The organism is Sodalis sp. RH21 (assembly GCF_047324175.1).
In the GTDB taxonomy this organism is placed as follows: Bacteria; Pseudomonadota; Gammaproteobacteria; order Enterobacterales; family Enterobacteriaceae; genus Acerihabitans.
Window position 1 is genome coordinate 115,344 of sequence record NZ_CP178732.1, and the last position, 57,671, is coordinate 173,014.

The 57,671-nt window shown below is 56.7% G+C and carries 48 protein-coding genes (2 of these 48 cut by a window edge); 38 read left to right on the forward strand and 10 right to left on the reverse strand.

Annotated elements, in window-relative coordinates; genetic code table 11:
- Nucleotides 1-408, forward strand: partial view of an LpxL/LpxP family Kdo(2)-lipid IV(A) lauroyl/palmitoleoyl acyltransferase gene (gene lpxL / locus ACL2XP_RS00525; protein ID WP_413736669.1) — the 3' end only. Its footprint begins 516 nt before the window's first position; the window shows 408 of its 924 coding nt (coding positions 517-924); the start codon falls outside the window, past its left edge; it ends in the stop codon at nt 406-408.
- A gap of 622 nt (nt 409-1,030) precedes the next feature.
- Here lpxL and hemY read toward each other — a convergent pair.
- From hemY to hemC, 4 genes are read right to left on the reverse strand one after another with little or no spacing between them, the layout of a single operon-like run.
- Entirely contained in the window at nt 1,031-2,209 is a 1,179-nt protein-coding gene (hemY, locus tag ACL2XP_RS00530; RefSeq protein WP_413736670.1) for a protoheme IX biogenesis protein HemY, read from the reverse strand.
- Nucleotides 2,210-2,212: 3 nt separating this feature from the next.
- Nucleotides 2,213-3,424: a uroporphyrinogen-III C-methyltransferase gene (hemX, locus tag ACL2XP_RS00535; RefSeq protein WP_413736671.1), complete on the reverse strand. Its 1,212-nt coding sequence runs from the start codon at nt 3,422-3,424 to the stop codon at nt 2,213-2,215.
- A gap of 23 nt (nt 3,425-3,447) precedes the next feature.
- A complete protein-coding gene (gene hemD, locus ACL2XP_RS00540; protein ID WP_413736672.1) occupies nt 3,448-4,188 on the reverse strand; it encodes a uroporphyrinogen-III synthase in 741 nt (246 codons plus the stop codon).
- Nucleotides 4,185-5,138 (reverse strand): hydroxymethylbilane synthase, encoded by a 954-nt coding sequence (hemC, locus tag ACL2XP_RS00545; RefSeq protein WP_413736673.1) that lies wholly within the window; start codon nt 5,136-5,138, stop codon nt 4,185-4,187. The genes hemD and hemC overlap by 4 nt, the downstream gene beginning before the upstream one ends.
- Nucleotides 5,139-5,389: 251 nt before the next feature.
- On the opposite strand from hemC, the gene ACL2XP_RS00550 reads away from it, so the two are divergent.
- The 9 genes from ACL2XP_RS00550 (at nt 5,390) to ACL2XP_RS00590 (ending at nt 16,313) form a co-directional block, all read left to right on the forward strand.
- Complete coding sequence (locus ACL2XP_RS00550; protein ID WP_413736674.1) at nt 5,390-7,987, forward strand: class I adenylate cyclase; 2,598 nt, start codon at nt 5,390-5,392, stop codon at nt 7,985-7,987.
- Between the two features lie 142 nt (nt 7,988-8,129).
- Entirely contained in the window at nt 8,130-8,345 is a 216-nt protein-coding gene (lptM, locus tag ACL2XP_RS00555; RefSeq protein WP_413736675.1) for an LPS translocon maturation chaperone LptM, read from the forward strand.
- Between the two features lie 70 nt (nt 8,346-8,415).
- Nucleotides 8,416-9,240: a diaminopimelate epimerase gene (gene dapF, locus ACL2XP_RS00560; protein WP_413736676.1), complete on the forward strand. Its 825-nt coding sequence runs from the start codon at nt 8,416-8,418 to the stop codon at nt 9,238-9,240.
- Nucleotides 9,237-9,941 (forward strand): DUF484 domain-containing protein, encoded by a 705-nt coding sequence (locus ACL2XP_RS00565; RefSeq protein WP_413736677.1) that lies wholly within the window; start codon nt 9,237-9,239, stop codon nt 9,939-9,941. Before dapF ends, ACL2XP_RS00565 begins: the two co-directional genes overlap by 4 nt.
- Nucleotides 9,938-10,849 carry a tyrosine recombinase XerC gene (gene xerC / locus ACL2XP_RS00570; protein ID WP_413736678.1) on the forward strand — a complete coding sequence of 304 codons (912 nt, stop codon included), beginning with the start codon at nt 9,938-9,940 and terminating at the stop codon, nt 10,847-10,849. The genes ACL2XP_RS00565 and xerC overlap by 4 nt, the downstream gene beginning before the upstream one ends.
- Entirely contained in the window at nt 10,849-11,565 is a 717-nt protein-coding gene (gene yigB / locus ACL2XP_RS00575; protein ID WP_413736679.1) for a 5-amino-6-(5-phospho-D-ribitylamino)uracil phosphatase YigB, read from the forward strand. Before xerC ends, yigB begins: the two co-directional genes overlap by 1 nt.
- 84 nt (nt 11,566-11,649) lie before the next feature.
- Nucleotides 11,650-13,812 (forward strand): DNA helicase II, encoded by a 2,163-nt coding sequence (uvrD, locus tag ACL2XP_RS00580; protein WP_413736680.1) that lies wholly within the window; start codon nt 11,650-11,652, stop codon nt 13,810-13,812.
- A gap of 376 nt (nt 13,813-14,188) precedes the next feature.
- Nucleotides 14,189-15,139, forward strand: a complete 951-nt coding sequence (corA, locus tag ACL2XP_RS00585; protein ID WP_413736681.1) for a magnesium/cobalt transporter CorA — start codon at nt 14,189-14,191, stop codon at nt 15,137-15,139.
- Nucleotides 15,140-15,257: 118 nt separating this feature from the next.
- Entirely contained in the window at nt 15,258-16,313 is a 1,056-nt protein-coding gene (locus ACL2XP_RS00590) for an AbrB family transcriptional regulator (protein WP_413736682.1), read from the forward strand.
- Here the strand turns inward: ACL2XP_RS00590 and rarD are convergent.
- A complete protein-coding gene (gene rarD / locus ACL2XP_RS00595) occupies nt 16,251-17,192 on the reverse strand; it encodes an EamA family transporter RarD (protein ID WP_413736683.1) in 942 nt (313 codons plus the stop codon). The genes ACL2XP_RS00590 and rarD overlap by 63 nt on opposite strands.
- Before the next feature lie 261 nt (nt 17,193-17,453).
- Here rarD and pldA point away from each other — a divergent pair, with 261 nt between their 5' ends.
- The 3 genes from pldA to rhtC all read left to right on the forward strand — a co-directional run bounded on the left by pldA (nt 17,454) and on the right by rhtC (nt 20,933).
- Nucleotides 17,454-18,323: a phospholipase A gene (gene pldA, locus ACL2XP_RS00600; RefSeq protein ID WP_413736684.1), complete on the forward strand. Its 870-nt coding sequence runs from the start codon at nt 17,454-17,456 to the stop codon at nt 18,321-18,323.
- Between the two features lie 64 nt (nt 18,324-18,387).
- Nucleotides 18,388-20,226 carry an ATP-dependent DNA helicase RecQ gene (gene recQ / locus ACL2XP_RS00605; RefSeq protein WP_413736685.1) on the forward strand — a complete coding sequence of 613 codons (1,839 nt, stop codon included), beginning with the start codon at nt 18,388-18,390 and terminating at the stop codon, nt 20,224-20,226.
- A gap of 86 nt (nt 20,227-20,312) precedes the next feature.
- Nucleotides 20,313-20,933: a threonine export protein RhtC gene (gene rhtC / locus ACL2XP_RS00610; RefSeq protein ID WP_413739037.1), complete on the forward strand. Its 621-nt coding sequence runs from the start codon at nt 20,313-20,315 to the stop codon at nt 20,931-20,933.
- Here rhtC and rhtB read toward each other — a convergent pair.
- Nucleotides 20,920-21,534 carry a homoserine/homoserine lactone efflux protein gene (rhtB, locus tag ACL2XP_RS00615; protein WP_413736686.1) on the reverse strand — a complete coding sequence of 205 codons (615 nt, stop codon included), beginning with the start codon at nt 21,532-21,534 and terminating at the stop codon, nt 20,920-20,922. The two genes, rhtC and rhtB, sit on opposite strands and share 14 nt — an antisense overlap.
- A gap of 183 nt (nt 21,535-21,717) precedes the next feature.
- On the opposite strand from rhtB, the gene pldB reads away from it, so the two are divergent.
- The 5 genes from pldB (at nt 21,718) to gntT (ending at nt 27,295) form a co-directional block, all read left to right on the forward strand.
- Entirely contained in the window at nt 21,718-22,710 is a 993-nt protein-coding gene (gene pldB / locus ACL2XP_RS00620) for a lysophospholipase L2 (RefSeq protein WP_413736687.1), read from the forward strand.
- Between the two features lie 49 nt (nt 22,711-22,759).
- The gene (gene yigL / locus ACL2XP_RS00625) at nt 22,760-23,557 is read left to right on the forward strand and encodes a sugar/pyridoxal phosphate phosphatase YigL (RefSeq protein ID WP_413736688.1); all 798 of its coding nucleotides are present in this window, start codon (nt 22,760-22,762) and stop codon (nt 23,555-23,557) included.
- Nucleotides 23,558-23,848: 291 nt separating this feature from the next.
- The gene (locus ACL2XP_RS00630) at nt 23,849-24,544 is read left to right on the forward strand and encodes a pirin family protein (protein ID WP_413736689.1); all 696 of its coding nucleotides are present in this window, start codon (nt 23,849-23,851) and stop codon (nt 24,542-24,544) included.
- Nucleotides 24,545-24,724: 180 nt separating this feature from the next.
- Nucleotides 24,725-25,720 carry a gluconate operon transcriptional repressor GntR gene (gntR, locus tag ACL2XP_RS00635; protein WP_413739038.1) on the forward strand — a complete coding sequence of 332 codons (996 nt, stop codon included), beginning with the start codon at nt 24,725-24,727 and terminating at the stop codon, nt 25,718-25,720.
- A gap of 255 nt (nt 25,721-25,975) precedes the next feature.
- A complete protein-coding gene (gene gntT / locus ACL2XP_RS00640) occupies nt 25,976-27,295 on the forward strand; it encodes a gluconate transporter (protein ID WP_413736690.1) in 1,320 nt (439 codons plus the stop codon).
- Nucleotides 27,296-27,397: 102 nt separating this feature from the next.
- Here the strand turns inward: gntT and ACL2XP_RS00645 are convergent, their stop codons facing one another.
- Nucleotides 27,398-27,991 (reverse strand): YhgN family NAAT transporter, encoded by a 594-nt coding sequence (locus ACL2XP_RS00645; protein ID WP_413736691.1) that lies wholly within the window; start codon nt 27,989-27,991, stop codon nt 27,398-27,400.
- Nucleotides 27,992-28,196: 205 nt separating this feature from the next.
- Between ACL2XP_RS00645 and asd the strand changes: the two genes are divergently transcribed.
- From asd to ACL2XP_RS00680, 7 genes are all read left to right on the forward strand, one after another.
- Nucleotides 28,197-29,300: an aspartate-semialdehyde dehydrogenase gene (gene asd, locus ACL2XP_RS00650; RefSeq protein WP_413736692.1), complete on the forward strand. Its 1,104-nt coding sequence runs from the start codon at nt 28,197-28,199 to the stop codon at nt 29,298-29,300.
- Nucleotides 29,301-29,764: 464 nt separating this feature from the next.
- Nucleotides 29,765-31,948 carry a 1,4-alpha-glucan branching enzyme gene (gene glgB / locus ACL2XP_RS00655; RefSeq protein ID WP_413736693.1) on the forward strand — a complete coding sequence of 728 codons (2,184 nt, stop codon included), beginning with the start codon at nt 29,765-29,767 and terminating at the stop codon, nt 31,946-31,948.
- A complete protein-coding gene (glgX, locus tag ACL2XP_RS00660) occupies nt 31,948-33,933 on the forward strand; it encodes a glycogen debranching protein GlgX (RefSeq protein WP_413736694.1) in 1,986 nt (661 codons plus the stop codon). The genes glgB and glgX overlap by 1 nt, the downstream gene beginning before the upstream one ends.
- Nucleotides 33,934-33,946: 13 nt before the next feature.
- The gene (glgC, locus tag ACL2XP_RS00665; RefSeq protein WP_413736695.1) at nt 33,947-35,233 is read left to right on the forward strand and encodes a glucose-1-phosphate adenylyltransferase; all 1,287 of its coding nucleotides are present in this window, start codon (nt 33,947-33,949) and stop codon (nt 35,231-35,233) included.
- A gap of 57 nt (nt 35,234-35,290) precedes the next feature.
- Complete coding sequence (glgA, locus tag ACL2XP_RS00670; RefSeq protein WP_413736696.1) at nt 35,291-36,721, forward strand: glycogen synthase GlgA; 1,431 nt, start codon at nt 35,291-35,293, stop codon at nt 36,719-36,721.
- Nucleotides 36,722-36,747: 26 nt separating this feature from the next.
- On the forward strand, nt 36,748-39,195 hold the full coding sequence (gene glgP / locus ACL2XP_RS00675) for a glycogen phosphorylase (RefSeq protein ID WP_413736697.1): 2,448 nt from the start codon (nt 36,748-36,750) through the stop codon (nt 39,193-39,195).
- Nucleotides 39,196-39,616: 421 nt separating this feature from the next.
- Nucleotides 39,617-40,510: an Rpn family recombination-promoting nuclease/putative transposase gene (locus ACL2XP_RS00680; RefSeq protein ID WP_413736698.1), complete on the forward strand. Its 894-nt coding sequence runs from the start codon at nt 39,617-39,619 to the stop codon at nt 40,508-40,510.
- 158 nt (nt 40,511-40,668) lie between these two features.
- On the opposite strand, the gene glpD is transcribed toward ACL2XP_RS00680, so the two are convergent.
- Nucleotides 40,669-42,180: a glycerol-3-phosphate dehydrogenase gene (glpD, locus tag ACL2XP_RS00685; protein ID WP_413736699.1), complete on the reverse strand. Its 1,512-nt coding sequence runs from the start codon at nt 42,178-42,180 to the stop codon at nt 40,669-40,671.
- A 177-nt stretch (nt 42,181-42,357) separates the two neighbouring features.
- Here glpD and glpE point away from each other — a divergent pair, with 177 nt between their 5' ends.
- The 5 genes from glpE (at nt 42,358) to malQ (ending at nt 49,390) form a co-directional block, all read left to right on the forward strand.
- Entirely contained in the window at nt 42,358-42,690 is a 333-nt protein-coding gene (gene glpE, locus ACL2XP_RS00690) for a thiosulfate sulfurtransferase GlpE (protein WP_413736700.1), read from the forward strand.
- Nucleotides 42,691-42,941: 251 nt separating this feature from the next.
- Nucleotides 42,942-43,787: a rhomboid family intramembrane serine protease GlpG gene (gene glpG, locus ACL2XP_RS00695; protein WP_413736701.1), complete on the forward strand. Its 846-nt coding sequence runs from the start codon at nt 42,942-42,944 to the stop codon at nt 43,785-43,787.
- Between the two features lie 24 nt (nt 43,788-43,811).
- A complete protein-coding gene (locus ACL2XP_RS00700) occupies nt 43,812-44,570 on the forward strand; it encodes a DeoR/GlpR family transcriptional regulator (protein WP_413736702.1) in 759 nt (252 codons plus the stop codon).
- Between the two features lie 314 nt (nt 44,571-44,884).
- The gene (gene malP, locus ACL2XP_RS00705) at nt 44,885-47,290 is read left to right on the forward strand and encodes a maltodextrin phosphorylase (RefSeq protein WP_413736703.1); all 2,406 of its coding nucleotides are present in this window, start codon (nt 44,885-44,887) and stop codon (nt 47,288-47,290) included.
- Between the two features lie 9 nt (nt 47,291-47,299).
- Nucleotides 47,300-49,390: a 4-alpha-glucanotransferase gene (gene malQ, locus ACL2XP_RS00710; protein ID WP_413736704.1), complete on the forward strand. Its 2,091-nt coding sequence runs from the start codon at nt 47,300-47,302 to the stop codon at nt 49,388-49,390.
- 87 nt (nt 49,391-49,477) lie between these two features.
- Here the strand turns inward: malQ and nfuA are convergent, their stop codons facing one another.
- On the reverse strand, nt 49,478-50,053 hold the full coding sequence (gene nfuA / locus ACL2XP_RS00715) for a Fe-S biogenesis protein NfuA (RefSeq protein WP_413736705.1): 576 nt from the start codon (nt 50,051-50,053) through the stop codon (nt 49,478-49,480).
- Nucleotides 50,054-50,113: 60 nt separating this feature from the next.
- The gene (gntX, locus tag ACL2XP_RS00720; protein ID WP_413736706.1) at nt 50,114-50,800 is read right to left on the reverse strand and encodes a DNA utilization protein GntX; all 687 of its coding nucleotides are present in this window, start codon (nt 50,798-50,800) and stop codon (nt 50,114-50,116) included.
- A gap of 39 nt (nt 50,801-50,839) precedes the next feature.
- On the opposite strand from gntX, the gene bioH reads away from it, so the two are divergent.
- The 8 genes from bioH to ACL2XP_RS00760 all read left to right on the forward strand — a co-directional run.
- The gene (gene bioH, locus ACL2XP_RS00725; protein WP_413736707.1) at nt 50,840-51,613 is read left to right on the forward strand and encodes a pimeloyl-ACP methyl ester esterase BioH; all 774 of its coding nucleotides are present in this window, start codon (nt 50,840-50,842) and stop codon (nt 51,611-51,613) included.
- Nucleotides 51,614-51,841: 228 nt separating this feature from the next.
- On the forward strand, nt 51,842-52,111 hold the full coding sequence (locus ACL2XP_RS00730) for a YdgH/BhsA/McbA-like domain containing protein (RefSeq protein WP_413736708.1): 270 nt from the start codon (nt 51,842-51,844) through the stop codon (nt 52,109-52,111).
- 303 nt (nt 52,112-52,414) lie between these two features.
- Nucleotides 52,415-54,076 carry a malonate decarboxylase subunit alpha gene (gene mdcA / locus ACL2XP_RS00735; RefSeq protein ID WP_413736709.1) on the forward strand — a complete coding sequence of 554 codons (1,662 nt, stop codon included), beginning with the start codon at nt 52,415-52,417 and terminating at the stop codon, nt 54,074-54,076.
- A complete protein-coding gene (locus ACL2XP_RS00740) occupies nt 54,076-54,951 on the forward strand; it encodes a triphosphoribosyl-dephospho-CoA synthase (protein ID WP_413736710.1) in 876 nt (291 codons plus the stop codon). The genes mdcA and ACL2XP_RS00740 overlap by 1 nt, the downstream gene beginning before the upstream one ends.
- 25 nt (nt 54,952-54,976) lie before the next feature.
- A complete protein-coding gene (gene mdcC, locus ACL2XP_RS00745; protein WP_413736711.1) occupies nt 54,977-55,276 on the forward strand; it encodes a malonate decarboxylase acyl carrier protein in 300 nt (99 codons plus the stop codon).
- Complete coding sequence (locus ACL2XP_RS00750) at nt 55,269-56,105, forward strand: biotin-independent malonate decarboxylase subunit beta (RefSeq protein ID WP_413736712.1); 837 nt, start codon at nt 55,269-55,271, stop codon at nt 56,103-56,105. Before mdcC ends, ACL2XP_RS00750 begins: the two co-directional genes overlap by 8 nt.
- Nucleotides 56,102-56,908, forward strand: a complete 807-nt coding sequence (gene mdcE / locus ACL2XP_RS00755; RefSeq protein WP_413736713.1) for a biotin-independent malonate decarboxylase subunit gamma — start codon at nt 56,102-56,104, stop codon at nt 56,906-56,908. Before ACL2XP_RS00750 ends, mdcE begins: the two co-directional genes overlap by 4 nt.
- Before the next feature lie 224 nt (nt 56,909-57,132).
- Nucleotides 57,133-57,671, forward strand: the 5' portion of a protein-coding gene (locus tag ACL2XP_RS00760; RefSeq protein WP_413736714.1) for an AEC family transporter. It continues 421 nt past the right edge of the window; only the first 539 of its 960 coding nucleotides appear in the window; it begins with the start codon at nt 57,133-57,135; the stop codon falls past the right edge of the window.

The window sequence follows — 57,671 nt, forward strand, 5'->3', positions numbered from 1 at the left end:
GGTAATAATCTGGTCAGCCGTAAAAAGCTGGTTTGCATGGTGCACACCCTTAAACGCGGCGGAGTGGTGTGGTTTGCCCCCGATCAGGATAATGGCCCCAAAGGCAGCGTATTCGTGCCGTTTTTCGGGGTGCACCAGACCGCTACCACCAACGGCACTTTCACTATCGCCAAATTGGCCAGGCCAAAGTTAGTGAGCGCGGTGGTGATCCGCAAACCCGATGGGCAAGGGTATCAGCTGGTGATTTCGCCGGAACTGGAAAATTACCCTTATGACGATAACTTAGCGGCGGCCAATTATGTCAATCGGGTCATTGAATGTGAAATCATGAAAGCCCCCGGCCAGTATTTATGGCTGCATCGCCGGTTTAAAACCCGGCCGACAGGCGAGCGCTCGCTATATATTTAATCTGGGCAATGGCAACGAAAATTTTTACCGCTTTGTCTCGAAAAAGAGACACTTAACTATTTGAATAGATTAGTAAAAATATAATATGCAAAATTCCGTCGTCTATGGGGGACATAGGCGGCCGGCAGATCGTTCCTACTGGGCAATTTCCCGGACATAATCCGATGCCTCGTCATGCCGCCGCGGAAAAATCACCGCCGGCCCTTTGGGCGAACATGGTTAGTTCGGCAGCCGGCGGCCATATGAAAAATTATTTTATTTCAATGGGTTGACGAGGTTGTCTGTCTGGCTATTGCGCGCGGCGTTCGCGGCGAGGCGGGGCGTAAGCGAGTTATGGGGACGAGTTGCAGGGAGACGTTATCCCTTATGCCGGCCTCCTGGCATGGAAACTGCATTATCCCCGCTGTAGATGCCCATTCCATCTCTTATGCTCGCGTTTACGCTTCATAAACCCAGGAATGTCGCAGAGCCAAATTTGCGGTGCCTATTGTCCAGCCCTTCGATGAGACCTTCATCAGACACCCCGGACAAAACGTTGAGTGAGGCACCAACCTGTTGTCTTAATGACCTGACCTTGTTCACACTTGCCATCATGGCAAGTGTTTTTTTTGCTGCCAATCTTTCAGAGCGTGAGTTTCAGGCTTTCACGGCGCATCTGCGCCGACTCTTCGGGCAGATGCAGGCGGTCCAGCACATCGGCCAGCCATGCGTAGTCATGGGCGTCGGGACGCTGTTTCAACGCCGCCCGAAAGGCATCCGCGGCACCCTGCCACTCGCCGCGCTTCATCAATAACTGCCCCATGGTGCTATCGAGCAGCGGCGTGTCCCCTTGCTGTTTAATCTGCTGGCGGACCGCTTTTTCCAACTGTTCCGGATCGCCGCTTTTTAAGCGCGGCAGCAGCAGCAGCAGCTGTTCGTTACGCTGGTTCTTCAGGCCCTTGACGATAATCGCCTGGGCGGTTTCATGGTCGTTACACACGATCAAATGCTCGGCCAGCGCCACTTGCAACGAGGCGTCGTTGCGGGTCCTGCGGTTTTGATTGCGCCACCAGGCATTGAGCCCCGCGCTGCCCTCGTTTTCCATGATCTGATCCATCAGCCCGTTATAAGCCTGGTGTTCCAGCGCCTGGATCTTATCCTCGTCATAGACGCGCACTTTGCGCATGGCCGGCAGGATATCCAATAAAGCCTGCCAGGCATGGGTGCGGATAAACGCCTGTTCGGCCAGGCGCAGCACTTCCGGATGGCGGGGCGCCACCTCCAGCAGATGGTCGGCGCCATGACGGGCGGCGTGATTCTCGTTACGCGCCAGTTGGATACGTACCCGGGTAATGTCCACCGGCAGTTGATCGTTATCGGCGGCTTCCATCGCCCGTTCCAGATGCTGGTTGGCCCGGATATCATCGCCGCGCTGCTGGGCGGCTTCCGCGGCCAGCAGATAATTGACTACCGGCTGGTCGGCATGGTCGGCATTGCGGGTGAGCAATTTTTCAACCTGGAGATAGTCTCCTTCGGCCAGCTTCATCAGCGCGGCCTCGGTGTGTTTGCGGGCGCGGTGATTTTTACGGCCGGTGAACCAGCGCCGGGTACGGGCGCCGGTATGGAAAATGCGGCGCAGTATCCATTCCAGGATAAATAATACCACCAGCGCCACGATCAGCACGATCGCCAAACCGGTCACGCTGGTTTCGATGTTGTAGTTGTCGGTCTGGATCAGCACATAGCCCTGGTGGCCGGCGACAATCGGCCCGATAACAATTCCGGCAATCAGCAGGATGAATAATAACAATACTCGTAGCATCGTTTATTCTCCCTGAGCGGCGGCAGCCGGTTGCTGCGCCAGCAAGTTGCGTACGCGGGTCTGCATCAGTTTTTCCAGCAGCGGCTGGCTGCTTAACTGCGCCGGCACATCCATGGTAATGGTTTGTTGGCTCAGGTTGTCCAGCTCGCTGAGAAAGGCGCGGGTATTGGCGTCATCGGTGTCGAAATAGGCGCGCACCCAGGTGGAAACCGTCTCCAGGGATTGCTGGTAAACCTCATTTTGATGGCGCGGCACCGCTTGCGCCGCGATCAGCAGGCGCGAGCGGATATTCTCGCGCAGATAAATATCCTGGTTCGGCGCCAGCAGGGGTTCGGCGCTGGTATCGCGGCGGCGGATGGTAATGAAATCGTTCATGAAGTTATGCCAGCTTTTGCTGAGGTTTTGCCGCCATTCCCGTACGGAGCTCGACAATTCGCGGCCGCCGTCGCTGTCCATGGGCGACTCATCGCTGTCGTTATCCGCCAGGCGCAGATTATCCACCTGGTTTGATAGCTGATTGACTTTCAGGATAATGCCGTCGAAATCCACTTGGCTAACGCCTGAGAGCGCGGCGATATCTTCGGTGATCGCCCGGCGCACATTCATCAGGCTGGGGTCGTTCATATCCGCCAGGCTGGCGTCCGCGCTTTTGAGCAACGCGCCGGCGGTAACGATATCCTGATCGCTCCATAATTTACGTCCGGCCTGTTTCACCAGGAAGTCCGCCTGCGCCAGCAGCCAGGTATTGGCATCGGAGCCGGAGATGGTGGCGACCTTATCTTGCAACTCGCTTAATTGTTTGGCCTGGGCCGCCGCCTGCTGCTGCGCGGCAGACAGCGCCTGGCCCTGCTGCTGCAATGCCGTCTGGTATTGCTGCTGCTGCTGTTGCTGCGATTGCTGCAGCGCCTCGACGCGGGACTGCAATTGCTGGTTAAGCGCGCTTTGCAGCTTCGCTTGACGCACGCCGTAGCCATACAGGGCCGCCGCCAGCAGCAGCGCAAGGATAATGGCTATCGCCGCCAGGATCACACCCAGGGGTTTTTTGCCTTTCGGGGCCGCCGGTTTGCCCGCGGGCGGTAGCGGACCGCCGGGCACGGGTTTGGCTTTGGCGGAATCAGCCATCGTTTCGCCGGGGGCGGATGGCGTCGCCTGTGGGGTTTCTGCCGCCCTGGCCGCCTCTTCCTGCGGAGTCGTTGGAGTAGTGTGTTCCGTCATGTTGGCCTATCCCATGATTAAATTTAAAGCAGCACGCGCATAAGCGCATCATTGTCTGCCGCGTTTGCTACGACGATGTCCGTCCAGCCCAATTGGCGGGCTAATGCCCCTAATCGTTCGCTCACTACTATCAACCTGCATTGCAATAGCCAGGTGGTGCGATAGTACTCAGGAATTAAAGTATAGAATTGTTGTAACATTTCGCCGCTGGTTATGATCAAAGTATTGATCTCTAATTGCAAACAACGCCGGCTTTGCGCTTCGCCGTCATAATGGACCGGGCTGCGCTGATAACATTCACTGTAGCAGACCTCGACGCCACGTTGGCGCAATGTCTCTTCCAAAACTTCCCGGCCGCCGTTGCCGCGCAGGATCAATGCCCGCAGTCCGGCTATGCGCTGCAATGACGACAGCGCCAGCAGATGCTCGCTGCTGTCGCCCGCGCGGGAAAACTCCACCGGCAGGCCGGAGACGGTATGCAGGTTCAGGCCACTGGCGCGGCCCACCGCATAATATTTCACGTGGGCGGGCCAGGACACGCCTTGCCTGGCCAGGAAGGGGTGGGCGTAATTTACCGCGTGTTTTGACACGACAAACACTAAATTCCCCGGCGCCATCGCCGCCAGGCGCGCGGGCAACTGCGCCAGCTCCCGTCCCGGCGAAAAGTCGATTAACGGCAAGTGCCACGCGGACCGGCCCCGCGCCCGCAGGCGATTGACCAGCTCTTCGCCGGCGGGGGAAGGGCGGGTCACCAGAATGCTCATCTGGGCGGGGTTCCTTGATTTGCCTGGGCATAAACCCGATCCAATATCTCACGGGCGCCGTTGCCGAGTAGTTCATCGGCCAGGGCAATGCCCAGCGCCTCGCCCCCATCCAGGGGCGCGCGGCCCTGGGCGCGGATCACGTTGCCGCCGTCGGGCTGTCCCACGAGCGCGCGCAACCACAGCTGGTTGCCCTCGATTTCCGCGTAGCTGCCGATCGGCACCTGGCACCCCCCTTCCAGACGCGCGTTCATGGCGCGCTCGGCGCCGACGCGGATGGCGGTGGCGTGATGATGCAGCGGCGCGAGCAGCGCCCGGGTGCGGCCGTCATCCAGGCGGCATTCGATGCCTACCGCGCCCTGGCCGACGGCGGGCAGGCAGAACTGCGGATCGAGCGGCTGGCGGATACGATGCTCAAGATCCAGGCGTTTTAGGCCGGCGACCGCCAGGATCACCGCGTCGTATTCGCCCTGGTCCAGTTTTGCCAGGCGCGTGCCCACATTGCCGCGCAGGTCGCGAATCACCAGATCGGGCCGCCGTTCCCGCACCTGGCACTGGCGGCGCAGGCTTGAGGTCCCCACCACGCCGCCCGCGGGCAGGTCGTCCAGGCCGGCGTACGCCGGGGAGACAAACGCATCGCGCGGATCTTCCCGCTCGCAGATGGTCACCAGGCCAAGACCATCGGGGAATGACACCGTGACATCCTTCATGGAGTGCACGGCGATATCGGCGCGATTTTCCAGCAAGGCCCGCTCAAGCTCTTTGACGAATAATCCCTTGCCGCCGACCTTGGCCAGGGGCGTATCCAGCAAAATATCGCCGCGGGTCACCATGGGCACCAGTTCTACCCGCAAATCGGGGTGGTGAAGCATTAATTGCCGTTGCACATAATAGGCTTGCCACAGCGCCAGCGGGCTTTGCCGGGTGGCGATCCTAACGAGGGTATCTTGCATAATGGGTTACCGTTTCAAGCATTCTTCAACCATTCTATCATTGATAGTAAAGCGCTGTAAGTTATCGGGATACGGCGGTGACGGCGGCGGGTGAAATGATGGTTAAATGGAATTAAAGGTAGCCGCAGGGAAAAGTGTTATAATTAACGAGTAGCTTAACTTTCTTTACGGTCAAACAGCAAGGTGTTAAATTGATCACGTTTCCAGCAATTACCGGTCGACCATTCTTCTAAATTACTACGCGGCCGGTTATGGGAATGGGTTCTTTAGGCACCGGGACAACCAGGCGAGACGTCTTGTACTTCTATATCGAGACACTGAAACAGAGACTGGACGCGATCAACCAATTACGGGTAGATCGGGCTTTGGCGGCCATGGGGCCGGCCTTTCAACAAGTTTACAGTCTGCTGCCAACCTTATTACATTATCATCATCCAATGCTTCCGGGTTACCTTGAAGGTAACGTTCCCTGCGGCATTTGCTTCTACACGTCTGATGAAACCCAGGCCGCCTGGCTGGCCGAGTTAACCGAACCTTCCGACGTGCCGCTGGTGGTGCCGCCCAGCGGCGAACGGCCGATCACGGGCGTCTATTCCATGGGCAGCACTTCGTCCATCGGGCAGAATGCCAATTCCGATCTCGATATCTGGGTTTGCCACCAGTCCTGGCTGGATAACGAAGAGCGCCGCCAACTGCAGCGCAAATGCTCGCTGCTGGAAAAATGGGCCGCCACCAAGGGCGTGGAAGTCAACTTCTTCCTGATTGATGAAAATCGTTTCCGGCGCAATGAAAGCGGCAGCCTGGGCGACGAAGACTGCGGTTCCACCCAGCATATCCTGTTATTGGACGAATTTTACCGCACCGCGGTGCGCATGGCCGGCAAACGCCTGTTATGGAACATGGTGCCGGGCGACGAAGAAGATCATTACGACGAATACGTCATGTCGCTTTATGCCCGCGGCGCGCTGACCCCCAATGAATGGCTCGATTTGGGCGGGTTGGGCACGCTGTCAGCCGAAGAGTATTTCGGCGCCAGCCTGTGGCAATTATATAAAAGCATTGATTCCCCTTATAAAGCGGTGCTCAAAACCCTGCTGCTGGAAGCCTATTCCTGGGAATATCCCAATACCCAGCTGCTGGCCATGAACATTAAGCAGCATTTGCACGACGGCGAGATCGTCTCCTACGGCCTCGATCCTTATTGCATGATGCTGGAGCGCGTCACCCACTACCTGACGCAAATCAACGACACCACCCGGCTGGATTTGGTGCGGCGCTGTTTTTATCTCAAAGTGTGCGAAAAATTATCCCTGACGCCGGAAAGCGTAGTCTGGCGCCGTGAAATCCTCAGCCAGCAGGTGAAAGAATGGGATTGGGACGAAGAGCGCCTGAGCATGCTCGACGACCGCGCCAACTGGAAAATCGGCCGGGTGCGCGAAGCCCATAACGAATTGCTCGACGCCATGATGCAAAGCTACCGTAACCTGATTCGCTTTGCGCGGCGCAATAATCTGAGCGTCAGCGCCAGTCCGCAGGATATCGGGGTGCTGACCCGTAAATTGTACGCGGCGTTTGAAGCGCTGCCGGGTAAAGTGACGCTGATTAACCCGCAGATCTCCCCGGATCTGTCCGAGCAGAACCTGACGTTTATCCACGTGCCGCAGGGCCGGGCCAACCGGGCCGGCTGGTATCTTTATAACCAGTCGCCGTCGATGGAATTTATCATCAGCCATCAGCCGCTGGAATATAACCGCTATCTGAACAAGCTGGTGGCCTGGGCCTGGTTCAACGGCCTGCTGACCGCCAAGACGCGCCTGCATATTAAAGGCAGCGAGTTATGCGATCTTCCCCGGCTCCAGGAACTGGTGGCGGATGTATCGCGCAATTTCCCGCTGCGGGTGCCCGCGCCGACGCCAAAAGCCCTGTACAGCCCCTGCGAAATTCGCCATTTGGCGATTATCGTCAATCTGGAACACGATCCGACCGCCGTGTTCCGCAATCAGGTGGTGCATTTCGATTTCCGCAAGCTGGACGTGTTCAGCTTCGGCCAGCAGCAGGAGTGCCTGGTGGGCAGTATCGACCTGCTGTACCGCAACTCCTGGAACGAAGTGCGCACCCTGCATTTCAACGGCGAGCAGGCGGTACTGGAAGCGCTGAAAACCATTCTGGGCAAAATGCACCAGGACGCATCGCCCCCGGATACGGTGGAAGTGTTTTGCTACAGCCAGCATCTGCGCGGCCTGATTCGCACTCGGGTGCAGCAATTGGTGGCCGATTGCATCGAGCTGCGTCTTTCCAGCACCCGCCAGGACCCGGCGCGCTTTAAAGCGGTACGGGTAGCGGGCCAGACCTGGGGACTGTTTTTCGAGCGCCTGAGCGTCTCGGTGCAAAAGCTGGAGAACGCCATCGAATTTTACGGTGCCATTTCCAACAACAAGCTGCACGGGCTGTCGATCCAAATGGAAACCGAAAAAGTGAATTTGCCGCCGGTGGTGGATGGTTTTGCCAGTGAAGGCATTATCCAGTTCTTCTTTGAAGACAGCGCGGACGACGCGGGCTTTAATATTTATATCCTGGACGAAAACAACCGCGTCGAGGCTTACCATCATTGCGAAGGCAGCAAAGAAGAGCTGGTGCGCGATGTCAGCCGTTTTTATTCTTCGTCCCACGATCGGTTTACCTACGGCTCCAGCTTTATAAACTTCAACCTGCCGCAGTTTTACCAGATTGTGCAATTGGACGGCCGCATCCAGGTAGTACCGTTCCGCAATACCGTCCTGTCGCAGCTGGGTCCGATGTCTTTTGAATCGGATGCGTCTTTGGTGCGCCAGCAGGCCGGGCTGAACTAGCCGCCGGGGCCCGTAAACCGGGCCCGCCATCTTCCATTTGCCCGCGTCGCCCGGCATCGCTCCCGTTCGATTCCTATTGCTTTTCAGGATCTAACTGCGATTATAGGTGGCTTGAGAGCATGAATGACAGGTAATTAATCGCATGAAAAACCCATTACGCCTTATTACGCTGGCGTTTTTAATTCTGGGATTGAACGGATGCGGGCTGAAAGGGCCGCTGTATTATCCGCCGGTGGAGAAACCCGCCAGTAAACCCAAACCGGCCACCGCTTCGCCGACGGCGGTGCAATCGCCGGCGCAAAGCGCCAATCCGGGCGGTAGCGGCCAGGGCACCGCCGGCGCCGTGCAGCAGCCGTAACAGCGATACAGTCGCATCCGTCCCGGAGACGCGCTATGCTGCGCGTAAGGGTTACTCAGCGGAGTAAGATATGCAGTTTTCCAAAATGCACGGTCTGGGAAACGACTTTATGGTCGTGGATGCCGTTACGCAAAATGTCTATTTTTCGCCGGAACTGATACGTCGCCTGGCCGATCGCCATTATGGCGTCGGGTTCGACCAGCTATTGGTGGTGGAGCCCCCTTACGATCCGGAGCTGGATTTTCATTACCGCATTTTTAACGCGGACGGCAGCGAGGTGGCGCAATGCGGTAATGGCGCCCGCTGTTTTGCCCGTTTTGTCAGAATGAAAAGTTTAACCAATAAACGTGAAATACACGTGAGTACCCAAACCGGCCGTATGGTATTAACCATTACCGATGACGAACTGGTCCGGGTCAATATGGGCGAACCGAATTTCGATCCGCAGATCGTGCCTTTCCGCGCCACCAAGGCCGAGAAAACTTATATTATGCGGGTAGCCGAGCAGACCGTGCTATGCGGGGTGGTTTCCATGGGCAATCCCCACTGCGTTATCCAGGTGGAGGACGTGGACACCGCGCCGGTGGCCACCCTCGGGCCGGTGATGGAAAATCACGAACGTTTTCCGGAGCGGGCCAATATCGGGTTTATGCAGGTCATCGACCCGCAGCATATCCGCTTGCGGGTGTTCGAACGCGGCGCCGGGGAAACCCGGGCCTGCGGCAGCGGCGCCTGCGCGGCGGTGGCGGTCGGTATCCAGCAGGGACTGCTGTCGGATCGCGTGGATGTGGATCTGACGGGCGGCCGGCTGCAAATCAGTTGGAAAGGGCCGGGGAATCCGCTGTATATGACCGGACCGGCAACGCATATCTATGACGGGTTTATTCATCTATGAAGCATCTCGGGGAGCAAGTGGATACGGCTTTGCGGCTTGATGACGACGTGGTCGCGCAATTTTTGTTGGATAATCCGGATTTTTTCATCCGCAATGCCTGCCAGGTCGAGCAAATGCGCGTGCCCCATGTTAACCGGGGCAGCGTTTCGCTGCTTGAGTGGCAACTTGCGCGGCAGCGTCATCATATCCAGCAACTGGAAGAAGACATCACCCGGTTGATGGAGCAGGCCGCGGCGAATGAACAGCTGTTTAACCGCCTGTTGGATTTACAGTCAGACCTGGCCGCCGCCGACGGCCTGCTGGACATGCTCAACCGCTTGCAGCGCTGGGCGCGCAGCCTGGGATTATCCGGAGCCCATGTGCGCCTATTCACCGATAAATGGTTTATCGGCGCGCCGTCTGATTTTACCCACCTGGGCATTTCCCGCGCCGCCTTCGAACCTTTGCGCATCCAGCGCCTGGGGCAGGGGAATCACTATTTGGGCAGTCTTAACGGTCCCGAATTGTTGCAACTCCTGCCCCAGGCCCGACAGGTTGGCTCGGTGGCGATGTCGCTGATGGGCGAGAAGGGCGATCTGGGCGTGCTGACGTTCACCAGCCGCGACGGCCAGCATTACCAGCCCGGCATGGGTACCGTGCTGCTGCAACAGCTTGCCGTGTTGTTGCCCGGCCTGCTGACCCGCTGGGTCGGCCGGTCATGACCTCCCCCGACTCGCCGCTGCGCCCTGAGGTAGACGCTTTTTTGCGTTACCTGCGGGTAGAGCGGCAGCTCAGTCCATTGACCCAATCGAGTTATGACCACCAGTTGACCGCCCTGTTAATCCTGGCTGGCGAACTGGGCGTAACCGCCTGGCCGCAGCTGGATGTGACCCACGTCCGGTCGATGACCACCCGCAGTAAACGCCAGGGCCTGCAGGCGGCCAGCCTGGCGTTGCGTTTGTCGGCGCTGCGCAGTTTCCTTGACTGGCTGGTGGGGCGGGGCGAATTAAAAGCCAACCCCGCCAAAGGCGTTTCCGCGCCGCGGGCCGGCCGGCATCTGCCGAAAAATATGGATGTCGACGAAGTTAACCGGTTGCTGGATATCGATACCAACGATCCGCTGGCGGTACGCGATCGCGCCATGCTGGAAGTCATGTATGGCGACGGCCTGCGCCTGGCGGAGCTGGTGAACCTGGATTGCGGCCATATTGATTTGGCGGCCGGAGAAGTCTGGGTGGTGGGTAAAGGCAACAAAGAGCGCAAACTGCCGCTGGGCAAGAGCGCCATCACCTGGCTTCAGCATTGGCTGGCGCTGCGCGATCTGTTCGCTCCCGAGGACAATGCCGTGTTCGTCGCCAAAACCGGTAAGCGTATCTCCATGCGCAATGTGCAAAAAAGGTTTGCGGAGTGGGGGGTGAAGCAGGGCCTTGAGAGCCATGTCCACCCCCATAAACTGCGCCACTCCTTTGCCACCCATATGCTGGAGTCCAGCGGTAATCTGCGGGCGGTGCAGGAATTGCTCGGCCATGCCAACCTCTCCACCACCCAAATTTATACCCATCTTGATTTCCAGCATCTGGCCCTGGTCTATGATGCCGCGCATCCGCGCGCCAAACGAGGGAAGACCTGATGCATTTTTATCGACCCCTGCGCCCGTTCAGCGCGTTGACCTTTGACTTGGACGACACCCTTTATGATAACCGTCCGGTGATTGCCCGCACGGAACTGGAGTCGGTCGCTTTTTTGCAGAGCTATCACCCGGCGCTGAAAACGCTGGACGCCGGCCATTTTAAAGCGCTGCGGGCCGAATTGCGCAGGCAAGAGCCGGAAATTTATCATGACGTCACCCGCTGGCGCTGGCGGGCGGTGGAACTGGCGCTGCGCAATCACGGCTTAAGCGCGCAGGAAGCCCGGGCCGGCGCCGACGCCGCCATGGCGAATTTCGCCCGCTGGCGCAGCGATATCAGCGTGCCCGATGCCACCCACCGGACGCTGGGCGCGCTCGCGGCCCGCTGGCCGCTGGTGGCTATTACCAACGGTAATGCTTCCCCGGAGGCTTGCGGCCTGGGCGATTATTTCGCTTTTGTGCTGCGCGCCGGTCCCGATGGCCGGGCCAAGCCTTACCGGGATATGTATCACCGGGCGGCGATTAAATTGGATGTGCCGTTAAACGGCATTTTGCATGTGGGCGATGATTTGGCGGCGGACGTTACCGGCGCCATACGCTGCGGCATGCAGGCCTGCTGGATTAACGATCGCGGCGGTGATTTTTTCCAGGCCCCCGATGCCCGTCTGTTGCCGCATATTGAAATTTCGCAGTTGGCATCTTTGACAGCCTTGTTATAATCCTTTATATATCTGTATAAATAACCAGTACATTTGCTTTGTCGCCGTCAGGCGCCAGAGAAGTGTCGTAAAAAAAGGTCCCCTATGGACGTTTCCGATCTGCTTGATAGCCTAAATGACAAACAACGCGAAGCCGTGGCTGCCCCGCGCGGCAACCTGCTGGTCCTGGCTGGCGCGGGCAGCGGCAAAACCCGGGTCCTGGTACATCGCATCGCCTGGCTGCTCTCGGTGGAAAACTGCTCGCCGTACTCCATCATGGCGGTGACGTTCACCAATAAAGCCGCCGCGGAAATGCGCCATCGCATCGAGCATTTGATCGGAACCGGCCAGGGCGGCATGTGGATCGGCACGTTTCATGGCCTGGCGCATCGCCTGCTGCGCGCCCATCATCTGGACGCCAACCTGCCGCAGGATTTCCAAATCCTCGACAGCGAAGATCAGCTGCGTTTGCTCAAACGGATTATCCGCGCGCTGAACATCGACGAGAAGCAGTGGCCTCCCCGCCAGGCCATGTGGTACATCGGCGGTAAAAAAGACGAAGGCCTGCGCCCCCAGCACGTTGAGAGCTATGGCAATCCGGTGGAAGCCACCTGGCTGCGCATCTACCAGGCCTACCAGGAAGCCTGCGACCGCGCGGGCCTGGTGGATTTCGCGGAACTGCTGCTGCGCGCCCATGAGCTGTGGCTCAACAAACCCCACATCCTTAAACACTACCGCGAGCGTTTCGGCAATATCCTGGTGGATGAATTCCAGGACACCAACCGCATCCAATATGCCTGGATCAGGCTGCTGGCGGGCGATAGCGGCAACGTGATGATTGTGGGCGACGACGATCAGTCCATCTACGGCTGGCGCGGCGCGCAGGTAGAGAATATCCAGCGTTTCCTGGATGATTTTCCCGGTGCGCATACCGTGCGTCTGGAACAAAACTATCGCTCCACCAGCAACATCCTGAAAGCGGCCAATGCGCTGATAGCCCATAACGGCGGCCGGCTGGGTAAAAATCTCTGGACCGAGGACCCGGAAGGGGAACCGATTTCCGTCTACTGCGCATTTAACGAGCTGGATGAAGCGCGCTTCGTGGTCAACCGCATCCGCACCTGGCAGGAAACGGGCGGCGCGCTTAATGACAGCGCCATCCTTTATCGCAGCAATGCCCAATCCCGGGTACTTGAAGAAGCCTTGCTGCAAAATGCCATGCCTTATCGCATCTATGGCGGCCAGCGGTTTTTTGAACGCCAGGAGATTAAAGATGCGCTGGCCTACCTGCGGTTGATCGCCAATCGTAATGACGATGCGGCCTTCGAACGCGTGGTCAATACCCCGACGCGCGGCATCGGCGACCGCACCCTGGACGTGGTGCGCCAGGCGGCGCGCGATCGCCAGATGACCATGTGGCAGGCCACCCGGGCCATTATGCAAGAGCGGGTGCTGGCCGGGCGCGCCGCGTCGGCCATGCAGCGTTTTCTTGAACTGGTGGACGCCCTGGCGGAAGAAACCGCCGATTTACCGCTGCATGTGCAAACCGACCGGGTGATTAAAAACTCAGGCCTGTGGATTATGTATGAGCAGGAAAAAGGGGAAAAGGGCCAGGCGCGCATTGAAAACCTTGAGGAGCTGGTTACCGCGACGCGGCAATACAGCTACCAGGACGAAGATCAGGATTTAATGCCGCTACAGGCATTTTTATCCCATGCCGCCCTGGAAGCCGGTGAGGGCCAGGCCAGCGCCAACCAGGACGCGGTGCAGCTTATGACGCTGCATTCCGCCAAGGGTTTGGAGTTCCGCCAGGTGTTTATCGTCGGCATGGAGGAGGGCATGTTCCCCAGCCAAATGTCCCTTGATGAAGGGGGGCGGCTGGAAGAGGAGCGGCGCCTGGCCTACGTCGGCGTGACCCGCGCCATGGAAAAACTGACCATTACCTATGCTGAAACCCGGCGCCTGTATGGCAAAGAGGCGTTCCACCGTCCGTCGCGCTTTGTCGGCGAGCTGCCCGAGGAGTGCATTGAAGAGGTGCGGCTGCGCGCCAGCGTAACCCGCCCGGCCAATCATCAGCGCATGGGCACTCCCCTGAGCGAAAATGACAGCGGTTTTTCCCTGGGCCAACGGGTGAGGCATCCGAAGTTCGGCGAAGGCACCGTGGTCAACCTGGAGGGCAGCGGTGAACACAGCAGGCTGCAGATCGCCTTTCAGGGCCAGGGAATCAAGTGGCTGGTGGCGGCCTATGCCCGTTTGGAGACGGTCTGAGCCCCAAGGGGCGCGAAAGTCGATGGTAACGATCATTTACTCATTAAATGGGCTGATTGTATAAAAAATAGACGACAAAGCGCCGCTTACGTATTGACAGACTTTTTCATCTCGGCGTAACATGCGCGCACTATTCTTGTGAGAGGATCACGCCTTGGACGCCCCCAGTAGATACTGGCTCGATAATCTGTTGATCAGGTACACCCACTAAGGCTATCCCGAATGCTGATAGCCTCAGTGGTTGTCAGCGACCCGCATTTATGTGTCGCTCTGAGTCAGATCTGTGATGGTCTGAAACTTGCCGGTGACATTCTCACCCCCGGTTTCTGCTTTCTAATGCGTTTCCCGATTGTCACCGCTAAGGAAGCTATGGCGTATGCTTAACGCGTTTAAATTGGATCAAAACCGCTTGTCTCGCCTCGAACTGGATGAAGCGGATACGTTAGCCGGTTCCGTTTGGGTGGATTTGATTGAACCCGGCGACGATGAACGGGATCGGGTCCAGGAAGAATTGGGCCAAAGCCTGGCGACGCGCCTTGAACTGGAAGATATCGAAGCTTCCGCCCGTTTTTTCGAAGACGAAGACGGGTTGCATATTCACTCATTCTTTTTTTATGAAGATGCGGAAGATCACGCCGGTAACGCCACCGTGGCCTTTACCATCCGCGACGGCCGGCTGTATACCCTGCGCGAGCGCGAGCTGCCCGCGTTCCGGCTCTATCGGATGCGCGCCCGCAGCCAGACCCTGACCGACGGCAATGCCTATGAACTCCTGCTCGATTTATTCGAAACCAAAATCGAGCAACTGGCCGATGAAATCGAAAATATCTACAGCGATCTGGAAGCCCTGAGCCTGGTGATTATGGAAGGACACCAGGGGGATGAGTATGATGAAGCGCTGTCGACCCTGGCGGAGCTGGAGGATGTGGGCTGGAAAGTGCGCCTGTGCCTGATGGATACGCAGCGTGCGCTGAATTTCCTGGTGCGCAAGGCGCGCTTGCCGTCCGGCCAGTTGGAGCAGGCCCGTGAAATCCTGCGGGATATCGAGTCGCTGCTGCCCCATAACGAATCGCTGTTCCAGAAGGTCAACTTCCTGATGCAGGCGGCGATGGGTTTTATCAACATCGAGCAAAACCGCATCATCAAGATATTCTCGGTGGTATCGGTGGTGTTCCTGCCGCCGACGTTGGTCGCTTCCAGCTATGGCATGAATTTTACCTTTATGCCCGAGCTGAAATGGTCGTTCGGTTACCCCGGCGCGATTGGCCTGATGATTCTGGCGGGGCTGGCGCCCTACCTCTATTTTAAACGTAAAAACTGGCTATAGCGGCGCGTAAGTCCGGGCGACTGGCGGAGAATTGTACGATAAATGCTTCCCCGCTGGGCGGGATATGATAAAACATATTCTACACTAGAGTTTTAGCATCTTCTGACAACTGCCGCTTATGAAACAATTTTCGCAACCCGCCCAGTGGGCAATTTTGCTGTCTTGCTCGCTGGCGCTGGGATTTGCCCTGCAATATTTCAATTTTCCCGCCGCCCTGTTAATGGGGCCGATGCTGGTGGGCGTGGTCATGGCGCTTTGCGGCGCGACAATTACCGTCTCCGCCGGCATCTTCGTCGGTTGCCAGGCCGTGCTCGGCTGTATGATTGCCCTCACTTTATCCCCCGGTATTCTGACCGTGCTGCTTTCCGACTGGCTGCTGGTGCTGGTGGTATTGGTGCTGACGCTGCTGGCCAGCGGCCTGTCGGGTTGGCTGCTGGTCCGGTTCAGCAGCTTGCCCGGGCCGACCGGCGCCTGGGGGTCTTCTCCGGGCGGGGCGTCGGCCATGGTGGCCATGTCGGGTGAATTTGGCGCCGATGTGCGGTTGGTGGCGTTTATGCAATATCTGCGCGTACTGTTCGTCGCGGCGGCGGCGGCCATGGTGGCCCACCTCAGCATGGGCGACCAGACCGGCGCGGCGGCTGCGGTGGTCTGGTTTCCCCCGCTGGGATACCGCTTTGCCGCCACCGTGGCCATCGCCATCGCGGGCGCATGGCTGGGGCGCAAACTGCATATTCCGGCCGGTGCGCTGCTGATCCCGATGCTGGTCGGCGCCACTTTGCACGTTACCGGCACGCTGTCGATGGAGGTGCCACAGTGGCTGTTGGCCCTGGCCTATGCCTTTATCGGCTGGACCGTCGGCCTGCGTTTTACGCCCGCCATCGTGATGCTGGCGTTAAAAACCCTGCCGCAGATGGTGGCGTCAATCATCGGACTGATTCTGTTATGCGGATTTATGGCCTGGATACTGACGCTATTGCTGCCGGTGGATTTATTGACCGCGTATCTGGCCACCAGCCCCGGCGGGCTGGATACCGTAGCGATTATCGCCGCGGGCAGCCATGCCGATATCGGTTTTGTCATGGCGATGCAAAGCCTGCGGCTGTTCTCGATTTTATTGCTCGGACCGGCAATGGCGCGCTTTATCTCGCGCCACGCCGCCCCGCGTGTGGCGTGATTTTCGCTGCATCAGTATCGCGTCAAAAATAAATACCGCCAGCGCCAGCCAGATAAAGCTAAAGGCGAACAGCTTGTCTTCCGACATGACTTCGCCATAAAACAACACCGCCAGCAGGAACATCAAAGTCGGGCCGAGATATTGGAAAAACCCCAGCGTCGAAAGGCGCAGATGGTTGGCGGCGGCGGCAAACAGCAGCAGCGGAATAGTCGTGATAATCCCCGCCGCCACCAGCAGCAGATTTAATTGCCACGGGTTGGCGCTTAAATGGCTGGTCGCGCTGTCGGCGATGGCGAACAGGTACCAGGCGCCGGCGGGCAACAACCACAGGGTTTCTATCAGCATGCCGGTTTGCGGGTCCACCCCCAGTTTTTTGCGCAGCAGACCGTAAAACGCAAAGCTGAACGCCAGCCCCAGGGCAATCCACGGCAGCGACCCGAACTTCCACAGTTGTATCAGCACGCCGCACACCGCCAGTATCACCGCCAGCCACTGGAGCTTGCGAAACCGCTCGCCGAGAAAGACCATCCCCAGCAATATATTCACCAGCGGATTGATAAAGTAGCCCAGACTGGCCTCCAGCATATGGTGGTGATTCACCGACCAGATATAGAGCAGCCAATTACTCCCGACCAGTACCGATGTCACCCCCAGGACCAGCAGCACCTTGGGCCGGCGGAACACCGCGCGCACCTGCGGCCATTTACGGCAAACGCTCAGCAGCGCCATCATAAAAAATACCGACCAGATGATGCGGTGGGTGAGGATTTCCTGGGCGGGTACCTGTTGAATCAGTTTGAAATAGGCCGGTGCCAGTCCCCAAATCAGATAAGCGCCCAGCGCGCATAAAACGCCCTGGCGTGTGGATTTTTCATTCATGGGTAACCTGGAAACAAGAAATAAGCGTGCAAGTATAAGCTAAACCAATTGCTTATTCACCTGTGGAACCGCCCTTTGCGCCGGTGGGGTCCGCGCCGCGGCGAAATGTAACCCCGGTGCTGGGGGTAACCATTTTATGTGCCTCGGATCGCTTAGGTCTGCGTGCGAATAGTGTGTAATTCGCTAAAAGAAATAGCTGATAGTGTGTAAAATGATCCGCTTGCATGTGCTTGTGGATTGCGCACTTTCGGAGAAAAATATATGCGTAAGCTTTTGGGAGCCGCGGTTCTCTTTTTAGGATCAACGTCATTAGTGTATGCACAAGAAGCAACGGTGGTAAAAATCCACGACGCACCGGCTGTCAGGGGCAGTATTATCGCCAATATGCTGCAGGAACACGACAACGCCTTCGTACTGTATCCGTATGAAAGCAACTACCTGCTGTATACCTATACCAGCGATATAAACAAAGAATCCATCAAATCCTATGATTGGGCCGATAACGCCCGGCGCGACGAGCTGGATTTTCAACTGAGCCTGGGTTTCCCTCTGTGGCGCGGCATTGCCGGCGACAATTCCGTGCTGGGCGCCTCCTATACCCAGCACTCGTTTTGGCAGGCTTCCAATACCAAGGAATCGTCGCCGTTTCGTGAAACCAATTATGAACCGCAACTATTCCTGGGCTGGGCGACGGATTATGATTTTGCCGGCTGGACCCTGCGCGACGTGGAAATCGGCGTCAATCACCAGTCCAACGGCAAGTCCGACCCCACCTCGCGCAGCTGGGACCGCGCCTACGCCCGCCTGATGGCGCAAAACGGCGACTGGCAGGTGGAAATAAAACCCTGGCTGCGGTTCGGCGACAACGATGACAATCCTGATATCACCAAATATTTGGGGTATTATCGCCTGAGGATCGGTTATGCCTGGGGTGAAAGCGTGTTCAGCGTTGAAAGCCACTATAACTGGAACAGCGGCTACGGCAGCGGCCAACTGGGTTGGAGCTATCCGATTTCCCGCCACGTGCGCTTTTATACGCAGGTATTCAGCGGTTACGGCGAGTCGCTTATTGACTATGATCACCGGCAAACCCGGGTCGGGGTCGGCTTTATGCTTAACGACTTTATGTAAGTCGGCAGTTATCATTACAGGCGCCGGAACGTCCGGTGCCTGAACGCAATAAGTTGGGGAAGATGTGTCAACGTTGTCAGTAATAGATCGGGAAGCGCTGGCTGAACAGATATTGCATGATACCTTCGGCTACCAGCAATTTCGTCCGGGTCAGCAAGAACTGATCAACGCCGTCATCAGCGGTAGGGATTGCCTGGCGGTAATGCCGACCGGCGGCGGCAAATCCTTGTGTTATCAGATCCCCGCCCTGGTGATGGATGGGTTAACGGTGGTCGTATCGCCTTTGATCTCCCTGATGAAGGATCAGGTGGACCAACTGCTGGCGTACGGCGTGGCCGCGGGCTGCCTGAATTCCACGCAAACCCGCGAGCAGCAGCATGAGATTATGGCGGGCTGCCGCGAAGGGCGTATCAAGCTGCTCTACATCGCGCCGGAACGGCTGATGATGGATAACATGCTGGATCAACTGCTGCAGTGGCGCCCGGCCATGATCGCGGTGGATGAAGCCCACTGCATCTCCCAGTGGGGCCATGATTTCCGTCCGGAATACCGTACGCTCGGGCAAATCAAACAACACTTTCCCGGCTTGCCGTTTATCGCGCTGACCGCCACGGCGGATGAAACCACCCGCCTGGATATCGTGCGCCTGCTGGATTTGCAGGACCCGCTGATCCAAATCAGCAGTTTCGATCGTCCCAATATCCGCTATACCCTCGTGGAAAAATATAAACCCTTCGAGCAGCTCTGGCATTTTGTGCAGGGGCAGCGCGGTAAATGCGGCATTATTTATTGCAACAGCCGCTCGCGGGTGGAGGATATCAGCGCGCGCCTGCAAAGCCGCGGCGTGAGCGCCGATGCCTACCACGCCGGGCTCAGCAATGAACGGCGCGGCCAGGTGCAGGAGGCGTTCCAACGGGACGACCTGCAGATTGTGGTGGCCACCGTGGCCTTTGGCATGGGCATCAACAAGCCCAACGTGCGTTTCGTGCTGCATTTCGATATCCCGCGCAATATCGAATCCTACTATCAGGAAACCGGCCGCGCCGGCCGCGACGGTCTGCCCGCCGAAGCTATTTTATTATACGATCCGGCCGATATGGCCTGGCTGCGCCGCTGCCTGGAAGAAAAACCCCCCGGCGAGCAGCAGGATATCGAACGCCATAAGCTCAACGCCATGGGCGCGTTTGCCGAAGCGCAAACCTGCCGTCGCCTGGTGTTGCTGAATTATTTTGGCGAGGGCCGTCAGCAACCCTGCGGCAACTGCGATATTTGCCTCGATCCGCCTAAGCGTTACGATGGGCTGGAAGAGGCGCGCAAAGCGCTGTCCTGCGTGTATCGGGTCGGCCAGCGCTTTGGCATGGGGTATATCGTCGAGGTGCTGCGCGGCGCCAATAGCCAGCGTATCCGCGATTATGCCCATGATAAATTACCGGTGTACGGCATCGGCCGCGATCGCACTAACGAACATTGGGTGAGCGTGCTGCGCCAGTTAATCCATCTGGGCATGATCAGCCAGAATATTACCCAGCATTCGGCGCTGCAACTCACCGAGTCGGCGCGCCCGGTATTGCGTGGTGAAGTGCCCCTGATGCTGGCCGAACCGCGCTTGCCCAACCTGAAGTCGCGCAGCGCGCCGAAAACCTACGGCGGCAACTATGACCGGCAGCTGTTCGCCAAGCTGCGCAAGCTGCGCAAATCCCTGGCCGATGAAGCCAATGTGCCGCCTTACGTGGTGTTCAACGACGCGACGCTGCTGGAAATGGCGGAGCAACTGCCCGTGACCGCCGGCGATATGCTGCGGGTCAACGGCGTTGGCCATCGCAAGCTGGATCGTTTTGGCCAGCCGTTTATGACCGTGATCCGTGAACACCTGATTGACGATGACCCTATGCTGTCGCGCTAAGCGTGGCGTTAATCCGTACGTAAAATAGTCTATGAGTCGTCCCGCGCCATTGTCACGGGACGGCTAATTGTTTGGAGAGATCGACGATGCTGATGCTGTTCGCCACCGTAGCCATGGTGCACCTGATTGCCCTGATGAGTCCGGGCCCGGATTTTTTCTTTATCTCCCAGACCGCCGCCAGCCGCTCGCGGCGGGATGCCATGATGGGCGTGCTGGGGATTACCCTGGGCGTGGCGGTATGGGCGGCGGTGGCGCTGCTGGGGTTGCACCTGTTAATGCAGAAAATGAAATGGCTGCACAGCATTATCACCGTCGGCGGCGGGATCTATCTCTGCTGGCTGGGATGGCAACTGCTGCGCGCCGCGCGCCGGCCGTCGGCGCCGCAGGGAACCGTGCCCGCTGCCGCGCTGCCGCAGCGCGGGCGCACGTTCCTGCGCGGCCTGTTTACCAATCTCGCCAATCCCAAGGCGGTAATCTATTTCGGCAGCGTGTTCTCGCTGTTTGTCGGTGATAATATCGCCGCCGGCGCGCGCTGGGGAATTTTTATCCTGATTATCAGCGAAACCCTGATCTGGTTTAGCGTGGTGGCGTTGGTGTTTGCGCTGCCTGCCATGCGCCGCGGTTACCAGCGCATGGCGCGCTGGATCGATGGGGCGGCCGGCGTATTTTTCACCGGTTTTGGCATTAATCTGATTATTTCGCGCTAGCCAGCGCTGCGCCGACCATAATAAACAGCGAGCCGAAGGTGCGGTTTAACAACCGCATCTGGCGCGGCCCTTTAAGCCAACGGGCCAGGCGCGCGGCCAGTACGGCATACCCAATCATCACCAGAATATCCACCGCCAGGGTGGTAGCGCCGAGCACCAGGTACTGCGTCGCCTGCGGGTAATGCGGCAATATGAACTGGGGAAATAGGGCGGCGAGGAAGACTATGCTCTTGGGATTGGTCAGGTTAACCAATATGGCCCGCTTGAATAATTGACGCCTGGGCAGCAGGTTTGACCGGCTGTCCAGGCTGAAGCTGCCGGCGCTGCGCCATTGCTGTATGCCCAGCCAGACCAGATAAACGACGCCCAGCCATTTCAATATTTCAAACGCCAGCAGCGAATGGGCGAACAGGGCCCCCAGCCCGATACCCACCAATACAATATGCGTGGCCAGGCCCAGCTGCAAGCCGGCGATGGACGCAACCGTGCCCCGATAGCCGTGGCTGATGCCGGTGCTCATGGTATTGATGGCGCCCGAACCCGGCGACAGGCTGAGGATTGTGGTTGTGAGCAGGTAGGTAAGCCACCAGTCCCAGGTCATTAATTGCGCTCCCTGAAATGTTGTTTTTATGTCACAATATGGCAATAGAATATGCCCATGCATCAGCTGGCGCCGATACCGACAGAGTAGCCTTTTCCACGACCCGGCGGCAATGTTTTCCCAGTGCGCCGGACAATGGACAATAATGAATCGCCCCGTGTTTGGCCAGGAGTAGCGCAGGTGGTGTCTGTACATAAACAAAGTTGGTTAACCCGCGAACAGCAATTCGCCGCGTTTTCCACCGGGCCCCTATTGGATTTTTGGCACCGGCGCGAAGAGGGTGAGTTTGTCGGAGCCCAGGGCATGCCGATTCGTTTTGTCCGGTTCCGTTCGCCCCGGCATACCCGAGTCATCGTCATCAGCACCGGGCGCATCGAAAGCTACGTAAAATACCCCGAAGTGGCCTACGATCTTTATCATTGCGGTTATGACGTGATGATTATCGATCACCGCGGCCAGGGGCGTTCCGGGCGCCTGCTGGAGGATACCCACCGGGGGCATGTGCTGCAATTCGGTGATTACGTCAGCGATTTTACCCAGTTCTGGCAGCAGTATGTGGCCCCAGGCCGGTATAAACGCCGTTTCGCCCTGGCCCATTCCATGGGCGGGGCCATACTAGCTTTATTCCTGGCGTCCCATCCCGATGCCTGCGATGCGGCGGTATTGTGCGCCCCGATGTTTGGCATCCGCCTGCCGATGCCCCACTGGCTGGCCTGGCAAATACTGGAATGGACCGAGCAGCGGCCCGCAATGCGCGATTATTACGCCATTGGCACCGGCCAGTGGCGGCCCATGCCGTTTATGCTCAATATGCTGACGCATAGCGGGCAGCGCTACCGGCGCAATTTACGCTTTTACGCCGATGACCCGGAATTAAGGATCGGCGGCCCCACCTACCATTGGGTCAGGGAAGGCGTGCTGGCGGGTCATGACGTACTGGCCAAAGCCGGCGAGATCGCTACTCCGGTATTGTTAATACAGGCGGGGGAAGACCGGATCGTCGATAACCGCAGCCACGACACTTTTTGCCAGCTCATGGCCGCGGCGGGCCATCCGTGCGAAGCAAATAAACCCGTCAGGATCGAAGGCGCCAGGCATGAGATTCTGTTTGAAAAAGATAGCCTGCGCGCCGAGGCGCTGAACATGATTACCGCTTTTTTCGCCCGGTATCATTAAATTCCGGCGGTCCGCGACCGCCGCTTACACCAGAGGTTTACAAAGACTTATGTTTCACGTTGTCGCTTCCGATCTCGACGGTACCCTGCTTGCGCCGGACCATACCCTCAAAACGTACACCAAAGAAACCTTGCAGTTGCTGACCGCCCGGGACATCAATTTTGTTTTTGCCACTGGCCGTCATCATATCGATGTTTCCCAGATCCGCGATAATCTGGGCATTACCGCCTATATGATTACCTCAAACGGCGCGCGGGTGCATAACCCCGCCGGCGAGTTGATTTTTGCCCATGACGTGGATGAGGATATCGCGGGCGAACTGTTTGGCCTGGTGCATGATGACCCGGAAATACTGACTAATGTTTATCGCCGCGACGACTGGTATATGAACCGCAACCGGCTCGATCAGCAGGATTTTTTTCGCGAATCGGATTTTAAATACCAGCTGTTCCAGCCGGGAATGCTGCCTACTGACGGTATTTGCAAGGTTTACTACACCAGCGACAACCATGAACGGCTGTTGGCGCTGGAAGACGCGCTGAACGCGCGCTGGGGCGACCGGGTCAATGTCAGCTTCTCGCTGCCGGTCTGCCTGGAAGTCATGGCCGGCGGGGTGTCCAAGGGGCACGCCCTGGCCCAGGTGGCCAAAACCCTCGGTTTCTCGTTAGCGGATTGCATCTCTTTTGGCGACGGCATGAATGATAAAGAGATGCTGGCCATGGCCGGCAGGGGCTACCTGATGAATAATTCCCATCAGCGGCTGAAAGATTTGCTGCCTGAACTGGAAGTGATCGGCACCAATGCGGACGAAGCTGTGGCGCGGTTGCTGCGCAAAATGTACCTGTAATAAAAAAAGCTTTACAAGTGCGAATGATAATGATTATTATCCCCATGCGTTCCGGATATCGCCCCCACGGTTGCGGTAACCGCGAAAGCACGACATTGCTCACATTGCTTCCAGTATTTCTTAAGCCGGCCCGGGTGCCGGCCTTTTTTTTGCCCGTATTTTCCTTGGGCAAATCCTTTGAATCATCGCGTCCGACAAGTTCAATTTTTTTGAACATAGCGATGAGATTTTTACCCTTTCATATTCTCAGCGCAGGTCTAGACTAGAAAAAAACGTTGAGGAGACTTGAACATGATTTACTTAAGAGCAGCAAAAGATCGTGGCCACGCCAATCATGGCTGGCTGGATAGCTGGCACACTTTTTCGTTTGCCGACTACTATGATGCCGACTTTATGGGCTTCTCGGCGCTACGGGTCATTAACGAAGACCGCATCGACGCAGGCCAGGGCTTCGGCACCCATCCCCACAAAGATATGGAAATTCTGACCTATGTGCTGGAAGGCACGGTTGAGCATCAGGACAGCATGGGTAATAAAGAACAAATCCATGCCGGGGAATTCCAGATCATGAGCGCCGGGACCGGCATACGTCATTCGGAATATAACGGCCGTGACGACAGCCAGCTGCACCTGTATCAGATCTGGATTATCCCGCAGCAAACCGGATTGCCGCCCCGCTACGAGCAGCGCCGGTTTGATGCGCCGCTGGGCCGCCAGCTGGTTCTGTCGCCGGATGCCCGCGACGGGTCGCTCAAGGTCTTCCAGGATATGACCCTGTCGCGCTGGGCGCTGGCCGGCGGGCAGCAGGAAACCCTGGAGCTGGCGCCGGGACGCCGTATCTGGCTGCAGGTGGTACGCGGCGAGCTGGCTGTCAATGGACAACAGGTTGGCGCCAGCGATGCGCTGGCGATATGGGATGAAACCGCCTTGACGCTTAGCGCGGGCCAGGACAGCGAAGTCCTGGTTTTTGATTTGCCGCCGGTATGATGAGCGGGGCGGCGTAAAGCGTTAAGACGTCACGGCGACAAGCGGGCCAAGGCCCGCTTTTTTATTGCCCGGCAAATGAGCAGCCGGGAGGCCCGGGATAAACCGCGCGGATAAACATACTCGCCGCGTCATTTTTTTGGTAAACTCCGTGCATTCTGGGTGGGAGCTTTCATGTCGCAAATCAAGAAAAAAAGACCGGGACTTCAAGATGTTGCCGATAAAGTCGGCGTCACTAAAATGACGGTGAGCCGCTATTTGCGCAACCCGGCGCTGGTATCGGAAGCATTGCAGCTTAAAATAGCCCACTCGCTGGATGAGCTGGGTTATATTCCCAACCGGGCGCCGGATATTCTTTCCAACGCCACCAGCCGGGCTATCGGCGTGCTGCTGCCCTCCTTGACCAACCAGGTGTTTGCTGAAGTTTTGCGCGGCATCGAAGCGGTGACCGACGCCCATGGCTACCAAACCATGCTGGCTCACTACGGTTATCAGCCAGAAACCGAAGAACTGCGCCTTACCTCGCTGCTTTCCTATAATATCGACGGCCTGATCCTGGCCGAGCGCTCCCATACCCCGCGCACCCTGAAGATGATTGAAGTGGCCGGCATTCCGGTAGTGGAAATCATGGACAGCGTTTCTCCTTGCCTGGATATCGCGGTGGGCTTCGATAATTTCGAAGCGGCGCGGCAAATGACCCTGTTTATTATTTCCCGCGGACACCGCAACGTGGTGTATTTTGGCGCGCGCCTGGATGAACGAACGCTGATTAAACAGCAGGGTTATGAACAGGCCATGCGGGAGCAGGGCCTGCCGGCCCATAGCGTCATGATTACCCACTCTTCCTCCTATTCCACCGGCGTGGAGCTGTTTCGCCAGGCCCAGCGGGAATATCCCGCCCTGAACGGCATTATTTGCACCAATGACGACCTGGCCATCGGCGCCGTTTTCGAATGCCAGCGCCAGGGCCTGCGTATCCCGCACGATATGGCGATCGCCGGTTTCCACGGCCACGATATCGGTCAGACCATGCATCCGAAGCTCGCCAGCGTTCTCACGCCCCGCGAGGATATGGGCCGGATCGGCGCTGAACGGTTGCTGGCCAGGCTGCGCGGTGAAAAGATCGATCCCGCAAAAGTGGATGTCGGTTTTACGCTGATGGCCGGCGATAGCATCTGATTCATCCTCCCGTCATTTTTTACCCATATTATTATGATCCAGCTCCCAAAACGGTAATTTAGTCCGGTATCGGGATTCCTTAACCCTTGATGTTACCGGTATCATGATACCGGTAACATAACAATACTCGCTATGCTCAGGTGGTTGGCCGGGAGATTTTCTCGTTCTTGCGCTTCAAAAACCCGTAATGCATAACGCTCGAAGGTCGCCAGCCATCTGCTGCGGCCGGAAACAAGAAGCCATTAAGGAATTTTTATGCCGTTATTTATCGTTGCTATCGGCGTGGCATTACTGCTGCTGCTGATGATTCGTTTTAAATTAAATGGTTTTATCGCCCTGATATTAGTGGCACTGATTGTGGGCGTGTTGGAAGGAATGCCGGTTAGCAAGGTATTGGTTTCCATCAAATCCGGCGTCGGCGGTACCCTGGGCAGTCTGGCGCTGATTATCGGCTTCGGCGCCATGTTGGGTAAACTACTGGCGGACTGCGGGGGCGCGCAGCGTATCGCCACCACGCTGATCGATAAATTCGGCAAGCAGAATATCCAATGGGCGGTGGTCGTCACCGGTTTTACCGTGGGTTTTGCCCTGTTTTATGAAATCGGCTTTGTGCTGATGCTGCCGCTGGTGTTCAGCCTCGCGGCCACGGCGCGTATTCCGCTATTGTATGTCGGCGTACCCATGGCGGCCGCGCTGTCGGTGACCCATGGATTTTTGCCGCCCCATCCGGGGCCGACGGCCATTGCCACTATCTTCCACGCCGATATGGGCAAGACGCTGTTATATGGCGCCATTCTGGCGGTGCCGACGGTTATCCTGGCCGGTCCGGTCTATAGCCGTTTCCTTAAAGGTATCGATAAGCCGGTACCGGAAGGTCTGTACAACCCTAAAATTTTTACCGAACAGGAAATGCCGACCTTTGCCGTCAGCGTCTGGACCGCACTGGTGCCGGTGGTATTGATGGCGTTGCGCGCCGTGGCCGAAATGGTTCTGCCGGCCGGCCATATGCTGCTGCCCTATGCCGAATTCTTTGGCGACCCGATCATGGCCACCCTGATTTCAGTGCTGATAGCCATCTTCACTTTTGGTATTAATCGCGGCCGCAGCGTGCAGCAGGTAATGGATACCATCAGCGACTCCATCAAGATTATCGCCATGATTCTGCTGATCATCGGCGGCGGCGGGGCGTTTAAACAGGTATTGGTGGATAGCGGGGTTGGCAACTATATCGCCGCCCTGATGGAAGGCAGCACCATTTCACCGCTGTTGCTGGCCTGGTCTATCGCCGCCATCCTGCGTATCGCGCTTGGCTCGGCCACCGTCGCGGCCATTACCGCCGGCGGCATCGCCGCGCCGTTAATCGCATCCACCGGCGTCAGCCCTGAGTTGATGGTGATTGCGGTCGGCTCCGGCAGCGTAATCTTCTCCCATGTCAACGATCCGGGTTTCTGGCTGTTCAAGGAGTATTTCAACCTGACTATCATGGAAACCATCAAATCCTGGTCGGCGCTGGAAACCATTATTTCGATTTGCGGCCTGGTGGGCTGCCTGCTGATGAATATGGCGATTTCATAACCGCCGCTGGTCCATCGGGCCGGATCATTATCGCCACCCGGAGTCCTGGCCTTATCGCCAGGACTTTTTATTGGTCCGGGGCGATGGGATCGCTAAACGCGTTCAACCGCGTAAATATGCCCGCACGCCGTCCAGGAACATTTGGGTGGACAGCATCACCAGCAGCAATCCCATCAGCCGCTCCAACGCATTGACCCCCTTGTCGCCCAGCAGCCGGATAAACAGCGTGGATTGCATCAAAATGACCACCGACAGGCCCCAGGCAATCAGTAGCGCCACCACTAAATGCTTAATCTGGTGCGGATATTGATGGGAGAGCAGCATCAGCGTGGCCAGGATCGACGGACCCGCCACCAATGGAATGGCCAGGGGCACCAGGAATGGCTCTTCGCCGGCCGGTAGTCCGCTGCTGCTGCCTTCTTGCGATGGAAAAATCATTTTAATCGCGATCAGGAACATAATGATGCCCCCGGAGATCGACACCGTTTCCGAACGCAAGTTAAGAAATGATAAAATCCGCTCGCCGGCGAACAAAAACAGCAGCATGAGCAACAACGCGATCAACAATTCGCGAATAACAATCACGCGCCGCCGTTTAGGTTCAAGATGTTTTAACACCGACATAAAAATCGGTAAATTACCCAGGGGGTCCATGATTAAAAATAGTAAAACGGTGGCCGAAATCATTTCAGTCATTCTTACCTCGTTGGTTCTTCTGGTGCTTAATTGTCTTGGCCGGGATGATTATTAGCAGTGCTGCTTAAAAACTTTCGTTAATCGAATAATTTCACTTGCAGCAATTCGACCACTTTTTGTAAGGTGGTTATCGTGTAACCTGCAATCTTATGCGGCCACCACACGCCGGGTATCTTTTGTCATCTTCCAAGGCAGGACAGTTAACATGAAAAACGTTGGTTTTATCGGCTGGCGCGGTATGGTTGGTTCGGTGCTCATGCAACGCATGAACGAAGAACGCGACTTTGACGCCATCCGTCCGGTATTCTTCTCAACATCCCAGCATGGTCAAGCTGCGCCGGTTTTCAACGGCCAGCAAGGGGCGTTGCAGGATGCCTACGATCTGGCGGCGCTTTCTGCCCTGGATATTATCGTTACCTGCCAGGGCGGCGATTATACCAACGAAATCTATCCAAAGCTGAAGGAAATCGGCTGGCAGGGATACTGGATCGATGCGGCGTCATCGCTGCGGATGCAGGATGACGCCATTATTATTCTCGATCCGGTTAATCAGGCGGTGATCCAGCAAGGTTTGAATAACGGCATCAAGACCTTTGTCGGCGGTAATTGTACCGTCAGCCTGATGCTGATGTCGCTGGGCGGGCTGTTCGCCCATGATTTGGTCGACTGGGTTTCGGTCGCCACCTACCAGGCCGCCTCCGGCGGCGGCGCCCGCCATATGCGCGAACTGCTGGTCCAAATGGGGCAACTGCATAATGAGGTGGCCAAAGAACTGCAGGACCCGGCGTCGGCGATTCTGGATATCGAGCGTAAAGTGACCGCCCTGACCCGCAGCGGCACATTGCCCACCGATAATTTTGGCGTTCCGCTGGCCGGCAGCCTGATCCCCTGGATTGATAAACAGCTGGAGAACGGGCAAAGCCGTGAAGAATGGAAAGGCCAGGCTGAAACCAACAAAATCCTGGCGACGCAGCAGGTTATCCCGGTGGACGGTTTGTGCGTGCGCGTCGGCGCGCTGCGCTGCCACAGCCAGGCATTCACGATTAAACTGAAGCGCAATGTCGCCCTGCCAGAAATCGAGCAAATCCTGGCGACCCATAATGACTGGGTAAGCGTAGTGCCGAACGATCGCGAGCTGTCGATGCGTGAACTCACGCCGGCCGCGGTGACGGGCACGCTGAAAACCCCGGTCGGACGTTTGCGTAAACTCAACATGGGGCCGGAATACCTTTCCGCGTTTACCGTGGGCGATCAATTGTTATGGGGTGCGGCGGAACCATTGCGGCGTATGCTGCGTCTACTTGCCTGATCTATCATGACTATCGGCCTGTCCGTATACAGCGGTCAGGCTGCCTTCCCCCTGCGATTTCCCCTTATGTTGATAACTTTAGTTTTAAGGCATTAAATAAATTTACTTTTTTTACATTTTTTTAATGCTGCTTTTCTTCATATTGCGATGATTAATATAAGAAATCTTCCCAATGAAGTTAAAGTTTTTCAACAGCTTATTCAATAATTAAAAATTTCGTCGTTGCGGATTAATCTTTCCTTTAAACCTTTGTCTATGCTTATTATTGTGGAATCCATGATTGCATCTAAGGTGTAATAAACATCTTTATGGATTCTTACCCAGCCTGTCCTTTTTTTGGCTGCCGGCCGGTTTTCCGGCATGGGCGCCCATGCCCGCTGGAAAGGGCTGTTTATTATGCAGGATAAGGCGCTTATTTTTGGAAATATTCTTTTATTTCATGGAGTAATCAAAGGAAGAACACCATGTCAGGATTTCCCGACCACGAGGTCATAACAGCATTGGTTTCCGGTCGTTACGCCGACCCGTTTTCATTATTGGGCATGCATGTCACCAATGAAGGATTGGTGGTGCGCGCTTTATTACCTGATGCCAGCGCGGTAACGCTTATTGATAAAAAAAACGGGCGCAAGATCACAGAATTAAACTGTGATGATCCGCGCGGTTTTTTTACGGCACAATTAGGCCGGCGTAAAAAACCTTTCACTTATCAATTTGCGGTCACCTGGCATGAGCATACTTATATAATTGAAGATCCCTACCGCTTTGGGCCGTTATTGCAGGATATTGATAGTTGGCTGCTGGCGGAAGGCACCCATTTAAGACCCTATGAACGGCTCGGCGCTCATCCGGATGAACTCGACGGCGTCGCCGGCATGCGGTTTGCCGTATGGGCGCCCAATGCCCAGCGCGTTTCGGTGGTGGGAGAGTTCAATTTCTGGGACGGGCGCCGGCACCCGATGCGGCAGCGGCGGGAAAACGGCATATGGGAACTGTTTTTACCGGCCGTAACCACCGGACAGCTCTATAAATATGAAATCATCGATTGCCACGGACAAACGCGCCTCAAGGCGGACCCGTATGCGTTTGAAGCGCAAATGCGCCCTGAAACCGCCTCGCTGACCCGCGGGCTACCGCCGATTGCCGAGACGGACCCCGGCAGAAACGCCGCCAATGCGCTTAACCGGCCGATTTCCATTTATGAAGTGCATCTGGGATCATGGCGCCGCCACGTCGATAACAACTTTTGGCTCAGTTACCTCGAACTGGCTGAACAGTTGGTCGGTTATGTGAAATATATGGGTTTTACCCATATCGAGCTTTTGCCGATTAACGAACATCCCTTTGACGGCAGTTGGGGCTATCAGCCGCTGGGAATTTATGCGCCCACCCGCCGTTTCGGCACCCCGGAAGATTTTCGGATACTTATCGATGCCGCTCACCGGGCGGGCATCAATGTCCTGCTGGACTGGGTGCCCGGGCATTTCCCCGGCGATGAGTTCGGATTGGCGAAATTCGACGGCACGTCTTTATATGAATATGCCGATCCCCGGGAAGGTTTGCATCAGGACTGGAATACCCTGATTTATAACTACGGCCGTAACGAAGTGCGCAACTACCTGGCGGGGAATGCGCTGTTCTGGCTGGAACGGTACGGCATCGACGGCCTGCGGGTGGATGCCGTGGCGTCCATGATTTATCGCGATTACAGCCGTCCGGCCGGGCAATGGGTCCCCAACCATTACGGCGGCAATGAAAACCTCGAAGCCATCGCTTTCCTGCGCTATACCAACCATACCGTTGGCACCCAGCGCGACGGCGCGGTGACAATCGCCGAGGAGTCTACTTCTTTCTCCGGCGTTACCGCGCCGCCCGACAACGGCGGCCTGGGTTTCCATTATAAATGGAATATGGGGTGGATGAATGACACGCTGAAATATATGCAGCTCGATCCGGTACATCGGAAATATCACCATCATCATATGACATTCAGCATGGTGTATGCCTATAGCGAGAACTTTGTCCTGCCTTTGTCCCATGACGAAGTGGTGCATGGCAAACATTCCATCGTCAACCGCATGCCCGGCGATATGTGGCAGAAATTCGCCAATGTGCGCGCTTATTACGGCTTTATGTGGGGACATCCCGGCAAGAAACTGCTGTTTATGGGCAATGAATTCGCCCAGCTGCGGGAGTGGAACCATGATGTCAGCCTGGACTGGCACCTGCTCGACGATCCTGACAGCATGCACAGCGGCGTACAGCGCCTGGTGCGCGATCTCAACCAGTGTTACCGCGACAATCCGCCGCTATACGAGGTGGACTATCGTTATAACGGCTTTGAATGGCTGGTGGCGGACGACAGTGAAAATTCGGTCTTCGCTTTCCTGCGCCGCGACGCCAGCGGCGGTGAAATGATCGTGGTGAGTAACTTTACCCCGGTGCCGCGCCTGGGCTATCGCATCGGTATTCCGTCGCCGGGCCGCTGGCGCGAAGTTCTCAATACCGATTCCCATTACTACAACGGCAGCAATATGGGCAACAGCGGCGAACTGCATAGCGACAATATCGGCAGCCATCACCGCGAGAACTCCCTGCTGTTGACCATACCGCCCCTGGCGACGATTTTCCTGGTACGGGAGAATTAATGGAGACTCTAGCCAGCGGTTCTCCCGCCCCCCTAGGCGCGAGCTATGACGGTGATGGCGTTAATTTCAGCCTGTTTTCCGCCCATGCCGAACGGGTAGTGTTATGCCTGTTCGACAGCCGCGGCCGGGAACGGCAATACGATCTGGCCGGACGCAGCGGCGGCCGGTGGCACGGGTATCTGGCCGGCGCCAAACCCGGCCTGCGTTATGGTTACCGGGTGCACGGCCCGTTCGCGCCGGCCAGCGGGCATCGCTTTAACCCGGCCAAACTGGTTATCGACCCCTGCGCCCTGGCCCTGGAAGGTACGGTTGGCGATCATCCCGCGCTTTATGATAACGGCGCGGGTCCGGATAGCGCCGACAGCGCGCCGGTAATGCCGAAATGCGTGGTGGTGGATGCCCGCTATGACTGGCAAGGGGATCGGCTGCCGGCCACGCCCTGGGGGAAAACGGTGATTTACGAGGCCCATGTGCGGGGCTTGACCCAGCTGCATCCGGCTATTCCGGCGCCGCTGCGCGGCAGTTACGCCGGTTTGGCCCATCCGGTGATGATCGATTACCTGACGGCGCTCGGTATTACCGCCATTGAACTGCTGCCGGTACAGCAGCACGCCGACGAACCCCGTTTGCAGCGCCAGGGTTTGCGCAATTACTGGGGTTACAACGTACTGGCGCCGTATGCGGTGGAGCCGGGCTATGCCTCGGGCCAGCACGGGCTGACGGCGCTGGACGAATTTCGCGCCATGGTAAAAGCCCTGCACCGGGCCGGTATAGAAGTCATTCTTGACGTGGTATTCAACCATACCGCCGAACTGGATCTGACCGGACCCACGCTTTCGTTGCGCGGTATCGACAACCGTAGCTATTACTGGCTGAACGAGCAGGGCGATTACCAGAACTGGACCGGATGCGGCAATACCCTGCGGCTCAGCCACCCCGACGTTGCCGCCTGGGTGGTGGATTGTCTGCGTTTTTGGCGCCAGAGCTGCCATGTCGACGGTTTTCGTTTTGATTTGGGGACGGTATTGGGGCGTACGCCGGAATTCAGCGCCGCCGCGCAGCTGTTCGCCTTGATTAACCAGGACCCGGCGCTCAGGGAATGCAAATTGATCGCCGAGCCCTGGGATATCGGTCCGGGCGGTTATCAGGTCGGGCGGTTCCCGGCGCCGTTTGCCGAATGGAACGACCGCTATCGTGATGATATCCGGCGCTTCTGGCTGCATAACGATATTTCGCTGGGGGCGTTCGCCCGCCGCTTCGCCGCGTCCAGCGAATTGTTCCGGCGCGGAGGGCGCGCGCCTTGCGCCGCGGTCAATATGCTCACCGCCCACGATGGTTTCACCTTGCAGGATCTGGTGAGCTTCGATGAAAAACACAATCAGGCGAACGGCGAACACAACCGCGACGGCGCCCAGGATAACCACAGCGCCAACCACGGCCATGAAGGGCTCGATGCCGATCCAGAAGTACGGGAGCGCCGCCGCGTCAGCCAGCGTGCGCTGCTGGCGACGCTGCTGCTGTCGCAGGGCACGCCGATGCTGCTGGCCGGCGATGAGCGGGGGCGCAGCCAGCAGGGCAACAACAATGCGTACTGCCAGGATAATGAGTTGACCTGGCTGGACTGGCGCCAGGGGGATGAGCAGTTAATGCGCTTTACCGCCGCCGCGATCCGCCTGCGCCAGCAAATCCCGGCGCTGGTCGATAACCGCTGGTGGCGGGAAAACGACGATGCCACCGTGGCGTGGCTTAATGCGCAGGGGCAGGCCCTGACCGCCCCGGAGTGGGAGCAGGCGGAGCCACAACTGCAAATCCGCCTGTCGCGGGATTATCTGTTTGTGATCAATGCCACTACAAAAAGCTGTGAAATGACCTTACCTGAAGGGAAGTGGGCGCTGGCGGCACCGTTTAAGCGCTCGCGGCAACCGGAATCGGCGGGCAGCTTATCCGTGGCCGCCCATACGATTAATGTGCTGGTAAAACAATAATAAGGAGTCGGCGATGGTTAGGTTTGAAGGTAGTGACCCGGTTATGCTGGCCAGACAATTGCCGATCCAGTCTGTCGCGCTGATTCTTGCGGGAGGGCGCGGTTCGCGCCTAAAAGATCTGACGGCCAAGCGCGCGAAGCCCGCGGTTCACTTCGGCGGTAAATTTCGCATCATTGATTTTGCCCTCTCCAATTGCCTGAACTCGGGCATCCGCCGTATCGGGGTGATCACGCAATATCAGTCGCATACGCTGGTGCAGCATATCCAGCGCGGCTGGTCTTTCCTCAATGAGGAGATGAATGAATTCGTCGATTTGCTGCCCGCGCAGCAGCGATTCGCCACCGAAAACTGGTATCGCGGTACCGCGGACGCGGTATCGCAAAACCTGGATATTATCCGGCGCTACCGCGCCAAATATATTGTGATTCTGGCCGGCGATCACATTTATAAAATGGATTACTCCCGCCTGCTGATCGACCATGTGGAAAAAGGGTCGAAATGCACCGTGGCCTGCCTGCCGGTTCCCCGCCTGGAAGGCCGGGATTTTGGCGTTATGGCGGTCGATGATAAGTACCGGGTACTGGATTTCGTCGAAAAACCGGCCGATCCGCCGGCCATGCCCGGTTTTCCCGACCAGGCGCTGGCCAGTATGGGCATCTATGTGTTTGATGCCGACTATCTATTTCAATTGCTGGAAGAGGATATGCAGACCGAAGGGTCCAATCACGATTTCGGCAAAGACATTATTCCCAAAATTACCGCGCGCGGAGAGGCCTGGGCCCATCCATTCACCCTCTCCTGCGTCTCTTCGGCCGAAGATGATTCGGCCCCCCCTTATTGGCGCGACGTGGGAACGCTGGACGCTTACTGGCGCGCCAATCTGGACCTGGCTTCGGTGACCCCTGAGCTGGATATGTACGATCAAAACTGGCCGATACGCACGCATATGGAACCGCTGCCGCCGGCTAAATTTGTGCAGGATCGCGCCGGTAATCACGGTGTGACCCTGAATTCCCTGGTCTCCGGCGGCTGCATCCTTTCCGGCGCCCATGTGACGCATTCGGTGCTGTTTCCGCGGGTGCGCGTCAATTCTTTTTGCACGCTGGACGAGGCGGTGATTTTACCGGATGTCAACGTAGGCCGCTCGTGCCGCTTACGGCGCTGCATTATCGATCGCGCCTGTACTATACCGGAAGGCATGATTATCGGTGAAAACGCCGAGGACGATAAACGACGATTCTGTTGCTCTGAAGAGGGAATCGTATTGGTGACAAGAAAGATGTTGGCCAATATTCACTAGGAAGACCTGTAGCTTGATAGGTCGTTGAAAAAAGAATAAGCCTAAACGGGAGCGATAATGCAGGTTTTACATGTTTGTTCTGAACTGTTTCCCTTGTTGAAAACCGGGGGACTGGCAGATGTGGTCGGGGCGTTGCCCGCTGCGCAAATTGTCGAGGGTGACGATGTCCGGGTGTTATTACCGGCTTTTCCTGATTTACGCAAGGGTATCCCCGATACCCGCATCGTTAATGAATTTGATGTATTTTCACAGCATGTCACGCTGTTATACGGCCGTTTTAACGGGGTCGGGATCTATCTGATCGACGCGCCCGCGTTATATGATCGTCCCGGTAGCCCCTACCACGACCAGGATCAGTATGCGTATACCGATAATTACCTGCGTTTCGCCCTGCTGGGGTGGGTAGGTAGCGAAATGGCCAGCGGCCTGGATGCCACCTGGAAGCCGGATATTATTCAGGCCCATGACTGGCACGCCGGCCTGACCTGCGCGTATTTGGCGGCCAAAGGCCGGCCGGCCAAGTCGGTATTCACCGTACACAATCTGGCTTATCAGGGCCTATTCAATGCCCGCCATTTGCCGGAATTAGGCCTGCCGGGCGAGTATTTCCAGACCTACGGCATGGAGTTTTTCGGCCAGATTTCCTATCTCAAGGCGGGACTGTTTTATGCCGATCATGTCACAACCGTCAGCCCGACCTATGCGCGGGAAATCACCCAGCCCGCTTATGGTTATGGTATGGAAGGATTGCTGGCCTCCCTGCAATCGCAGGGGCGGCTCACCGGTATCCTGAACGGCGTGGACGATGCCATCTGGAATCCCACCCATGACGCCATGCTCTCTACCCGCTATAACCGCGATGTGCTAGAGGCCAAAACCAACAATAAGCGCCATCTGCAAACGGCAATGGGACTGACGGTGGATGAAAAGGTGCCGCTGTTCGCGGTGGTCAGCCGCCTGACCAGCCAGAAAGGGCTGGACTTGGTGCTGGAAGTTTTACCGGATCTCCTGGACCAGGGGGGGCAACTCACCGTGCTGGGCGCCGGCGATGTCACCCTGCAGCAGGGTTTCCTGGCGGCCGCGGCGGAGTATCCCAGCCAGGTGGGGGTGCAGCTTGGCTATCATGAGGCTTTTTCCCACCGCATTATCGGCGGCGCGGATGTGATTATGGTGCCGAGCCGCTTTGAACCCTGCGGTCTGACGCAATTATACGGATTGAAATACGGCACTCTGCCGCTGGTACGCCGCACCGGCGGTCTGGCGGATACGGTGACCGACAGTTCATTGGAGAATCTCTCCGACGGCATCGCCAGTGGTTTTGTGTTTGAAGATGCTACCGCCAGCGCTTTGCAGCGGGCAATCAGGCGGGCATTTGTGTTATGGTCAAGACCTGCCCTTTGGCGTTATGTCCAGCGCCAGGCGATGGGATTGGATTTCAGCTGGCATGTGGCAGCCCGGGCTTATCAGTCTCTTTATCAACGCTTGTAGATACTCACTGATTGGGAATGAATGTCATGAACTCTCCGTTTATTTATGCTTCACCCACGCTCAGCGTCGAAGCGCTGAAACATTCAATCGCATACAAGCTCATGTTTACCATTGGCAAAGATCCTTCCGTCGCCAATAAGCATGAATGGCTGAATGCTACCTTGCTGGCGGTTCGGGATCGGATGGTGGAGCGCTGGCTGCGCTCCAACCGCGCCCAATTGTCACAGGATGTGCGCCAGGTGTATTACCTATCGATGGAGTTTTTGCTGGGCCGCACGTTATCCAATGCGCTGCTGGCCATGGGCATTTATGACGATACCAAGGCGGCCCTGGAAGATATGGGATTCGAGCTCGACGATCTGTTGCTCGAAGAGAACGATCCGGGTCTGGGCAATGGCGGCCTGGGACGATTGGCCGCCTGTTTCCTCGATTCGATGGCCACCCTGGCCTTGCCTGGGCGGGGATATGGCATTCGTTATGAATACGGCATGTTCAAGCAGAATATTATTAACGGACAGCAGGCGGAATCGCCGGATTATTGGCTGGAATATGGTAATCCCTGGGAGTTCCCCCGGCATTCCACCCGCTATAAAGTCCGTTTTGGCGGCCGCGTGCAGCAGGAAGGCAGTAAGACCCGCTGGGTCGAGACCGAAGAAGTGTTGGCTTGCGCCTACGATCAAATCATCCCCGGTTTTGATACCGACGCCACCAATACCCTGCGGCTGTGGAGCGCGCAGGCCAGTAATGAAATAAATCTGGGTAAATTCAACCAGGGCGACTATTTTGCCGCCGTAGAAGATAAAAATTTCTCCGAAAATGTTTCGCGGGTGCTTTACCCGGATGATTCGACTTATTCAGGCCGCGAATTGCGCCTGCGCCAGGAATATTTTTTAGTATCCGCCACCATGCAGGATATCCTGACCCGCCATTGGATGATGCATCAGACTTTTGATAATCTGGCGGATAAAATTGCGATTCACCTTAATGACACCCATCCGGTATTGTCGATTCCGGAATTAATGCGTTTGCTGATCGACGAGCATAAATTCACCTGGCTGCAGGCGTGGGAAGTGGTGGGCAAAGTCTTCTCCTACACCAACCATACCTTAATGAGCGAAGCGCTGGAAACCTGGCCGGTGGATATGCTGGGCAAAATTCTGCCGCGCCAATTGCAAATTATTTTTGAAATTAACGATCATTTCCTCAACGGCGTACAGGAGCAGATCCCCAATGACAGCGATCTGCTGGCGCGGGTGTCGATTATCGACGAGCATAACGGCCGCATGGTGCGTATGGCGTGGTTGGCGGTAATTGCCAGCCATAAAGTCAACGGCGTTTCGCAATTGCATTCCGATTTGATGGTGCAATCGCTGTTTGCCGATTTCGCCCGCATTTTTCCCGATCGTTTTTGCAATAAAACCAACGGCGTTACCCCCCGTCGCTGGCTGGCGCTGGCTAACCGGCCGCTGTCGGCGGTATTGGATGACACTATCGGTCAAACGTGGCGCACCGATCTGAGTCAATTGGACGAATTAAAGTCTCATATCGATTTCCCGGCATTTATCCAGGATGTGCAGAAAGCCAAGCTGGAAAATAAAAAAGCGCTGGCTATTTATATGGCGCGAGAATTAAATGTGGTGGTTGATCCGGCGGCGTTGTTTGATGTGCAAATCAAGCGTATCCATGAATATAAACGCCAATTGATGAATGTGTTGCATATCATCACCCGTTATAATCGCATTAAGCAGGAACCGGACAGCAATTGGGTGCCGCGGGTGAATATTTTCGCCGGCAAAGCCGCTTCGGCTTACCATATGGCAAAACAAATCATTCATTTGATCAACGACGTGGCCGCGGTTATTAACAACGATCCGCTGATGAAAAACCGGTTGAAAGTGGTTTTTATCCCCAACTATAGCGTCAGCCTCGCCCAGCTGATTATTCCGGCGGCGGATCTGTCAGAGCAAATATCCCTGGCGGGTACTGAGGCTTCGGGTACCAGCAATATGAAGTTTGCGCTGAACGGCGCGTTGACCATCGGCACTCTGGACGGCGCCAACATAGAAATGGGCGCCCGACTGGGTGATGAAAATATCTTTATTTTCGGCAATACCGCCGAACAGGTGGAAGCCCTGCGCCGCGATGGCTATAACCCCCGGAAGTTTTTTGAACAGGATGAAGAGCTAAATCTGGCCCTGACGCAAATCGCTACCGGCGCCTTTAGCCCCGGCGAGCCGAATCGATACCGTAATTTGTTCGATACCTTGCTGAATTTCGGCGATTATTACCAGCTGCTGGCAGATTATCGCAGTTATGTGGATACCCAGGATCAGGTGGATGCGCTTTATCGGCAGCCGGACGAGTGGGCCCGCCGTGCGGCGGTGAACATCGCCAGCATGGGCTATTTCTCCTCGGATCGGACCATCCAGGAATATGCCGACGAAATTTGGCATGTGAAGCCGATAAGGTTATAGCTAAAGCCTTGGCCGCCGGTAATGAGTGGCGATCGGCGGCCAGTTTTTTTTAATGGGTATATGCTAAATTCATACGGTGAATCGGATTGAACCGATGCGGCGCCACTGTTTTAGCGCATGGCTTTACTAATAATCATTACGGGTCGGCGCAACGTTAATAATGAATAAATTTCGTTTGGAGGCTAATAGCTATAATGCTGCCTAGAGTTGTGTAAATATCTTTTGCCGCGCTTTACGGCGACATAAGAATTTCATTATACTGCCCTCGCCAATCAGACCGTTTTAATAACCGGCGTTAAATTATAAATAATAACCTCATTGAATTAATTAATACGTTTTTATTGTTAAATGATTCATCCTAGATTATTAGAATGGTAATTAAATGGAAGATTAAATTAGTATAGGAATATGGATGTTTCTTATGGCAACCAAACCAAGCCACCATGACGCATTTTTTAAAAATTTCCTCGGCGATATTAACGTCGCGCAGGATTTTTTACAAATTCACCTGCCAGCCTCTTTACGGCAGCGGTGCGATTTTACTACACTCAATATCTGTCCCACTACATTCGTGGATGATAATTTCGATCATCATGTCTGCGACATGCTTTATTCGGTGAAAACCACCCAGGGCGACGGCTATATTTATTGCCTGATCGAGCATCAGAGCCGGCCGGACAAACTAATGGCGTTTCGCATGATGCGCTATAGCCTGGCGGCAATGAAACAGCATCTCGACCAAGGCTTTAAGCAGTTGCCGGTAGTGATGCCGGTGCTGTTTTATCACGGCAACCGGTCTTATCCTTACAGCACGGATTGGCGGGACTGTTTTGCCGATACCGAACTGGCAAGGCAGATCTATGGTAACCCTTTTCCGCTGGTGGACGTGACGGTTATACCGGACGAGGAAATTATGGCGCACCGGCGGGTGGCGCTGCTGGAGCTGCTGCAAAAGCATATCCGCCAGCGGGATATGCTGACGCTCGTGGACAATATCAGCACGCTGATGAATGACTGGCCGCTGCCCCCCGAGCTCAATAAAAGCGTTATGCTTTATATCGCCGCGGCGGGTGAAACCGCGGATACGCAAAAATTTATGGCTAAACTATCGCAACAAGTAATGCCCAATCAGGAGGGAATAATGACTATCGGACAACAACTCGCGGAAGAGGGAAGAAAGGAAGGACATAAAGAAGGACGGCTGGAAATGCTGCATGAAGTAGTACGGGAATTAATGAATAATGGCGTTCCCCGTAACCTGATAAAACTCTCTACCGGCCTTTCTGATGAGTATTTAAAACGGTTATCGCATTAATTATTTTACTGAATTTAATTAAATGTAGTCATGAAAAAGGTTAGTTTATAATTGGTTCATGAGGAATATATCGCCTTTAATAAATTATTAAAGGCGATAATTACTTCAGCGGCCGATACCCGAGCTTACTACCCTGAGTAATCTCGTTTTTTTGCCGTTTATGATGCCAGGGATAATGTGCGGCCGGCCCGGGCATGCTGCGCAAGCCAATCCTTGACATGCTGTTGCTGCGCGTCATCAAGCCACATGCCCAGCTTGGTGCGGCGCCAGATGGCATCTTCCAGCGTCACCACCCACTCTTTTTCCACCAGGTATTGCAGTTCAGCCCCATAAAGGCCATGGCCGAAATCTTCGCCCAGATCGGCCAGCTTGGCGGCGCCCGCCAGTATCAGCTCGCTGTGCGAACCGTAGGTGCGGCTGTATCGCCGCGCCAGGCTTTCCGGCAGGAAGGCGTATTTGCGCCGCAGCTGGGCGGCATAGTCATCACGGTCGCCGCTGAAATCCCCTCCCGGCAATACCGTCCCTTTGGTCCAGGCGCCCTTGGCGTTGGGATAATATTTACCGAGTTTTTCCAAAGCGTGTTCCGCCAGCTTGCGGTAGGTGGTCAGCTTGCCGCCAAATACCGACAGCAGCGGTGCCTTGCCGTGGTCGTCGGTGACCGACAGGGTATAATCGCGGGTGACCGCTTGCGGAGAATCGGATTCATCGTCGCATAACGGGCGTACGCCGGAATAAGACCAGACAATATCGGCTTTGCCGAGCGGTTTTTTGAAGTGATCATTATAAACCTGCAGGAGATACTCGGTTTCCTGCTCGTCGATATGCACCGCTTTGGGATCGCCATGATATTCCACGTCGGTGGTGCCGATAATGGAGAATTCGTCCAGCCAGGGAATCACAAATACGATCCGGTGGTCTTCGTTTTGCAAAATGTAGGCTTGCTGGCCGTTATGCACCCGCGGCACGACGATATGGCTGCCTTTGATTAACCGGATACCATACTGAGAGGGCAGTTTCAGCCCTTCATCGATAAACTCTTTCACCCAGGGGCCGGTGGCGTTAGCCAGGCCTTTGGCCTGCCAGGTCAAAGTCTTGCCGGTCAGCACATCTTCAGCTTCCACCGTCCAGAGGCCGTTTTCGCGCCAGGCGCGGGTCACTTTGGTGCGGGTGCGCACTTCGCCGCCTTTGGCGACCACTTCCTGTGCGTTCAGCACTACCAGGCGCGCGTCATCCACCCAGCAGTCGGAATATTCAAAACCGCGCACGATTGATGGTTTGAGTACCGAATCCGCGCCAAAACGCAACCCTTTACTGGCCGGCAGGCTGGTACGCTTGCCGAGGTGATCGTACATAAACAGGCCGATACGGATCATCCACGCCGGGCGCAGATGAGGCCGGTGCGGTAAGCGGAAACGCATGGGAAACGCGATATGCGGCGCCATTTTCAGCAGCACCTCCCGCTCCGCCAGCGCCTCGCTCACCAGGCGGAATTCGTAATGTTCGAGATAGCGCAGGCCGCCATGAATCAATTTAGAACTGGCGGAAGAGGTTGCGCAGGCCAGATCCTCTGCCTCCAGCAACAGCACGGATAACCCGCGCCCGGCTGCATCTGCTGCGATGCCGGCACCATTGATGCCACCACCGATGACGATCAAATCTTTGGTTTCCACGTTACCTTCCTCCAGATGTTCGCTACAGTTCTTTTATTTTCGTTTTCGCTCATAATTGTAATCGAAAACCAACATCTACGCCAAGCTCTGTGCCGAAAAAAACGTCTATGCGTGACGGGGGTAACAGTTTATGTTTAGAATATGTAGAAAGAAGGTTAATAACCGAGGCGGGAACCCATGGAAAATTTTGCAACCATAAGCGTAGAACAGGCCCACCAGCGTTGGCAGCGGGGCGAAGCGGTCCTGGTGGATATTCGCGATCCGCAGAGTTTCGCCGCCGGACATACCCCCGGGGCGTTTCATTTGACCAACGATACCCTGGGGGCCTTTATGCGGCAAAACGATCTCACCCGCCCGGTGATGGTGATGTGCTATCACGGCAATAGCAGCAAGGGCGCCGCGCAGTACCTGCTACAGCAAGGATTCGATGCGGCTTACAGTATCGACGGGGGTTTCGAGGCCTGGCAACAAGCCTTTCCGGGCGAAGTGAATACCCTATCAGGACAATAATCCCTTTCATTTTCCTTCCCGCTTCCTCCGGACCCCCCTGGTCCGGCGTCAAGTTTGAGTATTGTTACGCGCGATCACGCTATTTATGCCCGATTGCCGGATGCCTGAAAGATCATGTTATGATATGCCCCGGCTGCTTATTCCAGCGCCAGCGGTATAGGGCCAGCCGTCATCGCGCGTCGTGGGTTCCCTGATAATAACTCTCAACCTAACTCTCTGATTATTACTACCTAAGGGATAGCGCCAACGCCATGATTCGTGTAACGACCTTGTCTAATCCCCGCTTCGCCCAGGCCTTTATCGACTATATGAAAACCCAGGGCGTGACGATCGAAATGCAACTGCAAGGCAGAATAGCCGAGCTCTGGCTAATCAACGATGAGGAATTGGCCCGGGTCGAGGCTGCGCTTGAGATTTTCCTGCTCGATCCCATGCATCCGCGCTATCAGGCGGCCAGCTGGCATTCTGGCAGCGCCGCTAAAGGCCATTTCCGCTATCAGCCGACTTCATGGTTACCGGCGCTGCGTTCCCAGGCGGGGCCGCTGACCGTCGGGGTGCTGGTAAGCTGCGTATTGGTGTTTATTCTAATGAATATCCTGGGCGATGACGAAGTCATGTACTGGCTGGCTTACCCCGCCGACCCGAGCCGGTACCTGCAGGTTTGGCGCTGGGTAACCCATATTCTGTTGCATTTTTCGCTGCTGCATTTATTGTTCAATGTGGTGTGGTGGTGGTATCTCGCCAGCGCCGTGGAAAAATATCGCGGCATCGTGCCGTTGGCCATCTTGACGCTGCTTGCGGCGATAGTCAGCGGGGTGGTGCAGTCTCATTTCAGCGGCGCCCTGTTCGGCGGGCTGTCCGGTGTGGTGTATGCGCTGATGGGATATGTGTGGTGGTATGGGGAGAAAAACCCCGACAGCCCGCTTATGATGCCGCGCGGGGTAATTGTTTTCGCCCTGTTGTGGCTGATCGCCGGCTATTTCGATATTTTAGGCATCGCCGTTGCCAATGCCGCCCATGTGGCGGGGCTGGTCATCGGATTATTAATGGCTTTCTGGGATACGCGCCATGGGACCGGGGCTGGTCGTCATCGGTAATGTTCTGGCAGCAGGGGATTTAATGTGAAGCAAACGCAGCGGCATGATGCCATTATTGAACTGGTGCGGCGGCAAGGGTATGTCAGCACTGAAGAATTGGTGGAGCATTTTGCGGTCAGCCCGCAAACTATCCGACGCGATCTGAATGATTTGGCCGAGCATAACAAAATCCATCGCCATCACGGCGGCGCTGCCCTGCCTTCCAGTTCGGTCAATACGGCTTACCACGATCGAAAAGGCATGTGGTCGGCGGAAAAAGCGCGCATCGCCCAGCGGGTTGCCAGCCAAATCCCCGATGGCGCGACGTTGTTTATCGATATCGGCACCACGCCTGAGGCGGTGGCCCATGCCCTGATGAACCACAAAAACCTGCGGGTGGTGACCAATAATCTCAATGTGGCCACGTTGCTGACCGCAAAAGAGGATTTTCGCCTGATCCTCGCCGGCGGGGAAGTGCGCACCCGCGACGGCGGGATCATGGGGGAAGCCACTTTGGATTTTATTTCCCAGTTCCGCCTGGATTACGGCATCCTGGGCATCAGCGGCATAGATATGGACGGCTCGCTGCTGGAATTCGATTATCATGAAGTGCGCACTAAACGGGCCATTATTGATAATTCCCGCTGCGTGATGCTGGTTACCGATCATTCCAAATTCGGCCGCAATGCCATGGTCAACCTGGGCAAGATGTCCCTGGTGAACTTTCTGTTTACCGATCAAATGCCCCCGCCGAGCGTGATGAGCATTATCGAGCAGTCCGACGTCAAGCTCGAACTCTGCTGATACCAAAAGCGTATTCCCGGCGGCGATTACGGCAGGTTGCGATCCTCCATCTTCCGCCGCCCGGGACGCTGGGCAAAAAAATTATCAGCTATTGTGCAAAAATCTCCTTCAGCTCTCACCTTTTTAATACCGTTGACTATTCTTTGATCATCGCGAACAAAACCCTATTCTTTTACGATAACTTATAGCGTGGCGATGCCGTCGCAGACGAGGGCAAGCCGTATGAGATATCCCGTAAAAACGACATGCCTGCCTGGCTGTCTTGCCGTTCCCAGTGCCGATCGATTTATAACCAACAGGATAGAGCCGCGTTTATGCCGAAATTAAAACTTGATAAAGCTGCATTCCAATCTGCCCTGGATCGCCAGTGGCAGCGTCTAGGCCTGCAAGGCGCGCAGGAAATGACCCGTTTCCAATGGTGGCAAGCGGTCAGCGCGGCAGTCAACGAACTCATTACCTTGCAGCCTGCGCGCCATGAGGACAAAAAAAATCCCCGCCATGTGAATTATCTTTCGATGGAGTTTCTGATCGGCCGTTTAACCGGTAACAACCTGATTAACCTCGGCTGGTATGACACGGTCAAAAAAATATTGGCAGGGTACCAAATCGATTTGGGCGATTTGCTTGAGCAGGAAACCGATCCGGCCCTGGGCAATGGCGGCTTGGGTCGGCTGGCGGCATGCTACCTTGATTCCATGGCGACGGTGGGGCAGTCGGCCACCGGTTATGGCCTGAACTACCAATACGGCCTGTTTCGCCAGCAATTCGCCGGGGGCCGGCAATGCGAAACGCCCGACGATTGGCATCGCGAATCCTATCCCTGGTTCAGGCATAACCCGGCCTTGACCGTCCGGGTCGGCCTGGGCGGCAAATTGGTCAAAAATGAGCAGGGGCACGCGATTTGGGAACCGGCGTTTACCCTTGACGGCGAAGCCTGGGACTTGCCGGTGGTGGGTTATGAAAACGGCGTTGCTCTACCGCTGCGCCTATGGCAGGCGACCCATCCCCATCCCTTCGACCTTGAGCTGTTTAATGAGGGTAAATTTCTTAAAGCGGAGCAGGCCGGAATCGACGCCGCCAAGCTGACCAAAGTGTTATACCCCAACGATAATCATCTGGCAGGTAAACAACTGCGCCTGATGCAGCAGTATTTTCAGTGCGCCTGCTCGGTGGCCGATATTCTGCGCCGGCATCATCTGGCCGGCCGTTCGATCCAAAGCCTGCCGGATTATGAAGTCATCCAGCTCAATGATACCCATCCGACCATAGCGATTCCTGAAATGTTGCGGGTGTTGCTCGATGAACATCAGCTTTCCTGGCACGACGCTTGGCATATTACTTCGCGCACCTTTGCTTATACCAACCATACCCTGATGCCTGAAGCGCTGGAGCGTTGGGATGAGAAGCTGATCCGTACCCTGCTGCCGCGCCACTTCGCCATTATCAAGCTCATCGACCAAGAGTTCAAAAAGCTGGTGCAGCGCCACTGGCCGGATAACCAGGACGTATGGGCCAAAGTCGCGGTGCATTATGATCGCCAGGTGCGTATGGCCAACCTGTGCGTGGTCTGCGGTTTTGCGGTTAACGGCGTTGCCGCCCTGCATTCCGATTTGGTTAAAACCGATCTCTTCCCCGAATATTTTGAACTGTGGCCCGAGAAATTCCATAACGTTACCAACGGTATTACGCCGCGCCGGTGGTTGAAGCAGTGCAATCCCGCCCTGGCAAAACTGATCGACGACACGATTGGCCAAGGCTGGGTGACGCGGCTGGAAAAACTCAAAGAGCTGGAGCCCTATGCGGAGCAAAAAGATTTCTGTAGCCGGTTCCAGCAAATCAAGCGCGACAATAAGCAACACCTGGCGGCCAAAATCAAGCAATTAACCGACGTCACGGTTAATCCGGAGGCCTTGTTTGATGTGCAAATAAAACGGCTGCATGAATATAAACGCCAGCACCTTAATTTGCTGCATATTTTGTCGCTCTACCGCCAGCTGCGCGACAATCCGGGCCTGGATATCGTGCCGCGGGTGTTTTTGTTTGGAGCCAAAGCCGCGCCGGGTTACGCATTGGCGAAAAATATTATATTCGCCATCAATCAATTGGCGGAAAAGATCAATAACGATCGTAAGATAAACGATCGGCTCAAAGTGATCTTCGTGCCCGATTACCGGGTATCGGCGGCGGAATGGATGATCCCGGCGGCTGATTTGTCGGAACAGATTTCCACCGCCGGCAAAGAAGCTTCCGGCACCGGCAATATGAAGCTGGCGCTTAACGGGGCCCTGACCATCGGTACCCTGGACGGCGCGAATGTGGAAATTGCCGAGCAGGTTGGCGAGGACCATATTTTCATCTTTGGCCACACCGCCCCCGAGGTTAAAGCAATCCTGGCCGGGGGTTATAAGCCCGCCCAGGTGTTGAAAAAAGATAAAACGCTAAAAGGCCTGTTGACCGAACTTGGCAGCGGTGCTTACAGTAACAAACATAAGCATGCGTTCGACCCTTTGCTGCACAGCCTGCAGCAAGGCGGCGACCCGTATCTTGTGCTGGCGGATTTTGCCGCTTATTGCGCGGCGCAGCAGCGGGTGGACGCCCTCTACCGCCGGCCTGATGATTGGACGCGCAGCGCGGTGCTCAACACCGCGCGGGTGGGTTTCTTCAGTTCGGACCGCTCAATTCGCGACTATCAGCAACGTATCTGGCAAGCAAAACGTTAAGGAGCATTGATGGATTCCAAGGTATTGGATCAGGCCGCCGCAAGAGCAGGAATAATTCCGGAATATATCGATGCCTGGGGACAGCGCAAAATCATCAGCCAGGATACTAAACGGCAATTGCTGAACGCCATGGCGGGATTGATCGACGATCACGCCCAATCGGCGCCGATTCCGCCGGTTTGGGTCTTGCGGGCAGGGGAGACGCCGTCGTTGGCGTTGACCCTGAATGGCCAGGTCGAGTGGGTGTTAACCGAGGAATCGGGGAAACAGCATGACGGTATCGCGCAAAACCGCAGCGTGACGCTGCCGGAATCGCTGCCGCTGGGTTATCACCGCCTCACCCTGCGCGCGGATTTGCGGCACTGGAGCTGCCAGGTGATTGTCACGCCGGCGCGCTGCTATGAACCGCCGGCGCTGCTGGCGGGACAAAAACTCTGGGGCGCTTGCGTGCAGCTTTATACCCTGCGTTCCCGGCATAATTGGGGCGTTGGCGATTTTGGCGATTTGGCCTTGATGATCGAGGGCATAGCCAAGCAGGGCGGCGCATTTGTCGGGCTTAATCCGATCCACGCGCTATATCCCGCCGCTCCCGGCTGGGCCAGCCCGTATAGCCCTTCCTCGCGCCGCTGGCTGAATATTATCTATATCGATGTCAGCGCCCTGGAAGATTTCCAGGATAGCGCCGCCGCCCAGCAATGGTTGACGTTGGCGCAGACCCAGGAAATGCTGGCCGCGCTGCGCGGCGGGGATCTGGTGGATTATCCCCGGGTCATGGAATGCAAGCTCGTCGCCTTGACCTATGCTTACGCCCAATTCCGTACCCGCGATGCCGGCGATCCGCTGTGCCGCTCGTTTGACGATTTTATCGTCAGCGGGGGCGAGAGCCTGCTTTTTCAGGCGACTTTCGACGCCCTGCATCGTTTTCTCTCCCGGGAAGGGCACTGTTCCGCGGGTTGGCAGCAGTGGCCCGAGCAGTATCAGCAGGCTGACGGCGCGGCGGTAAGGGAGTTCAGCCGGCAGCACGATGACGACATACGTTTTTTCACTTGGCTGCAATGGCTGGCCACGCGCCAGTTCGACGAATGCTTTCGCCTCAGCCAGCGTCTGAATATGCCTATCGGTTTGTACCGCGATTTGGCCGTGGGCGTAAGCGAAGGGGGTATGGAAACCTGGAGCGATCGGACGCTGTATTGCCTGGCGGCGTCGGTAGGCGCGCCGCCCGATCGGCTGGGACCGCAGGGCCAGAACTGGTGTCTGCCGCCCCAGGACCCGAACGTGTTGATCGCCCGGGCTTACGAACCTTTTATCGACATGCTGCGCGCCAATATGCGCCACTGCGGCGCGCTGCGTATCGATCACGTGATGTCGCTGCTGAGGCTTTGGTGGCTGCCCAGGGACCAAAGCGCCCAGCAAGGCGCCTATGTCAATTATCCGGTGGACGATCTGCTGGCGGTGCTGGCCCTGGAGAGTCAGCGGCAACAATGCATGATTATCGGCGAGGACTTGGGGACGGTGCCCCCGGAAATTACCGAAAAATTGCGTGCCGGGGGGGTGTATTCCTACAAAGTATTGTTTTTTGAACGCACCGACGCCGGCCAATTCCGCAGCCCGGCCGAATATGTGCCGCAGGCGATGGCGACGCTCACCACCCATGATTTGGCCACGCTGCGCGGCTTCTGGGAACTGGAGGATCTGCGCCTGGGCCAGCGGTTGCAGCTTTATCCGGATAACGGCGTTTATCAGCGCTTGTTGGACGATCGCCAGCTCGCGCGCCAGGGTCTGCTCGACGCCATGCACCGCTGGAAATGCATCCCGGTAAAAATGAGCGCCAATGCCGCGCAGGTGGTGATGTCGCCGCTCCTGAACCGCGGCATGCATCGTTATGTGGCGCGCAGCAGCTCCGCGCTGCTGGGGCTGCAGCCGGAAGACTGGCTGGATATGGCTTTGCCGGTCAATGTGCCCGGCACCACCGATCAATATCCAAACTGGCGGCGCAAACTCAGCCGGGAGGTGGCCGAGATATTCGACGATCCCACCATTATTCGTTTACTCAAGGAAGTTAACCGGCTGCGTAAAACGGCGGCGACGCCTAAAGAGTAGTCCGGGGAAATGCGCCGGAGGAAGCCGTGCGCCGAGAGCTGCGCCGGCCCGTTAGTGCGGGCCGGTGAATCAGCGATCGCGGCAAGGTTAGTAAAAAGAGTGCTCGCCGCGCTGGTGTTCGGTTAAATCGCGAACGCCTTTCAACTCCGGGAATTTTTCCAGCAGCTCTTTTTCAATCCCTTCTTTCAGGGTGTAATCGACCATGGAACAGCCGTTGCAGCCGCCGCCGAATTGCAGGATCGCCAGATTGTCGTCGGTAATTTCCATCAGGGAAACCTGGCCGCCGTGGCCTGCCAGCTGTGGGTTAATCTGCGATTGCAGCACGTACTCCACCCGTTCAATCAGCGGCGCGTCATCGGAGACTTTGCGCATTTTGGCGTTGGGCGCTTTGAGCGTCAGTTGCGAACCCAGTTTGTCGGTAACGAAATCAATTTCCGCATCCTGCAGATAAGGCGCGCTCAGTTCATCGACATAGGCGTTGATTTTGTCAAATTTCAGTTCGGTATCGGTGGCTTCCACCGCATCTGGAGGGCAATATGACACGCCGCACTCCGCGGTGGGCGTACCTGGATTAATGACAAAAACACGAATCTGGGTGCCAGGTTCCTGATTGGCCAGTAATTTCGCAAAGTGTTCCTGGGCAGTATCGGTAATCCGGATCATAACATTCACTCAATAGTTGACTAATCTAGTCAGGTTATAATACTCCCAATATCCCGCCGACTACAAGGTTCGGCAAATGCACCAAACCTGCACCGCTTTTGCCCGTTGCATCAGCAGGAGATGGGTAATTTCGTCTGCGGTACTGCCGGTGGTGACCACGTCATCCACCAGCGCCACGGTCCGGCCGGCCACATCGATGGCGCAGCTGAACGCACCGCGTAAGTTACGCCGGCGGGCTCGGGCGTGCAGCATTTGCTGCGGTACGGCGGCGCGGATTCTGGCCAGCCCGGCGCGGTGATATTCAATACCAAGCCAGCGCGCAAGGGGTTTGGCGAGCAGTTCCGTTTGATTATAGCCCCTGCGCCAGTGCCGGTAAGCATGCAAAGGCACGTTTAGTATAAGATCCGGTTTCTCGCATATTTGCAGGCTGCGCTCTTCCTGCCAGCGCAGCAGCAGCAACCGGGCCAATACCTGCGCCAGGCCGGTGGCGCCTTGATGTTTTAATTTTTTCACCAGCAGGCTCAGCGGCGGCTGGTAGGCGCTGACATAGACCAGCGATTCCCAGGGCGGTGATTTTAACAAACAGCGCCCGCAACATTGCCTGCGGCTGCCCGCGGGCAGGCCGCAGCGCGGACAGCTGGTTTCCCGCGCATTGAGCAGGCCATCGGCACAGACACGGCAAATGCCATGGTGATGGAACCATAATGGCTGTTGGCATAGCCAACACAGGGCGTTGATTGTTAGCATGGGGTTTTCCATAACCTTCACTTTCAGGGACTATAACTGATGGCGCCACCGTATTGGCACACCGCAGGCACGGGTTCAATCGATCTTGTGCTGCTCCACGGTTGGGGGCTGAATGCCGGCGTATGGTCTTGCATTGAGGCGCGACTGGCGCCGCATTTCCGGCTGCATATGGTGGATTTGCCGGGCTATGGCCGCAGCCAGGGCTTTGACGCCTTGTCGCTGGCGCAGATGGCGGATGAGGTTATCGCCGGGGCGCCGCCGCGCGCCTGGTGGCTGGGCTGGTCGCTGGGCGGGCTGGTAGCCAGCCAGGCGGCGCTGACCCGGCCGGAACGGGTCAGCGGTCTGATTACCGTGGCCTCTTCCCCTTGCTTTTGCGCCGATGGCGCTTGGCCCGGTATCAGGCCGGAAGTATTAACCGGTTTTGAGCAGCAACTGAATCATGATTTTCAACGCACGGTAGAGCGTTTTTTAGCGTTGCAAACGCTGGGTACCGAAACGTCCCGGGAAGATGCCCGCCGGTTGAAACAGGTCGTGCTAAATCAGCCTTTGCCGACGGTGGCCGCCTTGACCGGAGGGCTGGAAATTTTGCGCAGCGCGGATTTGCGTCATTCTCTGGCGGCGCTGGAGCTGCCGTTGTTGCGTCTTTATGGCTACCTGGACGGGCTGGTGCCGCGCAAAGTCGCCGGTCTGCTGGATATGCTCTGGCCGCGCAGCGACAGCATGATCATACCCAAAGCGGCGCATGCCCCTTTTATTTCCCACCCCGGGCTGTTTTGCCAAACCGTTATTGATTATGTCAACGCGCGGGGATAACCGCGCTTTTAGCTCTTATGTTGTTTACCGCCGGTGCGCGGCGGTAAACAACATACTGTCGATGGGTTAAATGGATAATTTAAAAATGTCTCCTATAGTTAATTAACGTATCCCACCCACGGCGGTGAAAAGTGAAATATATAAAAACTTTTCCTGTGTGATAAAGCAATGATTATTATCTGGCGGGTTATACGCATCCGGAAAATTAAAAATTATAGAGGAAGTCCAATGAAGAAACTTACTTTTATGGCGATGGCCCTGGCCGGCGTTATGTTTTCACTAAACGCGATGGCCGCTGAAGAAATTACCGCTCAGGAAGCGAAGGACAAAGGCTATGAAAAAATCGGCACGGTGCATACCACCGCCAAAACCACCTCGCCGATGGATGCCAAAGCCATACTGTCCGAAAGAGCGGATAAAAAAGGCGGAAAATATTATGTAATCATCGCCGGTCGCGAACACGGTAAATTTAGCGCCACCGCGGAAGTCTATAAATAGTTTTTCGGTCCGCACGGTTTAATTAAATACTGTTTGTATTTTCGTCTATTTCTACGGCGTACATAGCTTACTACGCCGTTTTTTTATTTTATATTTTATCCGCCCGTTTTTTTACACGGCGGCCGCCGGTTCTCAATGTTATCTACCCTGCGGCCACGGTCATGCCCCACTCTTCGTTACTCTAAAGCTAATGGTCGGACCCGTGGGTTAATTGATGCCCATTCCCCGCCCCGCCTACACTGCCTCTACCGTTTATTAATGCTGTCCCATTTTGCGACAGTACATGAACCGAGGAGGTCTACCATGCCGCTTCATCAAGCGTCCCCAAGAGTCTGGGATACTCGCCGCACTGAGAAAAAACGCCGGCTGGACCTGGTCCGCGCCGTGGCCGATGGCAAAGTGCTGCCTACCGACAAAATAACCGCCGTGCTTGAAACGCTGATTGCGCCGGGCGACCGCGTCGTGCTGGAAGGCAATAACCAAAAACAGGCTGATTTCCTGGCGCGTATGCTGGCCAAGGCCAGTCCGGAAAAATTACACGATTTGCATATGCTTATGCCCAGCGTAAGCCTGTCGGAGCATCTCGATCTGTTTGAAAAAGGCATTGCCCGCAAGTTGGATTTCGCTTTTTCAGGCCCGCAAAGCCTGCGCATTTCGCAGCTGTTGGAAGATGGGCAACTGGAAGTCGGCGCCATACACACCTATATCGAACTGTATGCCCGCCTGTTTGTGGATTTGGTGCCTAATATCGCGCTTATCGCCGGTTTCAAGGCTGACCGCAAAGGCAATCTTTATACCGGTCCCAGCACGGAGGATACCCCGGCGCTGGTGGAAGCCACGGCGTTTAAAGACGGTATCGTTATCGCCCAGGTTAATGAACTGGTGGATGAAGAATGCGACTTGCCGCGCGTGGATATCCCCGGTTCATGGATTGATTTCGTGGTGGTGGCGGATCGGCCGTTCTTTATCGAGCCGCTGTTTACCCGCGACCCGCGCCTGATTAAACCGGTGCATGTGTTAATGGCGATGATGGCCATTAAAGGTATTTATGCCGAGCATCAGGTGAAATCGCTGAACCACGGTATCGGTTTTAATACCGCGGCTATCGAACTGCTGCTGCCCACTTACGGCGAACGCCTGGGACTGAGGGGCAAAATCTGCCGGCACTGGACCCTTAATCCCCATCCGACCCTGATCCCCGCCATCGAAAGCGGCTGGGTTGAAACCGTGCACTGCTTCGGCGGCGAATTGGGTATGGAAAATTATATTGCCGCCCGCCCGGATATCTTTTTCACCGGCGCCGATGGGTCCATGCGTTCCAACCGCGCCTTCTGCCAGTTGGCCGGTCAATATGCGGTGGATATGTTTATTGGTTCGACCTTGCAGATCGATGGCCTGGCCAATTCGTCCACCGTGACCCGCGGCCGCCTCTCCGGTTTTGGCGGGGCGCCGAATATGGGCCATGACCCGCACGGTCGCCGCCACGCCACTCCCGCCTGGCTGGATATGATTGAAGAACCCGATCCGATGCAGCCGGGCCGCAAGCTGGTGGTGCAGATGGTCGAAACCTTCCAGGCGGGCGCCAAACCTTCGTTTGTGGAAAAACTCGAAGCGGTGGAGGTCGGCCAGTCGGCGGGCATGCCGCTGGCCCCGGTCATGATTTATGGCCAGGACGTGACCCATGTGCTGACCGAAGAGGGTATTGCTTATCTCTATCGGGCGCGTTCGATGGAAGAACGTCGGGCGATGGTGGCGGCGGTGGCGGGCATTACCGATATCGGCTTAGGCGTCGATGCCAAACGGGTGGCCGATTTGCGCCGCCGCGGCCTGGTGGTTTATCCCGAGGATATCGGTATCCGGCGTGCCGAAGCCAGCCGTTCGCTTTTGGCCGCCGGCAGTATCGCCGACCTGGTTGAATGGTCCGGCGGGTTATACCAGCCACCGGCAAAATTCCGGAGCTGGTAATGAAAACACAGCTCTCGCAACAGCCTTTGCCCGCGTCCCTATTATGGTCCCGCCATGCCGAGCGGCAGGCCGCCAGGCTCTCCGCGCTGGCGGTGCGTTCACTGTTGGAAGAGGCCCGGCTCAGCCCTAAACCGGGCCTGGTGGATAGCCGCGGCGCCGGGGCGCATCACGATCTCGACCTGGCCCTGATGGAGCGCTCCGCCCACAGTTTGCAGCCGACATTTTATCGCCTGGCCCTGCATAGCTGGCTGCGCCCGGCGGATGCGGCGCTGCGCCAGGAAATCGGCAGGCAGGGACGGTTGGGAGAGCAACATATGCTGGCCGCTACCGGCGGCGTGAATACCCATCGCGGCGCGATTTGGGCGCTGGGATTATTGGTCAGCGCCTGTGCGATGCTCGGCGGCACGGGCCCGGTGGCGATGATTACCGGCGGCGCGGCGCGATTGGCCGCCCTGCAGGATACCTTTAGCCCCAGGGGTTTTAGCAAAGGGCAGCGTGCCGTCCAGCGTTACCGGGTGCCCGGCGCCCGCGAAGAGGCGGTATGCGGTTTCCCGCACATTACCCAGCGGGCGCTGCCGCAGCTGCGGCAAAGCCGCGGCGAGGGCGCCAGCGAACCGCAGGCCCGGCTGGATGCGTTAATGGCCATTATGTGCACCCTGACGGACACCTGCGTTCTCAACCGGGGCGGCATGCCGGCGCTAACCGCCATGCATCGGGGCGCCGCGGCGGTGTTGGCCGCGGGCGGCACCGGCCGGCCAGCGGGGCGCGACGCGCTGGCCGATCTGGATCGACGTATGCTGCGCGACAATGCGTCGCCGGGCGGCGCGGCCGATCTCCTGGCGGCCACCTTTTTCCTCGATTGGGTTAGCGCCTAATCAATTACATCATCGAGAGGATGTTATGGAACGAATTGAATTGCATTTTCCGGCTAGCGACACGTTACCCGCCAAGGCGCTGGCAGGCGTAGTCGGGTCCGGCGATCTGGAGGCTATCTTCCAGCCGGCCGGCGGCGGCAAGCTGCAGGTTATTATCCGGTCGTCCGTCGACGGCGGTCATCAGCGTTGGCAGCACCTGTTTGATCGGATCAACGCGGCGCGGCCATTACCGGCCGGGCGGTTGGATATCAATGATTTCGGCGCCACGCCTGGCGTGGCCCGTCTACGTATTGAGCAGGTTTTCGAGGAGGCCAGCCATGTCTGACAGAATCAGTTTTATTGAACTCGGCGCCCGCGAGAGGGCGCGCGCCATGCTGGACGCAGGCAGCTTTCGCGAGCTGCTCGGCCCCTACGAGCAAATTACCTCGCCCTGGCTGGAGCCGCAGGGAATCGTACCGCAGGCCGACGACGGCATGGTGGTGGCCAAAGGCACCATGGGGGGTAAATCCACGGTAGTGGTCGCCATTGAGGGGGCGTTCCAGGGCGGCAGCATGGGTGAAGTGTCTGGCGCAAAAATGGCCGCGGCGCTGGAGCTGGCGGCGCTGGACTGGCGCAAGGGCATTGAAACCCAGGCGGTATTGCTGCTGGAAACCGGCGGAGTTCGTTTGCAGGAAGCGAATCTCGGCCTGGCCGCGATTGCCGATATTCATGCCGCTATCGTGGATTTGCGCCGTTATACGCCGGTTATCGGCATTGTCGCCGGCACCGTGGGCTGCTTTGGCGGCATGTCCATCGCCGCGGCGCTTTGCAGCCGGCTTATCGTCACCCGTGAAGCCCGGCTGGGGTTAAACGGCCCGCAGGTTATCGAGCAGGAAGCGGGCATTGAAGAGTATGACTCCCGCGATCGGCCGTTTATCTGGAGCATGACCGGCGGTGAAGTGCGTTATCAGGCCGGCTTTGTCGATGCCCTGGTGGCCGATTCCCTGGACGAGGTGAAACGGACCACGTTGGACTTTCTGCGCCAGGGGATGCCGGGTCGGCTGCGCACTGACGATTACCGCTATTACCTGGACAAACTCAATCATTTCGACACGCGCCAACAGGTGGATAAGCCGCGGGTATTGGCGCTGTTCAACCGGGAGGATCGCTCATGAATACGACTTATCTTAGCCGGGGAGATTACTGGTTTTCCCTGCTAACCGCCGGCGCGCGGCCCCATGCGGGCCTGTGCGCCTCGGTTAAAGCGGCGGACGGCGAGATCGCCGGCCGGCCGGCACGCTATATCGCCGTGGTGCCCGATGCCGCTAATCATTTTCCGCGCGCCGCTCTTGGCGAGGTGGGCTTGTTGGAAGGCTGGGCCTTGGATTGGGTGGTCAGCGAAGCCGTGGCGCAGGACGCCGATAAGGCCGAAAAGCGCGCTATCGTGGCGATTGTCGATGTTCCGAGCCAGGCTTATGGCCGACGCGAAGAGGCTTTCGGTATCCATCAGTCGCTGGCGGGGGCCGCCGCGGCCTATGCCAAGGCTCGTCTGGCAGGTCATCCGGTGATTGCTTTGATTGTCGGTAAAGCCATGTCAGGCGCTTTCCTGGCGCATGGCTACCAGGCCAACCAGCTTATCGCCTTTAACGACCCCGCCGTGATGGTTCATGCCATGGGCAAGGAGTCCGCCGCCCGTATCACCTTGCGCTCGGTAGCGGCGTTGGAAAACCTGGCCCAAACCATTGCGCCGATGGCCTATGACATCGAAAACTACGCTACGCTGGGCCTGCTGGCGCAACTGTTGGATATAGCCCATCCCGACCAGGCCGGCGAAGACGAGATCCGGCGGGTACGCGCCGCCCTGGCCGATGCCGTCGATAAAGCCGGACGGCAAGGGATCGATCTGTCCAACCGCCGGGGCGCCGACAACCGGCGCAGCTCCCAACTGGTCAGGGAACGTATGCACCAGGAATGGTAGGGCGCCGTAGCAGCAGATAGCTATGCCGGGCAAGCGTCCCGGGTAGCGGTTCCGCCAACAGTACCGGCAACACCTGCCGCAATCCGATCGCGACCGTATCAGGACCGGGATAGCCCTTCGGCTGTCCGGGCCCTGCTGCATGCCGTAATCGGCCAGCGTAAAACAAAAAAATACATCGCACCGGTATCAAAACAAAAAAAATTCATCAGATTACAGGTGGTTATATGACGTACATTATTATTCATGCCCTGGCGCCGATTTTTGTGATTATGTTGCTGGGTTTTTACGCCGGCAAGGCAAAAATGGTGGTAAACAGCAACGTTTCACTGCTCAATGTCTTCGTGATGGATTTTGCGCTACCCGCCGCGCTGTTCAGCGCCACGGTGCAAACTCCCTGGCAGGGCATACTCAGCCAGTCGCCGCTGATTTTGCTGCTAGTGCTTTCCATGTGGATAGCCTATGCCGCGCTTTATTTGGTTTGTGTCAAAATCTTCAAGAAGTCGCCCCAGGATGCGGCGGTGTTAACCCTAACGGTGGCCCTGCCGAACTATGCCGCGCTGGGACTGCCGATTTTAGGCAGCGTATTGGGTGATAATTCCAGCACCTCGCTATCGGTGGCGGTTTCCATCGCCTGCGGCTCGGTGCTGATGACCCCGTTTTGCCTGCTGATCCTGGAGCGCGAAAAGGCCCGTGCCAGCGGCGAAAATCATGCTTCAGCGCTGATGTTGCTGCCGGTATTGATGTGGCGCTCGGTGACCAAGCC

What these genes read in the sequence shown, in the direction of transcription:
- hemY (WP_413736670.1), bottom strand. Translation starts at nt 2,209, where the DNA reads ATGCTACGAGTATTGTTATTATTCATCCTGCTGATTGCCGGAATTGTT.
- hemX (WP_413736671.1), bottom strand. Translation starts at nt 3,424, where the DNA reads ATGACGGAACACACTACTCCAACGACTCCGCAGGAAGAGGCGGCCAGG.
- hemD (WP_413736672.1), bottom strand. Translation starts at nt 4,188, where the DNA reads ATGAGCATTCTGGTGACCCGCCCTTCCCCCGCCGGCGAAGAGCTGGTC.
- hemC (WP_413736673.1), bottom strand. Translation starts at nt 5,138, where the DNA reads ATGCAAGATACCCTCGTTAGGATCGCCACCCGGCAAAGCCCGCTGGCG.
- ACL2XP_RS00550 (WP_413736674.1), top strand. Translation starts at nt 5,390, where the DNA reads ATGGGAATGGGTTCTTTAGGCACCGGGACAACCAGGCGAGACGTCTTG.
- lptM (WP_413736675.1), top strand. Translation starts at nt 8,130, where the DNA reads ATGAAAAACCCATTACGCCTTATTACGCTGGCGTTTTTAATTCTGGGA.
- dapF (WP_413736676.1), top strand. Translation starts at nt 8,416, where the DNA reads ATGCAGTTTTCCAAAATGCACGGTCTGGGAAACGACTTTATGGTCGTG.
- ACL2XP_RS00565 (WP_413736677.1), top strand. Translation starts at nt 9,237, where the DNA reads ATGAAGCATCTCGGGGAGCAAGTGGATACGGCTTTGCGGCTTGATGAC.
- xerC (WP_413736678.1), top strand. Translation starts at nt 9,938, where the DNA reads ATGACCTCCCCCGACTCGCCGCTGCGCCCTGAGGTAGACGCTTTTTTG.
- yigB (WP_413736679.1), top strand. Translation starts at nt 10,849, where the DNA reads ATGCATTTTTATCGACCCCTGCGCCCGTTCAGCGCGTTGACCTTTGAC.
- uvrD (WP_413736680.1), top strand. Translation starts at nt 11,650, where the DNA reads ATGGACGTTTCCGATCTGCTTGATAGCCTAAATGACAAACAACGCGAA.
- corA (WP_413736681.1), top strand. Translation starts at nt 14,189, where the DNA reads ATGCTTAACGCGTTTAAATTGGATCAAAACCGCTTGTCTCGCCTCGAA.
- ACL2XP_RS00590 (WP_413736682.1), top strand. Translation starts at nt 15,258, where the DNA reads ATGAAACAATTTTCGCAACCCGCCCAGTGGGCAATTTTGCTGTCTTGC.
- rarD (WP_413736683.1), bottom strand. Translation starts at nt 17,192, where the DNA reads ATGAATGAAAAATCCACACGCCAGGGCGTTTTATGCGCGCTGGGCGCT.
- pldA (WP_413736684.1), top strand. Translation starts at nt 17,454, where the DNA reads ATGCGTAAGCTTTTGGGAGCCGCGGTTCTCTTTTTAGGATCAACGTCA.
- rhtC (WP_413739037.1), top strand. Translation starts at nt 20,313, where the DNA reads ATGCTGATGCTGTTCGCCACCGTAGCCATGGTGCACCTGATTGCCCTG.
- rhtB (WP_413736686.1), bottom strand. Translation starts at nt 21,534, where the DNA reads ATGACCTGGGACTGGTGGCTTACCTACCTGCTCACAACCACAATCCTC.
- yigL (WP_413736688.1), top strand. Translation starts at nt 22,760, where the DNA reads ATGTTTCACGTTGTCGCTTCCGATCTCGACGGTACCCTGCTTGCGCCG.
- ACL2XP_RS00630 (WP_413736689.1), top strand. Translation starts at nt 23,849, where the DNA reads ATGATTTACTTAAGAGCAGCAAAAGATCGTGGCCACGCCAATCATGGC.
- gntT (WP_413736690.1), top strand. Translation starts at nt 25,976, where the DNA reads ATGCCGTTATTTATCGTTGCTATCGGCGTGGCATTACTGCTGCTGCTG.
- ACL2XP_RS00645 (WP_413736691.1), bottom strand. Translation starts at nt 27,991, where the DNA reads ATGACTGAAATGATTTCGGCCACCGTTTTACTATTTTTAATCATGGAC.
- asd (WP_413736692.1), top strand. Translation starts at nt 28,197, where the DNA reads ATGAAAAACGTTGGTTTTATCGGCTGGCGCGGTATGGTTGGTTCGGTG.
- glgB (WP_413736693.1), top strand. Translation starts at nt 29,765, where the DNA reads ATGTCAGGATTTCCCGACCACGAGGTCATAACAGCATTGGTTTCCGGT.
- glgX (WP_413736694.1), top strand. Translation starts at nt 31,948, where the DNA reads ATGGAGACTCTAGCCAGCGGTTCTCCCGCCCCCCTAGGCGCGAGCTAT.
- glgC (WP_413736695.1), top strand. Translation starts at nt 33,947, where the DNA reads ATGGTTAGGTTTGAAGGTAGTGACCCGGTTATGCTGGCCAGACAATTG.
- glgA (WP_413736696.1), top strand. Translation starts at nt 35,291, where the DNA reads ATGCAGGTTTTACATGTTTGTTCTGAACTGTTTCCCTTGTTGAAAACC.
- glgP (WP_413736697.1), top strand. Translation starts at nt 36,748, where the DNA reads ATGAACTCTCCGTTTATTTATGCTTCACCCACGCTCAGCGTCGAAGCG.
- ACL2XP_RS00680 (WP_413736698.1), top strand. Translation starts at nt 39,617, where the DNA reads ATGGCAACCAAACCAAGCCACCATGACGCATTTTTTAAAAATTTCCTC.
- glpE (WP_413736700.1), top strand. Translation starts at nt 42,358, where the DNA reads ATGGAAAATTTTGCAACCATAAGCGTAGAACAGGCCCACCAGCGTTGG.
- glpG (WP_413736701.1), top strand. Translation starts at nt 42,942, where the DNA reads ATGATTCGTGTAACGACCTTGTCTAATCCCCGCTTCGCCCAGGCCTTT.
- malP (WP_413736703.1), top strand. Translation starts at nt 44,885, where the DNA reads ATGCCGAAATTAAAACTTGATAAAGCTGCATTCCAATCTGCCCTGGAT.
- malQ (WP_413736704.1), top strand. Translation starts at nt 47,300, where the DNA reads ATGGATTCCAAGGTATTGGATCAGGCCGCCGCAAGAGCAGGAATAATT.
- nfuA (WP_413736705.1), bottom strand. Translation starts at nt 50,053, where the DNA reads ATGATCCGGATTACCGATACTGCCCAGGAACACTTTGCGAAATTACTG.
- gntX (WP_413736706.1), bottom strand. Translation starts at nt 50,800, where the DNA reads ATGCTAACAATCAACGCCCTGTGTTGGCTATGCCAACAGCCATTATGG.
- bioH (WP_413736707.1), top strand. Translation starts at nt 50,840, where the DNA reads ATGGCGCCACCGTATTGGCACACCGCAGGCACGGGTTCAATCGATCTT.
- ACL2XP_RS00730 (WP_413736708.1), top strand. Translation starts at nt 51,842, where the DNA reads ATGAAGAAACTTACTTTTATGGCGATGGCCCTGGCCGGCGTTATGTTT.
- mdcA (WP_413736709.1), top strand. Translation starts at nt 52,415, where the DNA reads ATGCCGCTTCATCAAGCGTCCCCAAGAGTCTGGGATACTCGCCGCACT.
- ACL2XP_RS00740 (WP_413736710.1), top strand. Translation starts at nt 54,076, where the DNA reads ATGAAAACACAGCTCTCGCAACAGCCTTTGCCCGCGTCCCTATTATGG.
- mdcC (WP_413736711.1), top strand. Translation starts at nt 54,977, where the DNA reads ATGGAACGAATTGAATTGCATTTTCCGGCTAGCGACACGTTACCCGCC.
- ACL2XP_RS00750 (WP_413736712.1), top strand. Translation starts at nt 55,269, where the DNA reads ATGTCTGACAGAATCAGTTTTATTGAACTCGGCGCCCGCGAGAGGGCG.
- mdcE (WP_413736713.1), top strand. Translation starts at nt 56,102, where the DNA reads ATGAATACGACTTATCTTAGCCGGGGAGATTACTGGTTTTCCCTGCTA.